The organism is Streptomyces sp. NBC_00012 (assembly GCF_045040875.1).
GTDB lineage: Bacteria > Actinomycetota > Actinomycetes > Streptomycetales > Streptomycetaceae > Streptomyces.
The window spans coordinates 6,293,210-6,348,783 of sequence record NZ_CP108309.1 but is presented as its reverse complement, the minus strand read 5'-3'; the positions used below and the strand labels follow the sequence as shown (position 1 = coordinate 6,348,783).

At 71.5% G+C, this 55,574-nt stretch carries 52 protein-coding genes (2 of these 52 running past the window's edge); 36 read left to right on the top strand and 16 right to left on the bottom strand.

Annotation, left to right across the window (positions count from 1 at the left end; genetic code table 11):
• Positions 1-171, bottom strand: partial view of a hypothetical protein gene (locus OHA19_RS29090; RefSeq protein WP_405711909.1) — the 5' portion only. Its footprint begins 108 nt before the window's first position; only the first 171 of its 279 coding nucleotides appear in the window; its start codon is at positions 169-171; its stop codon lies off the left edge, out of view.
• Between the two features lie 9 nt (positions 172-180).
• Positions 181-963: a PspA/IM30 family protein gene (locus OHA19_RS29085; protein WP_266736832.1), complete on the bottom strand. Its 783-nt coding sequence runs from the start codon at positions 961-963 to the stop codon at positions 181-183.
• Between the two features lie 296 nt (positions 964-1,259).
• Between OHA19_RS29085 and OHA19_RS29080 the strand changes: the two genes are divergently transcribed.
• The 3 genes from OHA19_RS29080 to OHA19_RS29070 all read left to right on the top strand — a co-directional run bounded on the left by OHA19_RS29080 (position 1,260) and on the right by OHA19_RS29070 (position 3,881).
• The gene (locus OHA19_RS29080) at positions 1,260-1,859 is read left to right on the top strand and encodes a DUF3043 domain-containing protein (protein ID WP_405721379.1); all 600 of its coding nucleotides are present in this window, start codon (positions 1,260-1,262) and stop codon (positions 1,857-1,859) included.
• Between the two features lie 89 nt (positions 1,860-1,948).
• Positions 1,949-2,707: a class I SAM-dependent methyltransferase gene (locus OHA19_RS29075; protein WP_405711911.1), complete on the top strand. Its 759-nt coding sequence runs from the start codon at positions 1,949-1,951 to the stop codon at positions 2,705-2,707.
• A gap of 97 nt (positions 2,708-2,804) precedes the next feature.
• Entirely contained in the window at positions 2,805-3,881 is a 1,077-nt protein-coding gene (locus OHA19_RS29070; RefSeq protein WP_405711913.1) for a S1C family serine protease, read from the top strand.
• 114 nt (positions 3,882-3,995) lie between these two features.
• On the opposite strand, the gene OHA19_RS29065 is transcribed toward OHA19_RS29070, so the two are convergent.
• Positions 3,996-4,205 carry a hypothetical protein gene (locus OHA19_RS29065; protein WP_072483289.1) on the bottom strand — a complete coding sequence of 70 codons (210 nt, stop codon included), beginning with the start codon at positions 4,203-4,205 and terminating at the stop codon, positions 3,996-3,998.
• A 164-nt stretch (positions 4,206-4,369) separates the two neighbouring features.
• Here OHA19_RS29065 and OHA19_RS29060 point away from each other — a divergent pair, with 164 nt between their 5' ends.
• From OHA19_RS29060 to OHA19_RS29045, 4 genes are all read left to right on the top strand, one after another.
• A complete protein-coding gene (locus OHA19_RS29060) occupies positions 4,370-5,572 on the top strand; it encodes a bifunctional adenosylcobinamide kinase/adenosylcobinamide-phosphate guanylyltransferase (RefSeq protein ID WP_405752185.1) in 1,203 nt (400 codons plus the stop codon).
• 142 nt (positions 5,573-5,714) lie between these two features.
• The gene (gene cobT, locus OHA19_RS29055; RefSeq protein WP_405711917.1) at positions 5,715-6,821 is read left to right on the top strand and encodes a nicotinate-nucleotide--dimethylbenzimidazole phosphoribosyltransferase; all 1,107 of its coding nucleotides are present in this window, start codon (positions 5,715-5,717) and stop codon (positions 6,819-6,821) included.
• 88 nt (positions 6,822-6,909) lie between these two features.
• On the top strand, positions 6,910-8,712 hold the full coding sequence (locus OHA19_RS29050) for a phosphatidylglycerol lysyltransferase domain-containing protein (RefSeq protein WP_405711919.1): 1,803 nt from the start codon (positions 6,910-6,912) through the stop codon (positions 8,710-8,712).
• Positions 8,709-9,467, top strand: a complete 759-nt coding sequence (locus tag OHA19_RS29045; protein WP_405711921.1) for a hypothetical protein — start codon at positions 8,709-8,711, stop codon at positions 9,465-9,467. The genes OHA19_RS29050 and OHA19_RS29045 overlap by 4 nt, the downstream gene beginning before the upstream one ends.
• Here OHA19_RS29045 and OHA19_RS29040 read toward each other — a convergent pair.
• The gene (locus OHA19_RS29040; protein ID WP_405711923.1) at positions 9,371-10,132 is read right to left on the bottom strand and encodes a hypothetical protein; all 762 of its coding nucleotides are present in this window, start codon (positions 10,130-10,132) and stop codon (positions 9,371-9,373) included. The genes OHA19_RS29045 and OHA19_RS29040 overlap by 97 nt on opposite strands.
• A gap of 88 nt (positions 10,133-10,220) precedes the next feature.
• Here OHA19_RS29040 and OHA19_RS29035 point away from each other — a divergent pair, with 88 nt between their 5' ends.
• On the top strand, positions 10,221-11,000 hold the full coding sequence (locus tag OHA19_RS29035; protein ID WP_405752182.1) for an adenosylcobinamide-GDP ribazoletransferase: 780 nt from the start codon (positions 10,221-10,223) through the stop codon (positions 10,998-11,000).
• On the opposite strand, the gene OHA19_RS29030 is transcribed toward OHA19_RS29035, so the two are convergent.
• A complete protein-coding gene (locus tag OHA19_RS29030; protein WP_405752179.1) occupies positions 10,997-11,836 on the bottom strand; it encodes an endo alpha-1,4 polygalactosaminidase in 840 nt (279 codons plus the stop codon). The two genes, OHA19_RS29035 and OHA19_RS29030, sit on opposite strands and share 4 nt — an antisense overlap.
• Positions 11,837-12,095: 259 nt before the next feature.
• Here OHA19_RS29030 and OHA19_RS29025 point away from each other — a divergent pair, with 259 nt between their 5' ends.
• From OHA19_RS29025 to OHA19_RS28995, 7 genes are all read left to right on the top strand, one after another.
• Positions 12,096-13,652: a leucyl aminopeptidase gene (locus OHA19_RS29025; RefSeq protein WP_405711929.1), complete on the top strand. Its 1,557-nt coding sequence runs from the start codon at positions 12,096-12,098 to the stop codon at positions 13,650-13,652.
• A gap of 329 nt (positions 13,653-13,981) precedes the next feature.
• Positions 13,982-15,370, top strand: coding sequence for a dihydrolipoyl dehydrogenase (lpdA, locus tag OHA19_RS29020; RefSeq protein WP_353788513.1), 1,389 nt, complete (start codon positions 13,982-13,984; stop codon positions 15,368-15,370).
• A gap of 60 nt (positions 15,371-15,430) precedes the next feature.
• Entirely contained in the window at positions 15,431-17,218 is a 1,788-nt protein-coding gene (sucB, locus tag OHA19_RS29015; protein ID WP_405752177.1) for a 2-oxoglutarate dehydrogenase, E2 component, dihydrolipoamide succinyltransferase, read from the top strand.
• Between the two features lie 146 nt (positions 17,219-17,364).
• A complete protein-coding gene (locus OHA19_RS29010; RefSeq protein ID WP_124718089.1) occupies positions 17,365-17,988 on the top strand; it encodes a GntR family transcriptional regulator in 624 nt (207 codons plus the stop codon).
• Positions 17,989-18,245: 257 nt separating this feature from the next.
• Entirely contained in the window at positions 18,246-20,915 is a 2,670-nt protein-coding gene (gene aceE / locus OHA19_RS29005; protein WP_405752174.1) for a pyruvate dehydrogenase (acetyl-transferring), homodimeric type, read from the top strand.
• Positions 20,916-21,029: 114 nt separating this feature from the next.
• Positions 21,030-22,001: a helix-turn-helix transcriptional regulator gene (locus OHA19_RS29000; protein ID WP_405752171.1), complete on the top strand. Its 972-nt coding sequence runs from the start codon at positions 21,030-21,032 to the stop codon at positions 21,999-22,001.
• A gap of 61 nt (positions 22,002-22,062) precedes the next feature.
• Positions 22,063-22,584 (top strand): DUF4240 domain-containing protein, encoded by a 522-nt coding sequence (locus OHA19_RS28995; RefSeq protein ID WP_405721382.1) that lies wholly within the window; start codon positions 22,063-22,065, stop codon positions 22,582-22,584.
• A 64-nt stretch (positions 22,585-22,648) separates the two neighbouring features.
• On the opposite strand, the gene OHA19_RS28990 is transcribed toward OHA19_RS28995, so the two are convergent.
• Positions 22,649-23,419 carry an SDR family NAD(P)-dependent oxidoreductase gene (locus OHA19_RS28990; RefSeq protein WP_405752169.1) on the bottom strand — a complete coding sequence of 257 codons (771 nt, stop codon included), beginning with the start codon at positions 23,417-23,419 and terminating at the stop codon, positions 22,649-22,651.
• 157 nt (positions 23,420-23,576) lie between these two features.
• Between OHA19_RS28990 and OHA19_RS28985 the strand changes: the two genes are divergently transcribed.
• Positions 23,577-24,212, top strand: a complete 636-nt coding sequence (locus tag OHA19_RS28985; RefSeq protein WP_405752166.1) for a TetR family transcriptional regulator — start codon at positions 23,577-23,579, stop codon at positions 24,210-24,212.
• Positions 24,213-24,295: 83 nt separating this feature from the next.
• Here OHA19_RS28985 and OHA19_RS28980 read toward each other — a convergent pair whose 3' ends face one another.
• Positions 24,296-24,820: a GNAT family N-acetyltransferase gene (locus tag OHA19_RS28980; protein WP_405752164.1), complete on the bottom strand. Its 525-nt coding sequence runs from the start codon at positions 24,818-24,820 to the stop codon at positions 24,296-24,298.
• A 173-nt stretch (positions 24,821-24,993) separates the two neighbouring features.
• Between OHA19_RS28980 and OHA19_RS28975 the strand changes: the two genes are divergently transcribed.
• Complete coding sequence (locus tag OHA19_RS28975) at positions 24,994-25,893, top strand: TIGR01777 family oxidoreductase (RefSeq protein WP_405752161.1); 900 nt, start codon at positions 24,994-24,996, stop codon at positions 25,891-25,893.
• Between the two features lie 202 nt (positions 25,894-26,095).
• Positions 26,096-27,397 (top strand): FAD-dependent oxidoreductase, encoded by a 1,302-nt coding sequence (locus tag OHA19_RS28970; RefSeq protein ID WP_405752158.1) that lies wholly within the window; start codon positions 26,096-26,098, stop codon positions 27,395-27,397.
• A 77-nt stretch (positions 27,398-27,474) separates the two neighbouring features.
• On the opposite strand, the gene OHA19_RS28965 is transcribed toward OHA19_RS28970, so the two are convergent.
• A complete protein-coding gene (locus tag OHA19_RS28965) occupies positions 27,475-29,175 on the bottom strand; it encodes a regulator (RefSeq protein WP_405711947.1) in 1,701 nt (566 codons plus the stop codon).
• Between the two features lie 265 nt (positions 29,176-29,440).
• On the opposite strand from OHA19_RS28965, the gene lipB reads away from it, so the two are divergent.
• From lipB to OHA19_RS28945, 4 genes are all read left to right on the top strand, one after another.
• On the top strand, positions 29,441-30,253 hold the full coding sequence (gene lipB / locus OHA19_RS28960; protein ID WP_405711949.1) for a lipoyl(octanoyl) transferase LipB: 813 nt from the start codon (positions 29,441-29,443) through the stop codon (positions 30,251-30,253).
• 132 nt (positions 30,254-30,385) lie between these two features.
• Entirely contained in the window at positions 30,386-31,351 is a 966-nt protein-coding gene (gene lipA, locus OHA19_RS28955; RefSeq protein ID WP_405711951.1) for a lipoyl synthase, read from the top strand.
• Between the two features lie 335 nt (positions 31,352-31,686).
• The gene (locus tag OHA19_RS28950) at positions 31,687-31,887 is read left to right on the top strand and encodes a hypothetical protein (protein ID WP_124718078.1); all 201 of its coding nucleotides are present in this window, start codon (positions 31,687-31,689) and stop codon (positions 31,885-31,887) included.
• A 19-nt stretch (positions 31,888-31,906) separates the two neighbouring features.
• Complete coding sequence (locus tag OHA19_RS28945) at positions 31,907-32,614, top strand: DUF4191 domain-containing protein (RefSeq protein ID WP_405711953.1); 708 nt, start codon at positions 31,907-31,909, stop codon at positions 32,612-32,614.
• 127 nt (positions 32,615-32,741) lie between these two features.
• On the opposite strand, the gene OHA19_RS28940 is transcribed toward OHA19_RS28945, so the two are convergent.
• Entirely contained in the window at positions 32,742-33,209 is a 468-nt protein-coding gene (locus OHA19_RS28940) for an RDD family protein (protein ID WP_405711955.1), read from the bottom strand.
• 254 nt (positions 33,210-33,463) lie between these two features.
• Here OHA19_RS28940 and glnA point away from each other — a divergent pair, with 254 nt between their 5' ends.
• Both glnA and OHA19_RS28930 read left to right on the top strand, forming a co-directional pair.
• Positions 33,464-34,873, top strand: coding sequence for a type I glutamate--ammonia ligase (glnA, locus tag OHA19_RS28935; RefSeq protein WP_266736872.1), 1,410 nt, complete (start codon positions 33,464-33,466; stop codon positions 34,871-34,873).
• 1,915 nt (positions 34,874-36,788) lie between these two features.
• Positions 36,789-37,124 (top strand): hypothetical protein, encoded by a 336-nt coding sequence (locus OHA19_RS28930; RefSeq protein ID WP_405711957.1) that lies wholly within the window; start codon positions 36,789-36,791, stop codon positions 37,122-37,124.
• Positions 37,125-37,148: 24 nt separating this feature from the next.
• Here OHA19_RS28930 and OHA19_RS28925 read toward each other — a convergent pair whose 3' ends face one another.
• A complete protein-coding gene (locus OHA19_RS28925) occupies positions 37,149-37,634 on the bottom strand; it encodes an FxLYD domain-containing protein (RefSeq protein WP_405711959.1) in 486 nt (161 codons plus the stop codon).
• A 148-nt stretch (positions 37,635-37,782) separates the two neighbouring features.
• On the opposite strand from OHA19_RS28925, the gene OHA19_RS28920 reads away from it, so the two are divergent.
• Positions 37,783-38,217: a hypothetical protein gene (locus OHA19_RS28920; protein ID WP_405711961.1), complete on the top strand. Its 435-nt coding sequence runs from the start codon at positions 37,783-37,785 to the stop codon at positions 38,215-38,217.
• 81 nt (positions 38,218-38,298) lie between these two features.
• Here the strand turns inward: OHA19_RS28920 and OHA19_RS28915 are convergent, their stop codons facing one another.
• On the bottom strand, positions 38,299-38,568 hold the full coding sequence (locus OHA19_RS28915; RefSeq protein WP_405711962.1) for a hypothetical protein: 270 nt from the start codon (positions 38,566-38,568) through the stop codon (positions 38,299-38,301).
• A 120-nt stretch (positions 38,569-38,688) separates the two neighbouring features.
• On the opposite strand from OHA19_RS28915, the gene OHA19_RS28910 reads away from it, so the two are divergent.
• Positions 38,689-39,048: an arsenate reductase family protein gene (locus OHA19_RS28910; protein ID WP_405711964.1), complete on the top strand. Its 360-nt coding sequence runs from the start codon at positions 38,689-38,691 to the stop codon at positions 39,046-39,048.
• Positions 39,049-39,078: 30 nt separating this feature from the next.
• Here OHA19_RS28910 and OHA19_RS28905 read toward each other — a convergent pair whose 3' ends face one another.
• Positions 39,079-39,936: an alpha/beta fold hydrolase gene (locus OHA19_RS28905; RefSeq protein WP_405711966.1), complete on the bottom strand. Its 858-nt coding sequence runs from the start codon at positions 39,934-39,936 to the stop codon at positions 39,079-39,081.
• A 91-nt stretch (positions 39,937-40,027) separates the two neighbouring features.
• Here OHA19_RS28905 and OHA19_RS28900 point away from each other — a divergent pair, with 91 nt between their 5' ends.
• A complete protein-coding gene (locus tag OHA19_RS28900) occupies positions 40,028-40,489 on the top strand; it encodes a MarR family transcriptional regulator (protein ID WP_405711968.1) in 462 nt (153 codons plus the stop codon).
• 114 nt (positions 40,490-40,603) lie between these two features.
• Here OHA19_RS28900 and OHA19_RS28895 read toward each other — a convergent pair whose 3' ends face one another.
• Complete coding sequence (locus tag OHA19_RS28895; protein WP_405711970.1) at positions 40,604-41,515, bottom strand: Gfo/Idh/MocA family protein; 912 nt, start codon at positions 41,513-41,515, stop codon at positions 40,604-40,606.
• A 209-nt stretch (positions 41,516-41,724) separates the two neighbouring features.
• Between OHA19_RS28895 and OHA19_RS28890 the strand changes: the two genes are divergently transcribed.
• From OHA19_RS28890 to OHA19_RS28870, 5 genes are all read left to right on the top strand, one after another.
• Positions 41,725-43,209, top strand: coding sequence for a hypothetical protein (locus tag OHA19_RS28890; protein ID WP_405752155.1), 1,485 nt, complete (start codon positions 41,725-41,727; stop codon positions 43,207-43,209).
• Positions 43,206-44,342 carry an ARPP-2 domain-containing protein gene (locus tag OHA19_RS28885; RefSeq protein WP_405711974.1) on the top strand — a complete coding sequence of 379 codons (1,137 nt, stop codon included), beginning with the start codon at positions 43,206-43,208 and terminating at the stop codon, positions 44,340-44,342. The genes OHA19_RS28890 and OHA19_RS28885 overlap by 4 nt, the downstream gene beginning before the upstream one ends.
• A 132-nt stretch (positions 44,343-44,474) precedes the next feature.
• Positions 44,475-45,509, top strand: a complete 1,035-nt coding sequence (glnII, locus tag OHA19_RS28880; protein WP_405711976.1) for a glutamine synthetase — start codon at positions 44,475-44,477, stop codon at positions 45,507-45,509.
• A 90-nt stretch (positions 45,510-45,599) separates the two neighbouring features.
• Entirely contained in the window at positions 45,600-46,511 is a 912-nt protein-coding gene (locus OHA19_RS28875; protein WP_405711978.1) for a DUF6891 domain-containing protein, read from the top strand.
• Positions 46,512-46,852: 341 nt separating this feature from the next.
• Positions 46,853-47,473 carry a winged helix-turn-helix domain-containing protein gene (locus tag OHA19_RS28870; protein ID WP_405711980.1) on the top strand — a complete coding sequence of 207 codons (621 nt, stop codon included), beginning with the start codon at positions 46,853-46,855 and terminating at the stop codon, positions 47,471-47,473.
• A gap of 79 nt (positions 47,474-47,552) precedes the next feature.
• Here the strand turns inward: OHA19_RS28870 and OHA19_RS28865 are convergent, their stop codons facing one another.
• Positions 47,553-49,682: an MMPL family transporter gene (locus OHA19_RS28865; RefSeq protein WP_405752152.1), complete on the bottom strand. Its 2,130-nt coding sequence runs from the start codon at positions 49,680-49,682 to the stop codon at positions 47,553-47,555.
• Between the two features lie 272 nt (positions 49,683-49,954).
• Here OHA19_RS28865 and OHA19_RS28860 point away from each other — a divergent pair, with 272 nt between their 5' ends.
• Both OHA19_RS28860 and OHA19_RS28855 read left to right on the top strand, forming a co-directional pair.
• Positions 49,955-51,223: a sensor histidine kinase gene (locus tag OHA19_RS28860; protein WP_405752150.1), complete on the top strand. Its 1,269-nt coding sequence runs from the start codon at positions 49,955-49,957 to the stop codon at positions 51,221-51,223.
• Complete coding sequence (locus OHA19_RS28855; protein WP_405711986.1) at positions 51,208-51,855, top strand: LuxR C-terminal-related transcriptional regulator; 648 nt, start codon at positions 51,208-51,210, stop codon at positions 51,853-51,855. The genes OHA19_RS28860 and OHA19_RS28855 overlap by 16 nt, the downstream gene beginning before the upstream one ends.
• A 72-nt stretch (positions 51,856-51,927) precedes the next feature.
• Here the strand turns inward: OHA19_RS28855 and OHA19_RS28850 are convergent, their stop codons facing one another.
• The gene (locus tag OHA19_RS28850) at positions 51,928-53,592 is read right to left on the bottom strand and encodes an alpha-L-fucosidase (RefSeq protein ID WP_405752147.1); all 1,665 of its coding nucleotides are present in this window, start codon (positions 53,590-53,592) and stop codon (positions 51,928-51,930) included.
• 148 nt (positions 53,593-53,740) lie between these two features.
• Positions 53,741-54,232, bottom strand: a complete 492-nt coding sequence (locus OHA19_RS28845; RefSeq protein WP_405752144.1) for a MarR family winged helix-turn-helix transcriptional regulator — start codon at positions 54,230-54,232, stop codon at positions 53,741-53,743.
• 82 nt (positions 54,233-54,314) lie between these two features.
• Between OHA19_RS28845 and OHA19_RS28840 the strand changes: the two genes are divergently transcribed.
• Both OHA19_RS28840 and OHA19_RS28835 read left to right on the top strand, forming a co-directional pair.
• Positions 54,315-54,860 carry a carboxymuconolactone decarboxylase family protein gene (locus OHA19_RS28840; protein WP_405752141.1) on the top strand — a complete coding sequence of 182 codons (546 nt, stop codon included), beginning with the start codon at positions 54,315-54,317 and terminating at the stop codon, positions 54,858-54,860.
• Positions 54,861-55,037: 177 nt separating this feature from the next.
• Positions 55,038-55,574: the beginning of an alpha-N-acetylglucosaminidase gene (locus OHA19_RS28835; protein WP_405711994.1), read on the top strand. It continues 2,583 nt past the right edge of the window; 537 of the gene's 3,120 nt are visible here — the first part of the coding sequence; the start codon lies at positions 55,038-55,040; the stop codon falls past the right edge of the window.

Here is a 55,574-nt window from a genome sequence, read left to right as displayed (position 1 = left end):
CGCTGTGCCGAGCTCGCGCACCCTGGCCAGGAGGGCGTGGAGAGTGGCGCGGAAGCCCGGTCCGTCACCGCGCTCCATCTCGGCGAGCAGTTCGTCGTCGAGCCCGTCGAGCTCGGCGAGATGACTGTCGGCCAGTGCGACCTGGCCCTCCCCCATGATCCGTACGATCATGACGCCGCCTCAACTCTTGTCGAACCTGTGCGGGGACTGCGACGACTGCTGCTGGGCCGCGTCCTGCGGGCCGCCCTCGATCGCCTGCTGCTGGGTGGAGCCGCCGGCCAGCTCGGCCTTCATGCGCTGGAGCTCCAGCTCCACATCCGTACCACCGGAGATCCGGTCCAGCTCGGCGGCGATGTCGTCCTTCGCCGTGCCGGTCGGGTCGTCCAGGGCGCCGGAGGCGAGCAGCTCGTCGATCGCACCGGCCCGGGCCTGCATCTGCTGGGTCTTGTCCTCGGCCCGCTGGATCGCCAGGCCGACGTCGCCCATCTCCTCGGAGATCCCGGAGAAGGCCTCGCCGATCCGGGTCTGCGCCTGGGCTGCGGTGTAGGTGGCCTTGATGGTCTCCTTCTTGGTGCGGAAGGCATCGACCTTGGCCTGCAGCCGCTGCGCCGCGAGAGTGAGCTTCTCCTCCTCGCCCTGCAGCGTGGTGTGCTGCGTCTCCAGGTCGGTGACCTGCTGCTGGAGGGCGGCGCGCCGGGACAGCGCCTCGCGGGCCAGGTCCTCGCGGCCGAGCGCGAGCGCCTTGCGGCCCTGGTCCTCCAGCTTGGACGACTGCCCCTGCAGCTGGTTCAGCTGCAGCTCCAGCCGCTTGCGCGAAGTCGCCACGTCGGCGACACCGCGACGTACCTTCTGAAGCAGTTCGAGCTGCTTCTGGTACGAGTAATCGAGGGTCTCGCGCGGATCCTCGGCCCGGTCAAGGGCCTTGTTTGCCTTCGCGCGGAAGATCATCCCCATACGCTTCATGACACCGCTCATGGGCTTCGCGCGCCCCCTTCTGACGGACTGAGCTCCAGCACTCCAACAGAACCCACAGTACGGGCCCTGCCTCTATTACCGCACTGTTCGAGCAAGGATGGGCTCCTCCCCAAGGACGACTGCACCGGGTCACCGCTCCGGCCCAAGGAGTAGGCGGCGATCAGGGAGACCCGGTTCCGTCACCGTCCCGGACACAGCGGTACACCTGCGAGGACGCGGGCCGTTGCCGGATCGTTCCCGACCGGCCTGGGGTCGTGGCGATCTAACCCGTACCCTTGGGCCTTGTGTTCCGTAGCCGTTCGAAGGAAGAGAAGGCGCCCACCGGCAAGGTGACGGCGGACCTCTCCAAGCAGCCCCGCGACCCGCAGGCCCCCAAAGGTCGCCCCACCCCCAAGCGCAGCGATGCCCAGTCGCAGCGCCGTCGCGCCTCCGGTGGCGCGCCTCTCGACCGCAAGGAGGCCATGAAGCGGCAGCGCGAAGCCCGCCGTGTGGACATGGCCAAGCAGCGCGAGGCGCTCGCCAGTGGCGACGAGCGCTATCTGCCGGCTCGCGACAAGGGCCCGGTGCGGCGCTTCGTCCGCGACTACGTGGACTCGCGTTTCTGCATCGCGGAGTTCTTCCTGCCGCTCGCCGTGATCATTCTGATTCTCAGCGTGATCCAGGTGCAGAACATCCAGAACATCTCGCTGCTGCTCTGGCTCATCGTGATCGTGCTGATCGTCGTCGACTCGATCGGTCTCTCGATCCGCCTCAAGAAGCAGCTCAACCAGCGCTTCCCCGATACGCCCAAGCGTGGCGCGGTCGCCTACGGCCTGATGCGCACGCTTCAGATGCGTCGCCTCCGGCTGCCCAAGCCGCAGGTCAAGCGTGGAGAGCGGCCCTGAGTACGCACATCTCCGGCTCGGTCGGCGGTCCGTCCGCCGGCCGGCCGGACGATGTCGTTCCCGTCACCGGGTTCTCCGGAGCCTCCTCGGTGTGGCTGAAGGGGCTCGGGGGACTGCGCAACACCGTCCGCCAGGAGCTCGTGGCCCGGCAGCTGGACGAGCAGATAGCGGCACGCTTCCCGGTCGGGCAGCGGCTGCGGGTGCTGGATGTCGGCATGGGCCAGGGCACCCAGGCGCTGCGCCTGGCGCGGGCCGGTCATACGGTGACCGGTCTGGAGTCGGATGCCGAGATGCTGCGGGTGGCCAGGGAGGCGCTCGGCAGCGAGCCCGCGGGCATCCGCGAGCGGGTCCGGCTGATCGAGGGCGACGGACTGGACACCGGGGTGCACTTCCTGCCCGGAAGTTTCGACGTGGTGCTCTGCCACGGCGTGCTGATGTACGTCCGGGATCCGGACGCGATGCTGGCGGGCCTGGCCCGGATGCTCGCCCCGGGCGGACTGCTGTCGCTGCTCGTACGGAACGCCGACGCGCTGGCGATGCGCCCCGGGACCGCCGGGGACTGGGATGCGGCGCTGGCCGCCTTCGACACGGACACGTACACCAACCGGCTGGGCCTCACGGTACGGGCCGACCGGCTGGACGCCCTGACGTCCACGCTCGACGGGATCGCGGCTCCCCTGCACGCCTGGTACGGGGTGCGCGTCTTCACGGACAACGTGAGCAACGACGTGGAGCTGCCGGCCGCGGCCGAGCTGGAGCAGGTACTCGCCGCGGAGGACCGGGCCGGGCGGACGGATCCGTACCGCCGGGTGGCCGCGCTGCTGCACCTGTGCGGCGTCCGGGGCTGAGCGGACACGGGAGCGGGTCGCCGGGGCCACCCGGCGACGTCCCCCGCCCGGCCGAGCCCAAGAGGCCACCAATAGGGTAAAAAGCGACAATCGGGGAATGGATGCAATCCACTCCCGTGCCCGTGTCCGCCGGCTGCTGCTGTCCCTGGCCGCCGGCGTCTGTGCGATCGCCCTGGTGAGCGGCTGCTCGGACGCGGCCTCCGAGTCCCCGCGGAGCGAACCCAGCAATTCGGCCTCCGCCACCCGGACCGCAGGCGATCTGCAGAGCGACTACCAGTCCGTGATCAAGAACGTGCTGCCGTCGGTGGTGCAGATCGAGGCCTCCGAGGGCCTGGGCTCCGGCATCGTCTACGACACCAAGGGCCATATCGTCACCAATGCCCATGTGGTCGGCAACGACAGGGCGTTCAAGGTCACCGCCGCCACCGGCGAGAAGGTGCAGAAGGCCACGCTGGTGGCCGCCTACCCGGAGCAGGATCTGGCCGTCATCAAGCTCGACAGCGTGCCGTCAGGGCTGAAGCCCGCGAAGTTCGGCGACTCGGAGAAGGTCGAGGTGGGGCAGATCGTGCTGGCGATGGGCTCGCCGCTCGGTCTGTCCTCCAGCGTCACCCAGGGCATCGTCTCCGCGCTCGGCCGGACCGTCAGCGAGAGCCGCTCGGGCGGCGGCACCGGCGCGACGATCGCGAACATGGTGCAGACCTCGGCCGCGATCAACCCGGGCAACAGCGGGGGTGCGCTGGTGAACCTGGACAGCGAGGTGATCGGCATTCCGACCCTGGCGGCGACCGACCCGGAGCTGGGCGGCAGTGCGGCGCCGGGGATCGGGTTCGCGATCCCGGTGTCGATGGTGAAGACGGTCGCCGATCAGATCATCAAGAGCGGCAAGGTCACCGACTCGGGCCGGGCGGCTCTGAACATCACCGGCCGTACGGTCGTCGACGACAACTACCAGCCGGCCGGGGTGGCGCTGGTGGATGTGTCGAAGAACGGCGCCGCGGAGAAGGCCGGGCTGCGGCCCGGCGACATCATCACCGGGATCGACGACCAGCCGGTCACGACGATCACCTCCCTGTCGGAGGCGCTGGCCTCGGACAAGCCGGGCCAGAAGGTCACGGTGACCTATCTGCGCGACGGGGCGGAGAAGACGGCGAAGGTCACCCTGGGCGAGATCTGAGGTCTTCCGTTCGGATCAGGCCGGCCCCGGCATGATCCGAGCGAGAGGCCCTGGAGGGCCCTCGCGCGAGGAGCGAGGAGGGAGATCCCGGGCACTCCTCGCGCGAGGGGTGGATCAGCCCTGGTCCGCCTGGAGGCTCATGGGGCCGTAGATCTTCGTCGAGTCGTCGAAGAGCGTCACCTGGTCCGCCCCGCCGTCGAGGAGTTCCTTCCAGTACTCACCGATCCAGGACTCCGCGTCGCCCTGGGTGGTGAATTCCTCCGGCTGCAGAGCCGGCTCCGTCTCCGTACCGTCGGACTTCTCGAACCGCCACGTCCACGCCATGTCCGCCTCCTGGGTCGCTTTGCTGCCCCGCAGCCTAGTGCCTGTCCGGCGGGTCAGGGCCGGTCAGGCACCGGTGCCTGCTTCCGGTACGAAGACCGGCTCCGCACCCGTCCGGACGCCCCCAGGTCGCGCGCCGGTCGCACGTACACGGGAGGATCGAAGGCGTGGAACTGACTCTGCTCGGCACCGGAGCCCCCGACGGGCTGCCGCAGCCCGAATGTCCCTGCGCCGCCTGCGCCGTCGCCCGCGGTGCGCGCTCGCGGGCCGCGACCGCGCTGCTGGTCGACGACGCGCTGCTGCTCGACCTCACCCCGGGGGCCGTGTTCGCCGCGGCCCGCGCGGGGCACTCGCTCACCGGGGTGCGGCAGGTGCTGCTCACCCATCCGCACGACGGGCCCGCCGTGGAGCTGCCCGCGGGGCTGCCCCCGGCAGGGCGGGTGCCGGACGGGCGGGTGCTGACGCTGATCAGCGGGCACCGGGTGCGGGCGGTGCCGATGGACGCGCCGGGTACCGGGTACGAGGTCACCGGACCGGCGGGGCCCCGGCTGCTGTACATGCCGCCGGGCGCCGCGCCCGCCGGCCTCACGGACCGGGTCGCGGAGCCGTACGACCTGGTGGTCGGCGATGTGGTGGGGCGGCCGGACGCGGTGGCGCGGCTGCGGGCCGTGGCGGCGATCGGCCCGGCCACCGAGATCGTGGCCGTCCATCTGGGCCATGAAGCGCCGCCCGGTGCCGAGCTGGACCGGCGGCTCGCGGCGGACGGCGCACGGGCCGTGCCGGACGGGACGACGCTGGTGGTGGGCGAGTACCACGCGGTCGCGGCGGTGCCCCGGCGCACGCTGGTGACGGGCGGGGCCAGGTCGGGAAAGTCGGTGGAGGCCGAGCGGCGCCTGGAGACGTTCCCCGAGGTGGTGTACGTGGCGACCGGCGGCGGCCGGGAGGGCGACGCCGAGTGGGCGGCCCGGATCGGTCTGCACCGGGAACGCCGGCCGGCCGCCTGGCGCACCGAGGAGACCTGTGAGCTGGTGGAACTGCTGGAGTCGGACGGGCCGCCGCTGCTGATCGACTGCCTGTCGCTGTGGCTGACCGACGCGATGGACCGGGTGGGCGCCTGGGACGACGCGGCGTGGACGGAGGGCGGCGAGGAGGCCCTGCGGGAGCGGACCGCCGAGCTGGTCGCGGCGGTGCGGGGAACGCGTCGTACGGTCGTCGCCGTCACCAATGAGACCGGCTCGGGCGTGGTTCCCGCGACGGCCGCCGGACGGCGCTTCCGGGACGAGCTGGGCCGGCTGAACGCCGCGTTCGCCGACGAGTGCGAGCAGGTGCTGCTGGTGGTGGCCGGGCAGGCGCTGGTGCTGCGCGGCTGACCGGGGCGCTCGCACCCTCCCCCGGCCGGGGGAGGGCATCACGCGGACCGGGCGCCGGAAATGCGGCGGGTACTGTTCCGCAGTGAGCCCGCCGCCGGGCTCACCGGCCCACTCGACGCATCGACCCGCGAGGCAGATCCCCGTGAATCTGGACGACTTCTCCGACCTGATCGAACGCCCCGACGGCGGCGTACGGCGCGATGCCGAGGAACGCCGGGAACGCATGGTCGTTCCCGTCGGCGCCCTCGGCCGCCTGGACGAGCTGGGTGAATGGCTCTCGGCCGCGCAGCAGTCCGTGCCGGTCAAGGCGATCGAGCAGCCGCGCGTGGTGCTCTTCGCCGGTGATCACGGGGTTGCCGAACTGGATGTCTCCGGGCGCGCGGCCGGCACCGCGCACGAGCTGGTGCGGGCCACCCTGGACGGCGCGACGCCGCTCGCGGTGCTGGCCCGGCAGTTCTCCGTACCGGTACGGATCGTCGACGCCGGTCTGGACTGCGATCCGGAGCTGCTGCCCGAGTCGGTGGTACGTCACCGGGTGCGGCGCGGCACCGGCCGGATCGACATCGAGGACGCGCTGACGGCCGAGGAGGCCGAGCAGGCGGTACGGCTCGGCATGGCGATCGCCGACGAGGAGGCCGACTCGGGAACCGATCTGGTGGTGCTCGGCGACCTGAGCGTGGGCGGGACGACGGCCGCGGCCACGCTGGTCGCGGCGCTGTGCGGTACGGACGCCTCGGTGGTCACCGGGCGCGGCGGCGCGGGCATCGACGATCTGGCGTGGATGCGCAAGTGTGCGGCGATCCGGGACTCGCTGCGGCGGGCCCGGCCGGTCCTCGGTGACCAGATGGAGCTGCTGGCCACGGTGGGCGGCGCGGATCTGGCGGCGATGACCGGGTTCCTGTTGCAGTGCGCGGTGCGCAGGCTGCCGGTGATCCTGGACGGCGTGGTCTCCGCGGCCTGTGCGCTGGTGGGCCAGCGGGCCGCCTTCCGGGCGCCGGACTGGTGGCTGGCGGGTCAGGCGAGCGGTGAGCCGGCCCAGGCCAAGGCGCTGGACCGGATGGCGCTCAACCCCGTGCTGGACCACGGCGTCATCGTGGGGGAAGGAAGCGGGGCATTGCTCGCACTCCCGCTCGTCCGGGCGGCGGCCGCACTCGCTGCCGAACTGCCCGAACGCGACCCTGTCGCCGAGGAGAAGGACGACGCCGACGAGGGAGCCGGGGCCGGCGCCACGTACGGCGACGCGACCTGAGGCTCACGGACCGGCGGCGCCGCGGCCGTTGAACACCGGCCGCAGCGCGGTCCCTCATGCAGTGCGATGCACCATATGATCGCTTTTCATGGGAGAGGTCCGATTGGCCACCGACGATTCCGGGCGCGGCACCGTCCGGTCACCGAGCACCGTCCGGTCACGGCGCAGCGCTGCATTCGCCATCTGGTACCTGCGCGTCGTGTCGTTCATCAATTTCCTGAGCGCCGTCTGGGTCACCCTCGGCAACGATCTTCGCCGCCACAACACGGAGAACTACTTCACCCCCTACCTGCTCACCGCGGGCTTCTCCTCCGGGGTGGTCGCACTCTTCCTGGCGGTCACCATGCGCCGCCGCAAGCGGGCCGCCTGGATCGTGAACATGGTGGTGAGCGGCCTGCTGCTGCTCCTCTTCGCCCTGGTGATCGCCTTCCCGGAGGTCCGGCGGTATCCGCAGAACTGGATCTCGCTGACGCTGACCGCCTCCTTCGTCCTGGCGCTGATCCTCGGCCGGCGCGAGTTCTACGCGAAGGGCGACCGGTCCAACCCGAAGCTGGCGGCCGTCGTCGGGATCGGCGGGCTGCTGGTCACCTCGCTGATCGCCACGGGCCTGGTCGCCCTCACCAACACCGCGCCCGACGACTACCGCGCCTCCTTCCTGGACCGCTGGCGCTACGGGGCGCTGAGGCTGGTCTCGGTCGCCGACAACGACGCCGCTTTCCCCGGGATCACCACACCCGGCTGGGTCGACGTCACCATCAACGTGCTCTCCACGCTGCTGCTGATCGCCGTCGTGTACGCGGCGTTCCGGGCCCGCCGGGCCGTCGACCCGATCACCCCCGAGGACGAGGCCCGGCTCCGGGCGCTGCTCGACAGGCACGGCGACCGCGACTCGCTCGGCTACTTCTCGCTGCGCCGGGAGAAGAGCGTCATCTGGTCCCCGAGCGGGAAGGCCGCCGTCGCCTACCGGGTGGTGGGCGGGGTCTCGCTCGCCTCCGGTGACCCCATCGGCGACCCGGAGGCCTGGCCCGGGGCGATCGAGCCGTGGCTGGCCGAGGCCCGCGAGCACGGCTGGATCCCGGCGGTGATGGGGGTGAGCGAGGAGGGCGGCACCGTCTACGCACGGCACGGCCTGGACGCACTGGAGCTGGGCGACGAAGCGATCGTGGAGACCGCCGAGTTCACCCTCGAAGGGCGGGCGATGCGGACCGTCCGCCAGGCGTACAACCGGGTCCGGCGCGCCGGGTACGAGGTGACCGTCCGCCGCCACGCGGACATCCCCGAGGCGGAGATGGCCGTACTGGTGCGGCGGGCCGACGACTGGCGCGACGGGGCGACCGAACGCGGATTCTCGATGGCGCTCGGCCGGCTCGGCGATCCGGCCGACGGCCGGTGCGTGATGCTCGAATGCCGCAACGCCCCCACCGAGGAGGGTGCGCCGGGCGAGCTGCGCGCCGTACTGAGCTTCGTGCCCTGGGGGCCGAACGGCCTCTCGCTGGACCTGATGCGCCGTGACCGGGACGCCGAGAACGGGCTGATGGAGTTCATGGTCATCGAACTCCTCCAGCGCGCCCAGGAGATCGGGATCACACAGGTCTCGCTCAACTTCGCGATGTTCCGGTCCGTCTTCGAACGGGGCTCACGGCTCGGCGCGGGTCCGGTGCTGAGGCTCTGGCGCTCGATGCTCAGCTTCTTCTCGCGCTGGTGGCAGATCGAGTCGCTGTACCGCGCCAACGCCAAGTACCGGCCGATCTGGGAGCCACGCTTCATGCTGTTCGAGAAGAGCTCGGACCTGCTGCGCATCGGCGTCGCCGCGGGCCGCGCCGAAGGGTTCCTGGAGGCGCCGGGCCTGCCCAAGTGGCTGCACCGCTCGCACCTCGGGACCGGCGGATGAGTCCCGTGCGCGCGCTGCGCCGGGCAGCCCGCCGCGAGTGGGCTCCGCTGCTGACGACCGTACGCGCGGCGCTCGCGGCCGAGCGGCTGCGAGCGGTCCCGATGACGATCGCCGCGGTCTGTCTGACGGCTCTGCTCCATACGCTGCAGAACCGGTCGTGGGGGTTCGGGGTGGTGCACGGCCTCGGGGCGGTGCGCGCCGAGGACCCGCTGTGGGTGTCCCTGCTGCGTACGCCGTTGTCGCTGTTCGTGCCGGCGCTGGATCTGCCGGTCTGGGGGGCGCTGGTGCAGATCCTGGTGGTGTTCGGCGCCGCCGAGATCTGCCTGGGCCGGCGGCGCACGCTGCTGATCGCGTACGTGGCGACGCTGACCGGGACGCTGTACGCGCGGATCGGTGTCGCGCTCGGCCCGGACGGGCTGTTCGGGCTGCCCGCCTCGGACGCCCGGATCGTCGACACCGGGCCGTCGGCGGCGGTGGTCGGCATCGCCGTCTACCTCTGTTACGTCCTGCGGGCCCGCTTCACCGGGGCCCTGGTGACCGCGGCGATGGTGGCCGAGGTGGTGCTGAAGAACAATCTGGCGGGCAAGGAGCACCTGGTGGCGATCGCCGCGGTCCTCGCGCTGTGCGCGCTCACGGCCCGCCGGGACCGGCGCCGGGATCAGGACTTGCGTCCGGGGAGCGGCACCCGGTCCGGTGCGCCGCCGATCAGATCCTCGAATCTGCGCCGCGGGCCCACCCAGCGCACATCGTGGTGATACGCGCGCAGCACCGACCGGGCACGGGCCCGGTGGCGGTTGCGGTAGAAGCGCCTGGCCCACATCGAGGTCGGCCGGGCCAGCCGGACCGCCCCGATCAGCGCGACGAACGGGACCAGCGTGCCGACGACCGCGAGCCGCGCCTTGCCCTTGAAGAGCGCGATCAGCACGAAGCAGAAGTTGACGACCAGGGTCAGGATCACACCGAGCCGGTCCTGCTGCTCGTCGTTGCTCAGCTCGTTCACGCCGAGTGGTGAGAACCCGGCCAGGACGAGCAGTACCAGCGCCGCGGTGAGGACCACCACCTCCACGCTCTGGCGGCCCTCCTCGGTCCAGTACACGTCGTCGAGATGGAGGATCAGGGCGAATTCGTCCAGCACCAGCCCCGCGCCCACGCCGAAGACCACGGCGCAGACCCCCGCGCTGAGGCCCTCCCGTCCGCTGGCGACCGCGCCGAAACCGCCGACGACGCTCAGCACCACCCCGGGGACCACGTGGTGGATGTGCATCCCGCCGGGTGTGATGTTGCGGAACGGGCCCTTCCCCGCCCGGATCATCCGCGTGATGACCCGGGTGATCGCGAAGGTGAGCACGAAGGCCGCCAGAGCCAGGAGCAGCGGCAGCTTTCCCGGCTCGACGATGTTCCGTTCGAACCAGTGACCCATGCCACCCACTCCTGATAAGCCGCTTCTGTCATGGTCTGTCGCGTTACGGGCAATCTATCGGCCGGGCGCACCGATTAGCCTGCGCGCCGTGACCTCCCTGAACAGCCACGGCATCCGTTTCGCCTTCGGCACCCTGACCGTGCTCCCCGTCCGCGTCACCCGCTGGGACCGGGAGGCAGCCCGCGCCGGGATGCTGTGCGCGCCACTGGCCGGCCTCGTCGTGGGGCTGCTCGCGGCGGCGGCCGGCGGCCTGTCGCTGCTGCTCGGAGCGGGGCCGATGCTCGCCGCGGTCGCCTCGGCGGCCGTTCCCGCCGTGCTGACCCGGGGTCTGCATCTGGACGGTCTCGCGGACACCGCTGACGGCCTGGGCAGCGGCAAGCCCGCCGACGACGCGCTGCGGATCATGAAGCAGTCGGACATTGGGCCGTTCGGTGTGATCACCCTGCTGCTGGTGCTGCTGGCCCAGGTCGCGGCGCTGTACGAGCTGTACGGGCGGAGCTGGGCGTACGGCGCGGTGGCGGCGGCCGTCGCCGCGGTCACCGCCCGGCTCGCGCTCACCCTGGCCTCCCGCCGGGGCGTGCCGTCGGCCCGCCCGGAGGGGCTGGGTGCGGCGGTGGCGGGCACGGTGACGGGGCGGGGCGCGGTGGCGGTCGGGGCCGTGGTGGTCGCGGGCTGCGCGGGTGCCGGCGCGCTGCTCGGCGGGTACGGGGCGATCCATCACGCGCTGGCCGCGGTGGCCGCGCTCGGGGTCGCCCAGCTCCTGCTGCGACACTGCGTGCGGCGCTTCGGCGGGGTGACCGGCGATGTGTTCGGCGCGCTGGCGGAGACGGCGGCGACGGCGGCCCTGGTGGTCCTGACGTTCGGTTAGCCGTTCTGCGCGCGACCCTTCGGGCACTCCTGGCGCCACACGCCGAGTTCGTACTTCTTCAGCAGCGAGCTGAGCCCCAGCCGCCGCGACCCGGCGCAGAACCGGGCGACGGGCAGCTCGTACTCGACGTGGAACACGGCCTTGCCCGCCTTCACGAACGGGGTGAGCTTCTCGCACTCCTCGTACTGCGCGCACTGCTCGTTGACCGCGAAGTCGAAGTCCGGCTCCAGCTCCGGGATCTGCCCGAGGTCGTTCTTCAGGCCGACCGCGAGCCCGTGGCGGTGGGCGATCCGGGCGATCAGCCGGTTGTAGCGCAACTGGTCGGCCGCTGTCAGCGGGAAGCCGGTCCGGTTGCGGTAGCCGTCCATGTTGTCGGGCTCCACCGCGTCGAACCCCTTCTCGGCGCACATCTCGATCCGCCGCTCCATCAACGGCTCCAGGATGTCCGTGCGGCGGATGTCGAGCCAGTACTCCCCCTCCCAGCCGTTGCTCCTGCCGCGTACCGAGGCGGGGAACTTCCCGGCGTCCGGACGGAAGTCCTCCCAGGCGCCGGTGGAGAGGTAGCAGATCACCTTGCGGCCCCGGCGGTGCAGATCAGCGACCGCCGCGGCCTTGTGGTCGAAGCCGTCGATGTCGTACACCGGGACGTCCACCGTCGGATCCAGCCGTCCGGAGAGCTGCCACTGCCAGCCGGTGCCGGGCTCCGGGCGCCAGCGGTCCTTCCCGGCGGGTCCGGGCGCCGAAGTGCAGCCGGCCAGCAGGGCCAGCAGAATCAGTACGGCGACGGGCAGCGCCCATCGCCCTCCCGTCACGCGTGCGAACCCACGGGCGCGCATGGTTCTCCTCCCGCGGGTCCGGCACCTCCAACGACCCTATGTCCACCGCCGTTTCCGGCCGCACGGACCCCGGCCCTGACGCCCGGGACCGGAGCCGTGGCTCCACAACGAGCCATCCACGGCCCGCCGCCGTGTTCCGGCACCAAGGGCGCGCGTAGGCTCATTCCCGGCACATTGCGGCGGCGTCTACGATGCGCCGGGCACGGTCGGCCCACCCCTCGACCGACAACGAACTCAACGGAAGCGAGATTTCACCACCGTGACTGCTCTCACTCTCAGCACTGCCGGTGCGACGACGCTGCGCGCCGACGCACTCGTCGTCGGCGTCGCCAAGGGCTCTGGCTCCAAGTCCGGGAACCTGGTCCTCGCACCGGGCGCCGAGGCCGTGGACAAGGCGTTCGACGGAAAGCTCGCCACCGTCCTGGAGGCCCTGGGCGCCGCGGGTGCCGAGGGCGAGGTGACCAAGCTCCCCGCGCCCGACGGCCTCAAGGTCCCGGTCGTCATCGCGGTCGGGCTCGGCTCCGTCCCGAAGAAGGACGAGGCGTACGACGCCGAGGCGCTGCGCCGCGCCGCCGGCTCGGCCGCCCGCGCCCTGACCGGCTCGAAGAAGGCCGGCTTCGCGCTGCCCCTCGAGTCCGCCGAGGACGCCGGGGCGATCGCGGAAGGCGCGCTCCTGGGCGCGTACGCCTTCACCGCGTACCAGGGCGGCGAGAACAAGCTCGCCCCCAAGGGCAAGAAGAACGGCAACGGCTCGAAGCTGCCGCTCGGCGAGGTCGCCCTGCTCGGCACCAAGCCCCGCGACAAGGCGTTCAAGGCGGCCGCCGAGCGCGCCGTCGCGCTGGCCGAGGAGATCAACCGCGCCCGCGACCTGATCAACACCCCGCCGAACGACCTGTACCCCGAGTCCTTCGCCGCCGTGGCCACCGCCGCGGGCAAGGAGCACGGCGTCAAGGTGCAGGTCCTGGACGAGAAGGCGCTCGTCAAGGGCGGCTTCGGCGGCCTGCTGGGCGTCGGCCAGGGCTCGACCCACGGCCCGCGTCTGGTCAAGCTCGCCTACACGCACCCGAAGGCGGAGAAGACCCTGGCCCTGGTCGGCAAGGGCATCACCTACGACTCGGGCGGCATCTCGCTGAAGCCGGCCGGCCACAACGAGACGATGAAGTGCGACATGAGCGGCGCCGCCGCCGTGTTCGCCGCCGTCGTCGCGGCCTCCCGCCTCGGCCTCCAGGTCAACGTGACCGGCTGGCTGGCGCTCGCCGAGAACATGCCGTCGGGCAACGCCACCCGCCCCGGTGACGTGCTGCGCATGTACAGCGGCAAGACCGTCGAGGTCCTCAACACGGACGCCGAGGGCCGGCTCGTCCTCGCCGACGCGCTGACCCGCGCCTCCGAGGAGAACCCGGACGCGATCGTCGACGTGGCGACCCTGACCGGCGCGATGGTGCTGGCGCTGGGCAACCGCACCTTCGGCATCATGGCGAACGACGACGCCTTCCGTACCTCCATCCACGAGATCGCCGAGGAGGTCGGCGAGGCCTCCTGGCCGATGCCGCTCCCCGCCGACCTGCGCAAGGGCATGGACTCCCCGACCGCCGACATCGCCAACATGGGCGAGCGGATGGGCGGCGGCCTGGTGGCCGGTCTGTTCCTGCAGGAGTTCGTGGGCGAGGGCATCGCCTGGGCGCACCTGGACATCGCCGGTCCGGCCTTCCACGAGGGCGCGCCGCACGGCTACACGCCGAAGGGCGGCACCGGCTCCTCGGTCCGCACGCTGGTCAGGCTGGCCGAGCGCACCGCCGCCGGAGACCTCGGCTGAGGCTTCGACCGTGACGGTACGGCCCCGGGCATAGGCCCGGGGCCGTACGTGTTACGCCCATGGCATCGCCGCATGGATCCGGCCGGTTTCGCTCTCGACGAAATCAGTAGGGGTCTACGCAGCGGTAACCCCCTGAGACGGATGATCATCCGTCTCAGACCCGGGCCCCGCGTCCCGCTCACCGTCGACAAGTGCGAAGATGGGTTCTCGGCAGGACAGGGCCCCCACCACAGGGCCGAATAACAACAGCGGCCGAACACCAGCCGACCGGCCGGTCATCCCCCAGCGACGGGGCCCGGCGTACGGCGCACATGCATGGAGGACGTGACGTGGCGAACGACGCCAGCACCGTTTTCGACCTAGTGATCCTCGGCGGTGGTAGCGGCGGTTACGCCGCGGCCCTGCGCGGAGCGCAGCTGGGCCTGGACGTCGCTCTGATCGAGAAGGGCAAGGTCGGCGGCACCTGCCTGCACAACGGCTGTATCCCCACGAAGGCCCTGCTGCACGCCGGTGAGATCGCCGACCAGGCGCGCGAGTCCGAGCAGTTCGGTGTCAAGGCCACCTTCGAGGGCATCGACATCGACGCCGTCCACAAGTACAAGGACGACGTGATCTCGGGCCTGTACAAGGGTCTGCAGGGTCTCATCGCCTCGCGCAAGGTCACCTACATCGAGGGTGAGGGACGGCTCTCCTCCCCCACCTCGGTGGATGTGAACGGCCAGCGCGTCCAGGGCCGCCACGTGCTGCTCGCGACCGGCTCCGTGCCGAAGTCGCTGCCGGGCCTGGAGATCGACGGCAACCGCATCATCTCGTCGGACCACGCGCTCAAGCTGGACCGCGTCCCGAAGTCCGCGATCGTGCTGGGCGGCGGCGTCATCGGCGTCGAGTTCGCCTCGGCGTGGACGTCCTTCGGCACCGACGTGACGATCATCGAGGGCCTGAAGCACCTCGTCCCGGTCGAGGACGAGAACAGCTCGAAGCTTCTTGAGCGCGCCTTCCGCAAGCGCGGCATCAAGTTCAACCTCGGTACGTTCTTCCAGGGCGCCGAGTACACGCAGGACGGCGTCCGTGTGACCCTTGCCGACGGCAAGACCTTCGAGGCCGAGGTGCTGCTGGTCGCCATCGGCCGCGGCCCGGTCTCGCAGGGCCTGGGTTACGAGGAGGCCGGCGTCGCGATGGACCGCGGCTACGTCCTCGTCGACGAGTACATGCAGACCAACGTGCCCACCATCTCGGCCGTGGGTGACCTGGCCCCGACGCTCCAGCTCGCGCACGTCGGCTTCGCCGAGGGCATCCTGGTGGCGGAGCGGCTGGCCGGTCTGAAGACCGTTCCGATCGACTACGACGGTGTTCCGCGGGTGACGTACTGCCACCCCGAGGTCGCCTCCGTGGGCATCACCGAGGCCAAGGCCAAGGAGCTCTACGGCGCGGACAAGGTCGTCGCTCTGAAGTACAACCTCGCGGGCAACGGCAAGAGCAAGATCCTCAAGACCGCGGGCGAGATCAAGCTCGTCCAGGTCAAGGACGGTGCCGTGGTCGGCGTCCACATGGTCGGTGACCGTATGGGCGAGCAGGTCGGCGAAGCCCAGCTGATCTACAACTGGGAGGCGCTGCCCGCCGAGGTCGCGCAGCTCATCCACGCCCACCCGACCCAGAACGAGGCGATGGGCGAAGCCCACCTGGCACTGGCCGGCAAGCCTCTGCACTCCCACGACTGATCTGTCGACCGGGCGCGACGACCGACCACTTCCGCACTTTCGTAAGGAGCAACTGAAACCATGTCGGTTTCCGTAACCCTTCCGGCGCTCGGCGAGAGCGTCACCGAGGGCACTGTCACCCGCTGGCTGAAGGCCGAGGGCGAGCGCGTCGAGGCCGACGAGCCGTTGCTCGAGGTTTCGACCGACAAGGTCGACACCGAGATCCCGGCCCCCGCGGCCGGCATCCTGGCGGCCATCAAGGTCGCCGAGGACGAGACCGTCGAGGTCGGCGCCGAGCTGGCCATCATCGACGACGGCACCGGCGCGCCCGTGGCCGCCGCGGCTCCGGCCGCCGAGCCCGCGGCCGCCCCGGCCCCGGTCGCCGAGGCCCCCGCCGCGGCTCCGGCCCCCGTGGCCGAGGCCCCGGCCACCGCTCCGGCTCCGGCCGGCGGCGCCGGTACCGACGTCACGCTCCCGGCGCTCGGCGAGAGCGTCACCGAGGGCACCGTCACCCGCTGGCTGAAGGAGGTCGGCGAGGAGGTCACGGAGGACGAGCCCCTCCTGGAGGTCTCCACGGACAAGGTCGACACCGAGATCCCGGCCCCGGTTTCCGGTGTGCTTCTGGAGATCGTCGTCGCCGAGGACGAGACCGCCGAGGTCGGCGCCAAGCTCGCCGTCATCGGTGCCGCGGGTGCTGCCCCGGCCGCCGCTCCGGCTCCGGCCGCCCCTGCCCCCGTGGCCGCTCCGGCTCCGGCTCCGGCTCCGGCTCCGGCCGCCGCTGCCCCCGCTCCGGCCGCCCCCGCGCCGGCTCCGGCCCCGGTGGCGCCCGCCGCCCCGGTCGCCGCTCCGGCGCCCGTGGCCGCTGCTCCGGTCGCCGCTCCGGCTCCGGTCACCCCGGCCGCCCCGGCCGCGACCCCCGGTGACGACGGCGCGTACGTCACGCCGCTGGTCCGCAAGCTCGCCGCCGAGAACGGCGTCGACCTGGGCGCGGTCAAGGGCACCGGCGTCGGTGGCCGCATCCGCAAGCAGGACGTCGTCGCCGCCGCGGAGGCCGCCCGGGCCGCCGCAGCCGCTCCGGCCCCCGTCGCCGCTGTGCCTGCCGGAGGCCATGCCGCCGCGTCGAAGGCGCCGAAGCTGGAGGCGTCCCCGCTGCGTGGTCAGACGGTCAAGATGACCCGCATGCGCAAGGTCATCGGCGACAACATGATGAAGGCCCTGCACTCGCAGGCCCAGCTGACCTCGGTCGTCGAGGTCGACGTCACCAAGCTGATGAAGCTGCGCAACCGGGCGAAGGACGCGTTCGCCGCCCGCGAGGGCGTCAAGCTGTCCCCGATGCCGTTCTACGTCAAGGCGGCGGCCCAGGCGCTGAAGGCCCACCCGGTCATCAACGCCCGGATCAACGAGGACGAGGGCACCATCACGTACTTCGACTCGGAGAACATCGGCATCGCCGTGGACGCCGAGAAGGGTCTGATGACCCCGGTCATCAAGGGTGCGGGCGACCTGAACATCGCCGGTATCTCGAAGAAGACCGCCGAGCTGGCCGGCAAGGCCCGCGGTGGCGGCCTGACGCCGGACGACATGTCCGGTGCCACCTTCACCATCAGCAACACCGGCTCGCGCGGTGCGCTGTTCGACACCGTCATCGTGCCCCCGAACCAGGCAGCCATCCTGGGCATCGGTGCCACGGTCAAGCGTCCGGCGGTCATCGAGACCGAGGAGGGCACCGTCATCGGTGTCCGCGACATGACGTACCTCTCGCTCTCCTACGACCACCGTCTGGTGGACGGCGCGGACGCCGCCCGCTACCTGACCTCGGTCAAGGCGATCCTGGAGGCCGGTGAGTTCGAGGTCGAGCTCGGCCTCTGAACACCGCGGCTGTAACCAGCCTCACCAGCGGCGCCCCCGTCCGGAACACTTCCGGACGGGGGCGCCGCCGTATTGTCTAGACACCACCGGTCGCCCCGGCAATCGATGGTGCGGACAAGCACCGGTTTGCCCCGAAGGAGCCCCTCATGACCCCGCCCGTCGTCCACTCGCTGCGCGAACAGATCCGCGAGCACATCGTGGACGGGATCGTCAGCGGGCGCTGGAAGCCCGGTGAGCGGATCGTGGAGCGCCGGATCGCCACCGAGCTGGAGGTCAGCCAGACGCCCGTGCGCGAGGCGCTGCGGGAGCTGGAGACGCTCCGGCTGATCGAGTCGGCGCCCAACAAGGGCGTACGGGTCCGCAATCTGACGGCCGCCGACCTGGAGGAGAGCTATCCGGTACGGGCCGGTCTGGAGCAGATCGCGGCGGAGCTGGCGGCGCCGGCCCTCGGCGAGGACTGCTCGCGCCTCACGCCGTACGTGACCGCGCTCTACGAGGCGGACCGGCTGGCCGACGGCGAGGCGCAGGTACGGCACACCGTTGGCTTCCACCGCGAGATGGTGCGGGCCGCCGGGAACGCGGTGCTGCTGCACACCTGGGAGGGGCTGGGCATCGAGGTGTTCACCGCCCTGTCGATCCGGTGGCTGGGCACGGTGCAGAAGTCGTACGCGGAGGAGCACGAGGCGCTCATCGAGGCGTTCCTGCGCAAGGACCCGGACATCGGGGTGCTGGCCAAGGCCCACGTCCTCGGCTGCGCGCCGCGCGCCTGAGGGCCGTACGCATCTGTCGTAGGGGGTGCTCGCCTGTGCAGGTGGGCGCCCTTTTTACGCATAAAGTCCCGTCACTCCGTGCCCCCTTTCGCGGCACCGCATGCCACTTTTCTTCATATCGAGAAGTTTTGCCCTTCACCCTTTGATCGATCATCGATCGGCGACTTACAGTTCACTCCGCGGGCCCACCGGCCCCATCGCCCTGTCCTGCCAGTCAGGGCCTTCTCCACCCCCCTCCTCTCCGGAAGGCGGCGATCATGACCGACCCCGTAGGAAAGCTTCCGAGCGAGCTCGACCAGCTCCCGGACCGTGACCCCGAGGAGACCGCCGAATGGGCGGCCTCCCTGGATGCCGTCACCAAGGCCGCGGGCCCGCACCGGGCCGCGTACCTGATGCGTCGCTCGCTCGAACACGCCGAGGGCGCCGGTCTCGCGCTGCCCAAGCTGCTGGAGACCGACTACGTCAACTCCATCCCGACCGCCGCCGAGCCCGCGTTCGACGGTGATCTGGAGATGGAGTCCAGGATCACCGCCTGGAACCGCTGGAACGCCGCCGCGATGGTCACCCGCGGCTCCCGCTTCGGTGTCGGCGGCCACATCGCCACCTTCGCCTCGGCGGCCTGGCTGTACGAGACCGGCTTCAACCACTTCTTCCGCGGCAAGGAGGGGGACGGCTCCGGCGACCAGCTCTACATCCAGGGCCACGCCTCCCCCGGCATCTACGCCCGCGCCTTCCTCGACGGACGCCTCAGCGAGCAGCAGCTCGACAACTTCCGCCAGGAGGCGGGCGGCGACGGTCTGCCGTCCTACCCGCACCCGCGGCGGCTGCCCTGGCTGTGGGAGTTCCCCACCGTGTCGATGGGCCTCGGCCCGCTCTCGGCGATCTACCAGGCGCGCTTCAACCGCTACCTCGCCAACCGCAACATCAAGGACACGTCGAACTCGCACGTCTGGGCCTTCCTCGGCGACGGCGAGATGGACGAGCCCGAGTCGACCGCCGCCCTCGCGCTGGCGGCCCGTGAGGGTCTCGACAACCTGACCTTCGTCATCAACTGCAACCTGCAGCGCCTCGACGGCCCGGTCCGCGCCAACTTCCGGGTGGTCCAGGAGCTGGAGGGCGCGTTCCGCGGCGCCGGCTGGAACGTCGTCAAGACGCTCTGGGGCAATGCCTGGGACGAGCTGTTCCGGCTGGACACCACGGGTGCGCTGGTCCGCCGGCTCCGCGAGGTCCCGGACGCGCAGTTCCAGACGTACGCCACCCGCGACGTCGCCTACATCCGCCAGCACTTCTTCGGTGCCGAGCCTGCCCTCGCCGAGCTGGCGAAGCTGCTCACCGACGCGAAGATCGCCGAGTGCTTCTACACCTCGCGCGGCGGCCACGAGGCCCGCAAGGTGTACGCGGCGTACCGGGCCGCCGTCGAGCACAAGGGCGCGCCGACCGTGATCCTCGCCCAGACGGTGAAGGGCTTCACGCTCGGCAAGGGCTTCGAGTCCAAGAACGCCAACCACCAGATGAAGAAGCTCTCGGTGGACGAGTTCAAGGACATGCGCGAGCTGCTCGGACTCCCGATCCCGGACAGCGCCTTCGCCGACGGCCTGGTGCCCTACGGCCACCCGGGCGCCGACTCCCCCGAGGTCCGTTACCTCCAGGAGCGCCGCGCCGCCCTCGGCGGTCCCGCCCCGGCCCGCCGGGTCCACGCCGTGGCGCTGCCGCAGCCCGAGGAGCGGGCGTTCGCCGCGCTCAAGAAGGGCTCCGGCAAGCAGGAGATGGCCACCACCATGGCCTTCGTCCGCCTGGTCAAGGACCTGATGCGGGACAAGGAGACCGGCAGGCGCTGGGTTCCGATCGTCCCGGACGAGGCCCGTACCTTCGGCATGGAGTCGCTGTTCCCGTCGGCCGGGATCTACTCCCCGCTGGGCCAGACGTACGAGCCGGTCGACCGCGACCAGCTGATGTACTACAAGGAGGCCAAGGACGGCCAGATCCTCAACGAGGGGATCACCGAGGCCGGGGCCATGGCGGACTTCATCGCCGCGTCGACGTCGTACGCGACGCACGGCGAGACGATGATCCCCTTCTACATCTTCTACTCGATGTTCGGCTGGCAGCGGACCGGCGACCAGATGTGGCAGCTCGCCGACCAGCTCGGCAAGGGCTTCATCGTCGGCGCCACGGCGGGCCGTACGACGCTGACCGGTGAGGGCCTCCAGCACGCGGACGGCCACTCGCAGCTGATCGCCGCCACGAACCCCGCGTCGCTCAACTACGACCCGGCGTTCGCGTACGAGATCGCGGTGATCGTCAAGGACGGTCTGCGGCGGATGTACGGCCCCGAGGCCGAGAACGTCTTCTACTACCTGACGGTCTACAACGAGCCGAAGCCGCAGCCCGCGATGCCGGAAGGCGTCGAGGAGGGCATCGTCAAGGGCCTGTACCGCTTCAAGGAAGGCACGCCTGCCTCGGCGGACGCCCCGCGGGCCCAGCTGCTGGCCTCCGGTACGGCGATCCACTGGGCGCTCCAGGCGCAGGAGCTGCTGGCCTCGGACTGGGGTGTCACGGCCGACGTCTGGTCCGCCACCTCCTGGGGCGAGCTGCGCCGCGAGGCGCTGGAGTGCGACGAGGCGATGCTCCGCGGCGAGCAGCGGGTGCCGTACGTGACCCGGGCGCTGGAGGGCGCACCGGGGCCGGTCGTCGCGGTCAGCGACTGGATGCGTCAGGTCCCGGACCAGATCAGCCAGTGGGTGGAACAGGACTGGTCCTCGCTCGGCACGGACGGCTTCGGCCTCTCCGACACCCGCGACGCGGCCCGCCGCCACTTCGGTGTCGACGCGCAGTCGATCGTGGTCGCGGCACTGGCCCAGCTGGCCCGCCGCGGCGAGGTGTCCGCGTCCTCGGTCAAGGAGGCCCGGGAGCGGTACGGGCTGTGATGCCGGGGCGGCCGGGTGCGCCCGGCCGCCGCTTCGCCCCCGGTCGCCGGGCGGTCCCGAGAACGGGGCCGTCCGGTGACCGGGGCGCACGCGTTCTGCGGTCACAATGGGCGGATGCGTGCTGCCCGTCTGATCAGAATGGTGCTGCTCCTGCAGTCCCGCCCGGCCATGACCGCCGCCGAGCTCGCCCGTGAGCTGGAGGTGTCCGAGCGGACCGTGACCCGGGACGCGCAGGCGCTCTCGGAAGCGGGTGTCCCGGTGTACGCGGACCGGGGCCGGGCCGGGGGCTACCGGCTGGTCGGCGGCTACCGCACCCACCTCACCGGCCTGGCCCGGAGCGAGGCCGAGGCGCTCTTCCTCTCCGGACTGCCCTCCGCGCTGCGCGAGATGGGCCTTCAGGACGCCGCGTCCGCCGCCCGGCTCAAGGTGTCGGCGGCCCTGCTGCCCTCGCTGCGGGACGCCTCGGACAGCGCCGCCCGGCGCTTCCACCTGGATGCTCCCGGCTGGTACCAGGAGCCGGTCACCCCCGAACTGCTGCCGGCCGTCGCCGAGGCCGTCTGGGGCGACCGGATGGTCCGTGCCCGCTATCTCCGCGGCCGTGCGGGCGGCGAGGTGGAGCGGGAGCTGGCGCCGTACGGGCTCGTCCTGAAGGCCGGCGTCTGGTACGTCTGTGCCCGGGTGGGGGACGATTTCCGGGTCTACCGGATCGACCGGTTCTCGGACGTGACGGTGTCGGACGAGCGCTTCGAGCGCGACGGGCGGTTCGATCTGGCGGGCTTCTGGGACGAGCGGGCCGCGCAGTTCGCCCGGTCGCTCCTGCAGGCCGAGGTGACGGTACGGGTGTCGCCCGAGGGCGTACGCCGACTGCCGTACACCATGGACCGTTCGGCGGTCCAGGACGCTCTGGACACGGCCGGCCCGCCCGATGCCGAGGGGTGGCTCACCCTCACCCTGCGGGTCGAGTCGGTGGAGATCGCCTACAGCCAACTGCTGTCCCTGGGGCCGGAGTCGGAGGCGCTGGAGCCGGCCGCCCTGCGGGGGCGTTTCGCCGCGGCCGCCGAGCGCCTGCGCGAGCTCTATCGCTGAGGGGCGGTTCTCGCCGCGTCCGCGTGCGTGGCCCGCCGCCGGGGCGGATGCTTGACCCGTGATGGACGAGACGGAGTTCTGGGAGATCATCGACAGCACCCGCGTGGCCGCCGAGGGCGACCCCGAGGACCAGGCCGACCTGCTGGTCGAACGGCTGGTGCGGCTCGATCCCGATGCGGTGCTGGACTTCGCCCGGCACTTCGAGGCCCGTTTCAACCGCGCCTACCGCTGGGACCTGTGGGGCGCCGCCGCCGTGCTGCTCGGCGGCGCGAGCGACGACGCCTTCGACTTCTTCCGCTGCTGGCTGATCGGCCAGGGCCGGGAGGTCTTCGAGGGCGCGCTGCACGACCCGGACGGCCTGGCCGATCTGCTCGACGACTTCGACGAGGAGGTCGACGGGGACGCCGAGGATCTCGGCTACGCCGCCGACGAGGCGTACGAACAGCTCACCGGCGTGGTCGCCCCGGACCTCGGCCTGCCGCCCCAGGCCGCCGAGCCGGAGGGGACCCCCGTGAGCTTCGAGGACGACGCGGTCCTGGCGGAGCGCTTCCCCTCGCTCTGGGAGCGGTTCGGGCCCGGCTGACCCCTGCCGGGGCCCCGCCTCCACGCCGGAAGCGTCCGTGCCGGAAGCGGGGCCCCGAGTCGGGTCAGAAGTGGGTGCCGCCGTCGATCCGGATCTCCGTACCGGTGATGAACGCCCCGTCCCGGGAGCCGAGCATCGCGACGACGCCGGCGACGGTGTCCGGGCTGGCGAAGCCCGCGCCGAGCGCCGGGGCCAGCTTCATGAAGAGCGACATGTCGGCGTCGGCGGGCAGCCCCGGGCCGTTGCCGCTGGTCATGTCGGAGGAGATCGAGCCGGGCGCGACGGCGACGAACCGCAGCCCCTGCTTGCTGTACTCGCTCGCCAGCGCGTGCGTCATCGACTGGATGCCGCCCTTGCTCGCCGCGTACGCCGACATGTAGGGGTGCGCGAAGCTCGCCGAGGTGGAGGAGAAGTTCACGACGGCCGGCTCGTCACCCGCCAGCAGGGCCGGGATCGCCTCGCGGATCATCAGGAACGTGCCCGTGAGGTTGACCGCGAGGATCTTGTTGAAGAACTCCAGCGTCGTCTTGTGGGTGTGCTCGGAGCGCAGGATCCCGGCCGCGTTGACCAGCACGTCGAGCCCGCCGAGGGTCTCCACGGCGGAGGCGACGCCGGCTCGGACCGCGGCCTCGTCCGAGATGTCCAGGGCGAGGGTGGTGAGGCGCTCGGCGACGCCGTTCGCCACGGCCGTCTCGTACGTGTCCTTCAGCCCGGCCTCGTTGACGTCGGCCGCGACGACTCGGCCGCCCTCGGCGAGGACGCGGTGGACGGTGGCCTGTCCGATGCCGGAGCCGCCTCCGGTGATGAGTACGCGGCGGCCTTCGTAGCGGTTCATGTCTGTCTCTCTTCCGATCCCGGTGACCGTTGTCACGCAGCGTCTCGGCGGCGCCCCGATGACGTCCCGATCCATGTCCACCGTACGCCTGGGTGGCACATTTTGCCATAATGGCATTTCACGCACACCGCCGCCTCGCCCGGGTAATCTCCTGGGAATGAGCACCGAGCCGAGTCAGCCGTCCCTCACCGAGCGCCGGAAGGCCGCGACCCAGCTGGACATCGCGCGCGCCGCGGCCGCGCTCTTCGCCGAGCGCGGGCCCGACGGCACCACGGCGGAGGACATCGCCGGCCGGGCGGGCGTGGCGCTGCGCACCTTCTACCGCTACTTCCGTTCCAAGCAGGACGCGGTGGGCCCGCTGCTCTCCGGCGGCGGCGATCGCTGGCGGGCCCTGCTGGAGGCGGCCGACCCCGGGGACCCGCTCGCCGGGGTCCTGGAACGGGCGGTCACCGAGGCGCTCCGGCTGCCGGACGCGGACGGCGCCGAGCAGCTCGGCTGGACCCGCGGGCTACTGCGGGCCGCGTCGCAGGACCCGGCGCTGCGCGCCGTCTGGTACCGGGTCAATCAGGATTCGGAGGAGCGGCTGCTGCCGGTGCTGGCCCGACTGGCCGGCGACGGGGCGGACCCGCTGGAGGTCCGGCTCGCCGCGGCCGCCGCCACGGACGCCATCCGGGTCGCGCTGGAGTCCTGGGCCCAGACGGACGCGCCGACGACCGGGCCCGGCTCACCCGCCGAGCTGGCGGTGCGCTGCCTGCACGAACTCATGGGCGGCATGCGGCTGTTCAAGGGCTGAGAGCCTGTCGGGGGACCTGCGGGCCGGAGGGCGCGGCTGTCCGGCCGGAGGTCACCCGACAGGATCTGGTCAGGAACGAGGGGTCACGGGGCGAGCGAGCGGCCCATCATCACGTCGTCGACGTAACGCCCGTCCAGGAAGAACTCCCCGGGCAGCACTCCCTCGACGACGAATCCCTCCGACTCGTACAGGGCGCGCGCGGGCGTGTTGTGCCCGAGCACCCGCAGCGTCATCCGGTTCGCCCCGTCGCGGCGCGCCGCCGCGAAGGCGGCCCGCAGCAGGGTCCTGGCGACACCGCGGCCGCGCGCGCGGTCGGCCACCGCGAGGCCCTGTATCTGCCGGACATGTGTGTTGCAGGCCAGCGGGGTCGGCGGGACCAGCCTGATGTATCCGGCCAGGCGCGGCTCGCCGTCGGCGTCCTCGGTCTCGGCCACCAGGAAGCCCTCGGGCCGGTGACGGTCGTCGAAGAACGGCTCGTACGGCGGCTGCGGCCTGGACGTCACGGCGTGCAGCGTCGACCAGGTGGCGCGGTCGAGTTCACCGAGTGCGGCCTCGTCGGAGAGGACGGCGGGGCGGACGAGGACCGGATGGGTGTGGGTCTCGGGCATGCGCGCCACTGTGCCATGGCGTCCCGTGCCCGGTCAGCCCGGTTTCGCCGCCTGGTCAGCCGGTTTCGCCGTCCGGTGCACCCGGTTTCACTGTCCGGTACGCCCCGGTGACACGAGGGACCGGGGGCCCCGGCTGATGGGCCCGGCGGGGCCGCTGGGGCAGGATGGGCCCCATGCTGCACTCCCGTATCGCTGTCACCGGAGCATCCGGACTCATCGGAGCGGCGCTGGTGCGCTCGCTGCGGGCCGACGGGCACGAGGTGGTGCGCCTCGTGCGGCACCCCGCGCGGGCCGGCGACGAGGTGGAGTGGGATCCGAAGCGGGGATACGTCGACGTGGCGGGCCTGGTCGGCTGCGACGCCGTCGTCCATCTCGCCGGAGCCGGGGTCGGCGACCACCGCTGGACCGCCGCGTACAAGCGGGAGATCCGGGACAGCCGGGTACTCGGGACGACGGCGATCGCGGGGGCGGTCGCCTCGCTGGACGTGCCGCCGAAGGTGCTGCTGTCCGGGTCCGCGATCGGCTACTACGGCGACACCGGGGACCGCGCCGTCGACGAGAGCGCCCCGGCCGGTGAGGGTTTCCTGCCGTCCGTCTGCGTGGAGTGGGAGGCTGCCACGGCCGCCGCCCAGGAGGCGGGAGTCCGGACGGTGCACGCGCGCACCGGTCTGGTCGTGGGCCGCGAGGGCGGCGCCTGGGGCCGGCTCTTCCCGCTGTTCCGGGCGGGGCTCGGCGGCCGGCTGGGCAACGGACGCCAGTACTGGAGCTTCATCGCACTGCACGACGAGGTCGCGGCGGTGCGCCACATCCTGGACACCGAGTCGCTCTCGGGTCCGGTGAATCTGACCGGCCCCGACCCCGTCACCAACCGCGAGGTGACGGCCGCGATGGGGCGGGTGCTGCACCGCCCCACGCTCCTCACGGCACCGGCACCGGCGTTGCGGATCGCTCTGGGGGACTTCGCGCAGGACGTGCTGGCCAGCCAGCGGGTGCTGCCGGGTCAGCTGCTGGACTCGGGCTTCGTGTTCGCCTTCCCGGGGATCGACTCGGCGATCCGCGCGGCACTGCGCTGAGCCCCGCACCGGCCGGCGCACCCCACGGAGATGACACCCCCGTTCAATCGGACGGATGTGCGACCCCGTGCAACGGTGCCCCGGTCGCGCGCGACTTCGTCTTTACCGGCCGCCTTCCTACCCTCCTTGCGAACTCGGGCATTCCGGGGGCCTGTTGGGGGCAAGAGCCTCCCAGCAGTTGCGCCGACTCGGGGAGGGGCACGTGCTCAGCACGGCACACCACGCGGACGTCGTCATCATCGGGGCCGGAATCGCCGGCCTGTCAGCAGCCCATCGACTGACCAGTGCAGGGGTAAGTGTCAGCGTCCTGGAGGCCGGCCCCCGGGTCGGCGGCCGGATGACCACCGCCGACCTGGACGGCTTCCGGCTCGACCACCTCGGCCCGCTGCTCAGCACCTCCTATCCGGCCCTGCGCACGACACCGGGCCTCGAAGGACTGGTGCTGCGCAACTTCGCCCCGGGGGTCCTCGTCCACAGCGAGGGCCGCCAGTACCGGACCGGCGATGTACGGGGCGCGCGGGGCGCATTCAAGGCGGCGCGCGCCCTGGCAAGCGCCCCCCGGCCACCGATGGGTGGGCCGATCGACCAGGCCCGGCTGGGTGCCGCCCTGTCCCGGCTCGCCGCCACCCCGTCCGCCCGCATCCTGGCGCGGCCCGAACAGACCGCGCTCGCCGCCCTGTCCCACCGCGGCCTGCCCTCCCGCACGGTCAACGGCTTCCTCCGCCCGCTGCTCTCCGCGCTGCTCAGCGACCCCGGGCTCAGCACGTCCAGCCGATTCGCCGATCTGGCCCTGAGCGGCTACGCCCGCGGCAGGCTGTGCGTGCCCGCGGGCGGCGCGGCGGCGCTGCCCGCACTCCTCGCGGCGGCGCTGCCGCCCGGCACCGTACGCACCGGCGTGCATGTGACGGCCGCCGACATCACCTCGGTCCGCACCAAGGAACACGGCGAACTGGGCTGCCGTTCCCTGCTGCTGGCGACCGGTGCGGGCGCCGCCGCAGAGCTGCTGCCGGGTCTGCGGGTGCCGCCCTTCCATGCCGTGACGGTCCTTCACCACACCGCCCCCGCTCCCCCGCCGACCGGCACCGCGCTGCTGCTGGACGCCGACCGCTCGGGCCCGGTCGCGCACACCGCGGTGATGAGCGCGGTCGATCCCTCGCGCGCCCCGCGGGGCCGTGCGCTGATCAGCTCGACGGTGCTCGGCACCCCGCCGCCCGATCTGGACCGCACGGTCCGCGCCCATCTCGCCGCGCTGTACGGCACTCCCACCGACGACTGGGAACTGCTGGCCACCCACCACGACCCGGAGGCGGTCCCCGCGATGCCGGCCCCGCACGATCCGCGCCGCCCGGTGCGGCTGCTGGCCGGCCTGTACGTGTGCGGCGACCACCGCGACACGAGCACGGTCCAGGGGGCCCTGTCCTCGGGCCGTCGCGCCGCCGAGTCGATCCTCACCGACCTGGGTGTACGGCCGGGGAGCGGGACGGCGCTGCCCGAGGCCGCGTAGGCCCCGGCCGACCCCCGGGGCCCGTCCGCGGCATCCGGGGCGGAGCACGCAGTGGTGCGCCGGTGTCCGCCCCGGGCTCAGCCGAGCGCGGCGACCCGTTCGCGGTAGCCGCGTACCGCGGCGGCGTCCCGGTACGGCTCCAGGCGCCGTTCGAAGTCCCGCACGTACTCGGTCGCCCGCACCGACCGCATCTCCGCGGCCTGCTGGGCGGCCTCGGCGCCGAGCGCGCACGCCTGGTCGAGCTCGCCGAGCCCGAGCCGGGCGGAGGCCAGCACCACCCGGCAGAACAGCCGGCTGCGGGCGTACGCCGGGGAGCGCAGCTGGAGGGAGCGCTCCGCGTGCTGCGCCGCGGCCCGGTACTGCTGGAGGTCCCGGTAGCAGTGCCCGAACTCGTCGGCGAGCTGGGCCTCGTCGAAGTACCGCGCCCAGTGCGGCACCTCGTCACCCGGCCGGGCGATCTCCAGCGCGTGTTCCGCCCGCGCCAGCGAGGCGGTGCACGCCCTGGCCTCGCCGAGCACCCCGTGGCCGCGCGCCTCGACGGCGTGCAGCAGGGCCTGGACGACGGGTGGCGCCGAGGAGCCGATGCCTTGCTGGGCCACCCGGGCCAGCTGCACGGCTTCCCTGCCGTGGCCGAGGTAGACCGCCTGCCGGCTCATGGTGATCAGGACGTAGCTGCCGTACGCGCGGTCCCCGGCGGCCTGGGCCAGTCGCAGCGCCTGGACGAAGTACCGCTGGGCCAGGCCGTGGGCCGCGATGTCGTACGAGGTCCAGCCCGCCAGCCGGGTCAGGTCGGCCGCAGCGGAGAAGAGGCGGCGCCCGGTGGCCTCCCCGTACGTGCCGCGGAGCATGGGCTCGGTCTCGTGTTCCAGGTACCGGACGAGGGCCTGGCGGGCGTGGCCGCCGCCGTAGGTGTTGTCGAGGGCGCGGAAGAGCTCGCCGACCGAGCGCAGGGCGGCAACATCGCCACCGCTTACCCGCTGGCCGGGGGCGCGCTCGGACTGCCGCTGCCGCGGGACGCCGGGGGCGCCCGGCAGCCCCGTTCCCAGGGGGACCGGACCCGTCGGAGCGGCGGGCGATCCCGGTGGTGCGCCGGGCCGGGAGTGCTCGGGTCCGCGGGCACCGCCCCGGCCGCCGGCGCCGTACGCCATGGACCTGCCGTGCGCCCCGTACGGGCCGCCGCGCGCTCCGCCGGGGCCACCGGGCCGCGGGGGACCACCGGCCTCGACGGCCCCCGCCGCCCCGCCTGCCCCGGCGGACCTCGTGATCCCGCCGGCCCCGTGGTCCCCGCCGGCCCCGTCGTGCGTCCGGGGCGATGGCTCGCTCCCCCGCCCCACCCATTCGTCGGCCCGTCCGATCAGCCAGTCCCTGCTGGGGACGACGAGCCCGGCCGGGGTGAAGGCGATCTTGCGCAGCTCCGCATGGCTGCCCGAGTCCTTCCGCCACAGCCCGCTGACGATGTCGACCGCCTCCGCGGGCGTGGCCGCGAACTCCAGGCCCGCGTAGACCGGGGCGCATGCGTCGAGGCCCAGGTCCTGTGCGGACAGACGGCGCCCGAGCCGCCGGGTGAAGACCTCGGCGATCAGCGCGGGGGTGGTTCCGCGGGGCTGCTGACCTCGCAGCCAGCGGGTCACGGAGGTCTTGTCGTACCGCAGGTCGAGGCCGTGCTCCAGGCCGAGCTGGTCCACCCTGCGGGCGAGACCGGCGTTGGAGAAACCTGCCTCCGTGATGAGCGAGGCGAGTCGGCGGTTGGGGGTGCGCTGCGGAGGTCGATCCGACATCAGCTGTACGGTCTCCTGCCTTCGGGGCCGGGCGGGCAGCCCTTATGGAACGGCGCGAATTTAGCGGCCTCCGCAGCAGTCACAGCCACCTTCACTTCACTTTCATCCGATCGTGTGAGGATTGAGGGCGGCGCTGACGGGAAGACCTGCCGGACCGCCGCCCGAGGGCCGGTCGTACAGTGGCCGGGGGCGTGATTTCAGTGCATGGTGACGCGGCTCCGGGCACCCCCCGGCACACGGCACCGCGAGTAGGAAGGCATCTGTCGTGGCTGAGCTTCGGTTCGTCCGGCTGGGATTCGGCGAGGAAGCCGTCGACTACCAGGAGGCCTGGCAGAAGCAGCGCGAGGTGCACGCGGCCAGATTCGAGGACACCGTCCCCGACACCTGTCTGCTGCTGGAGCACCCGCCCGTCTACACGGCCGGACGGCGCACGACCGACAGCGAACGCCCGCTGGACGGCACCCCCGTCGTCGACGTGGACCGCGGCGGCAAGATCACCTGGCACGGCCCCGGTCAGCTGGTCGGCTACCCGATCCAGAAGCTGCCCCGCCCGGTGGACGTCGTCGCGCACGTCCGGCGGCTGGAGGACGCGCTGATCCGTACCGCCGCCGAGTTCGGCGTGGAGACCACCCGGGTCGAGGGCCGCAGCGGCGTCTGGGTGCTCGGCGACCCGGTCGAGGACCGCCCGGCGATCGGCGGGCTCTCCCTCGACTTCGACCCGCGGCTGCACGACGAGGAGTTCGACGCCCGGCTGAACGGCCCCGAGTACGCCCCGTCCAACGCCGGCCAGCGCCGCGAGGACCGCAAGCTGGCGGCGATCGGCATCCGGGTGGCCAAGGGCGTGACGATGCACGGCTTCTCCTTCAACGTGAACCCGGACAACACCTGGTTCGACCGGATCGTGCCGTGCGGCATCCGGGACGCGGGCGTCACCTCACTGGCGTACGAACTGGGCCGCGACATCACCATCGCGGACGTGCTCCCGGTCGTCGAGAAGCACCTCAGGGCCGTCCTGGAGAACGCCGAACTCGCCCCGCGCACCGTTGAGCGCCCGGACGATGTCGTGGCCACGGCATGACGCTCGGAGCACCCCTGAGGGAATAGGCCCTGCCGGCCACAGGTTGGCCACACGTAAAGCCGTTTGAACCACGGGCGTACCCTGGTGTTCGCCGAAGAATCCAATGCAGTGAAAGCAAAGGGGAGTGCCGGAGTGTCCGCTGTCGCACCCGACGGGCGCAAGATGCTGCGCCTCGAGGTCCGGAACAGCCAGACCCCCATCGAGCGCAAGCCCGAGTGGATCAAGACCCGGGCGAAGATGGGCCCCGAGTACAACCAGCTGCAGAAACTCGTGAAGAGCGAGGGTCTGCACACGGTGTGCCAGGAAGCCGGCTGCCCCAACATCTTCGAGTGCTGGGAGGACCGCGAGGCCACCTTCCTCATCGGGGGTGACCAATGCACCCGGCGCTGTGACTTCTGCCAGATCGACACGGGCAAGCCGCAGGCGCTGGACCGGGACGAGCCCCGCCGCGTCGGCGAGTCCGTCGTCACGATGGACCTGAACTACGCCACCATCACCGGCGTCGCCCGCGACGACCTGGAGGACGGCGGTGCCTGGCTGTACGCGGAGACCGTGCGCCAGATCCACGCGCTGACCGCGGAGCGGGAGGCCGGCCGTACCAAGGTCGAGCTGCTTATCCCCGACTTCAACGCGGAGCCCGAGCAGCTCGCCGAGGTCTTCTCCTCGCGCCCCGAGGTGCTCGCGCACAACGTGGAGACGGTGCCGCGGATCTTCAAGCGGATCCGCCCCGGTTTCCGTTACGAGCGCTCCCTGGAGGTCATCACGCGGGCCCGTGAGGCCGGCCTGGTGACCAAGTCCAATCTGATCCTCGGCATGGGCGAGACCCGCGAGGAGGTCAGCGAGGCGCTCCAGGACCTGCACGACGCGGGTTGCGAGCTCATCACGATCACGCAGTACCTGCGGCCGTCCGTGCGCCACCACCCGGTCGAGCGCTGGGTGAAGCCGCAGGAGTTCGTGGAGCTGAAGGAGGAGGCCGACGAGATCGGCTACTCCGGCGTGATGTCCGGGCCGCTGGTCCGTTCCTCGTACCGCGCGGGCCGTCTCTTCCAGCAGGCGATCGAGCGTCGCGGCGCGGTCGCCGCGGCGCCCACCGTGTGAATCCGAGCACAAGAAGCTACTGAGCGGTAATCGCTGTTTCGACGCGGCCCCTACGCTCCCCGCAGGTCGGGGACGCGTATGGGCCGCGTCGGCGTGCGCGCCGCCCATATCAAGGTTTCATTGGTGTTTGACCGACCGGTCATGCGCTGGTAACACCGAGCAGTGACGCTGGGTGCACACGGCGTGGTGGCCGGCAGCAGCCGTCCGGGCCGCTGCCTGCCCCCGCGCCCCAGCGCATGCCATCCATTTCGCGCAACGCAGTCCCGGGCAGTTCGGCCCGGGCAGCTGAGTCCACGCAACTCAGTCCGCACATCCGCTCCGAGGAGATTTCCACGATGCAGGCCGTGCCGGTACGCGCCACCGCCATTCCTTCCGTCACCGATGCCCTCCGCGCCGTCGAGTCGCTGTTCCTGGGCAGCGGCCAGCGCACAGCCCGCCGCAACGCCTGGAACGCCGTACTGGAGGACCGGCGCCGGGCCAAGGACCGGGTCGAGGCCGAGTACGTACTGGAGGCCGCGGCCGACCACCGTTCCTAGGCCACGTAAACTTCTGTACATGGCGAGGAAGGCAAACACTGAAGGCGCGGACAGCGCCGAGAACGCGGGGCGGCTCAAGCAGATCGCCCTGACCTACAAGATGGCCAGGCGGTCCGACCCGAAGGTCGGTCTTGTCGTCGCGGGCGTGGGAATTGTCACCTTCGGTGTCCTCCTCGGGGTCGGCTTCCTGATCGGCCACCCGGTCTATCTGGGCATCCTGGGCTTCGTGCTGGCCCTCCTCGCGATGGCGATCGTCTTCGGACGGCGTGCCGAGCGTGCCGCCTTCGGGCAGATGGAGGGGCAGCCGGGCGCCGCGGCGGCGGTGCTGGACCGCGTGGGCCGCGGCTGGACGACGACGCCCGCGGTCGCGATGAACCGCAGCCAGGACGTCGTGCACCGTGCCGTGGGCAAGGCGGGCATCGTGCTGGTCGGCGAGGGCAACGCCAGCCGGGTGAAGCTGCTGCTCGCGGCCGAGAAGAAGAAGATGGCGCGCATCCTGGTCGACGTACCGGTGCACGACATCATCGTCGGCAACGACGAGGGCCAGGTGCCCCTGAAGAAGGTGCGCACCAAGATGCTGAAGATGCCGCGCGTGCTCACCGGCCCGCAGGTGACGGCCGCGAACGACCGGCTGCGCGCGATGGGTGACCTGATGAGCAACATGCCGCTGCCCAAGGGCCCCATGCCGAAGGGCATGCGGATGCCGCGCGGCGGAAAGATGCGCTGACACCGCACGCGAGGCGAAGAGGCGCCGGACGGCAGACGAAGAGGCGGGGCGCGAACCGGATCGGTTCGCGCCCCGCCTCTTTGCTTGTCTGCTTCTCCGCCTCTTCGCCTCGGGTGCGGGCCCGGTCCTAGATACGGACCTGGACGGCGCGGGCCAGCCGGTCGTGCAGGCCGCGGCCGTCACGGTCCCAGACCAGGGCCGGGATCACCAGGCACAGCAGCACGCTGCGGACGATGACCCGCCCGAAGGTCAGCCGGCCACCGCTCTCGGCGACGACCCTGATGCCCAGGAGGCGCTTGCCGGGCGTGCAGCCGATCGTCCCGACGGTGAGCACGCTCATCACCAGGAAGATGCCCAGAGCCCAGTTTCCGGCCGCCTGCTGGTCACCGCGGGCGAACAGCCCGTATGCGATCAGCAGGCACAGGGCCCAGTCGATGAAGACCGCGCCGAACCGCCGGCCGAGCGGCGCCACGGAACCCGGCCCGTGTTCGGGCAGGCCGAGTCGCTTGCCCCGGTGGCCGAAGTCGGCCCCCATCTCCTCGGCGGCCGCGCGCGGCCCGGAGAGCCACGATCCGATTGCTTGCCTGTTGTCCACCCGAACACGGTACTGCGCCGGCCCGGGCGGGATGCCGGGCGGGGCCCGCTACAGGCCCCCGGAGCGGCCGGAAGAGGGGGCGGTGACCGGCCACGAGGTGCCGGTCACACCCGGCTCGGTTAACTTCTGCGAAACAAATGGGTCATGCTTGAGAAATCCGGTCTGCCTATGGTCGGGTCCAGCGTGTGCCACCGCACTGGCCGCACCACGAGCTACAACCCCGTCCCTCCCGGGCCGGGAGTAGGAGGAGTTGGATGTTCCAGAACGCCGACGACGCGAAGAAGTACATCGCCGACAATGACGTCAAGTTCATCGATGTCCGGTTCTGTGACCTGCCCGGTGTGATGCAGCACGTCACCGTCCCGGCGGCGACCTTCGACCCGGCCGACGAGCTTGCCTTCGACGGCTCGTCGATCCGCGGCTTCCAGGCCATCCACGAGTCCGACATGGCGCTGCGCGCGGACCTGTCGACCGCCCGTCTCGACCCGTTCCGCCGCGACAAGACCGTCAACATCAACTTCTTCATCCACGACCCGATCACCGGCGAGCAGTACAGCCGTGACCCGCGCAACGTGGCGAAGAAGGCCGAGGCGTACCTCGCCTCCACCGGTATCGCCGACACCGCGTACTTCGGCCCCGAGGCCGAGTTCTACGTCTTCGACAACGTCCGCTTCCAGACGTCGGCGAACGAGAGCTTCTACCACATCGACTCCGAGGCCGGCGCCTGGAACACCGGTGCGGTCGAGAACAACCGTGGCTACAAGGTCCGCTACAAGGGCGGTTACTTCCCGGTCCCGCCGGTCGACCACTTCGCCGACCTGCGTGCCGAGATGTCCCTGGAGCTGGAGAACAGCGGCCTCCAGATCGAGCGCCAGCACCACGAGGTCGGCACCGCCGGCCAGGCCGAGATCAACTACAAGTTCAACACGCTGCTCGCCGCGGCCGACGACCTGATGCTCTTCAAGTACATCGTGAAGAACGTCGCCTGGCGCAACGGCAAGACCGCGACCTTCATGCCGAAGCCGATCTTCGGCGACAACGGCTCGGGCATGCACGTCCACCAGTCCCTGTGGGCCGGCGGCGACCCGCTGTTCTACGACGAGCAGGGCTACGCGGGCCTCTCGGACATGGCCCGCTACTACATCGGCGGCATCCTCAAGCACGCCCCGTCGCTGCTGGCGTTCACCAACCCGACGGTGAACTCCTACCACCGCCTTGTCCCCGGCTTCGAGGCCCCGGTCAACATGGTGTACTCGCAGCGCAACCGCTCGGCCGCGATGCGCATCCCGATCACGGGCTCCAACCCGAAGGCCAAGCGCGTCGAGTTCCGCGCCCCGGACCCGTCGTCCAACCCGTACCTGGCCTTCTCCGCGCTGCTCATGGCGGGCCTCGACGGCATCAAGAACAAGATCGAGCCTGCCGAGCCGATCGACAAGGACCTCTACGAGCTGGCTCCCGAGGAGCACGCGAACGTCCAGCAGGTCCCGACCTCCCTCCCGGCCGTCCTGGACGCGCTGGAGGCGGACAACGAGTACCTCCAGGCCGGTGGCGTCTTCACGTCCGACCTGATCGAGACCTGGATCGACTACAAGCGCACCAACGAGATCGCCCCGATCCAGCTGCGCCCGCACCCGCACGAGTTCGAGCTGTACTTCGACCTCTGAGGGGCGAGGCCGGGCGAGCGGGACCGGAGTCTCGGACGCAGGCTGTGACCTGGGAAAGCAGTTCTCGCAGTCGCTGTTGCCTTTCCGTCCCTGTGCACCGAGTGTGCACCACCCGGCCAATTCACTGATTGACTGCCAGGACCATCGAGGGCCGCTACCACGCTGCGTGGTAGCGGCCCTCGATAATCGCTAGTTCGAAATCCACGCAGTTCAAAGCGCTCCTTACGCTGTACTTCGACCTCTGAAGAGCGGGGTCTGGTGGTCCGGTGCCGGTGCTGGCACCGGAGGAGCGGTGCCCCGGCACGACAGCAGGGGTGCCGGCCCGGCCCGCTCCGGACCGGACGCACCACATACGTTCATGAGCCCTCATCGGGAAACCGATGAGGGCTCATGACGTTCGGGGTCGAGGAATCACAGAGGCGCCACTGGTTGCTCGCCGGTTGCAGTGCTGGTGGTGCCGGGTTGCATGGTCCCCGTGGTAGTGCCCGGAGTGGTCGTGCCGCCACCAGTGCCCGGAGTGGTCGTGCCGCCACCGGTACCCGGCGTGGTCGTCCCACCACCCGTACCCGGCGTGGTCGTCCCACCACCCGTACCCGGCGTGGTCGTCCCACCACCCGTACCCGGCGTGGTCGTCCCACCACCCGTACCCGGCGTGGTCGTCCCACCACCCGTACCCGGGGTAGTCGTCCCACCACCCGTACCCGGCGTGGTCGTCCCACCACCCGTACCCGGGGTAGTCGTCCCACCACCCGTACCCGGCGTGGTCGTCCCACCACCCGTACCCGGCGTGGTCGTCCCACCACCCGTACCCGGCGTGGTCGTCCCACCACCCGTACCCGGCGTGGTCGTCCCACCACCCGTACCCGGCGTGGTCGTCCCACCACCCGTACCCGGGGTAGTCGTCCCACCACCGACCGTGTTGCCGCCGCCGACCGTGTTACCGCTGCCCGCGATGACGGAGCCACCGATGGTGGAACCAATGATCTGGTTCAGGTTGTTGATTGTCTGATTGGTGACCTGGTTTATCACCGTCTGCGACAAACCAAGACTTCTCCCGGTGGCCTGCGCCGCCGCCACACCCTGTGCCGCCGCCTCTTGTGGGGAGGCGCCCCTGCTTCTCGCCGCCTGTGCCGCATTCGCTCCGGCAGCCGTAGCAGCGGCTGCACCCGCTCCGGCCGATGCCGCTGATTCCCCGCCGGTGCAGGCCACAGGGCCTATGGAGAAGCTGCCCGTGCCCGTTACGGCGGTCGGTCCTATACGACCGTCGGTAGAGGGGCGCAGCACCATCCCCCCGGGGGATACGACGAACATCCCGTTGGGATCGAAGTTCTCTCCCGTCAAGGTGCCTGCGGCTACCCGGCACGTCTGAGTCGGGGCAGCGGAAGCAGGAGCGACAGTGGTCACAGCCAGCCCCCCGACAAGCGCCACTGTCGCGGCGGAACTCAGGACGACTTTTCCTCTCACGGTTTTCCCCTTTCCGGCACTGTGCATTCTTGCTGTCCGGTCACGTGTCATCGTGAGCAGCGGGCCATAGCCATGGCATGACTCCGGCGTGACGCTGACGTGACGCCGGCGCGATGACGGCGCGATGACGGGGCCGGCAGCAGCGACTCCAAGCGGAATCCTGGAGTCCCTCGCCTTCAAGCTTGCGCGTTCTTCTTGAGGATGTCGCACCGAAAGATTTCCCGGATTCAACCAGTGCTACCTGGAGAGTTGAGGCCGGTGTCGTACGCAATGGGCCAGCAAGAGACCGGGCCGAACGATACGATGGTTCTCAACGCCCAGTTCTGGCTGTACGAGATACGAGCAGTTCTGGTTGTACGAGAATCGTCCCCGTCGAGCCATGATGCTGAGGCCGCTGAAGCCCCCCAGCACGCTGATGGGGAACTCCAGTTCACCCCGAGCCTTTGAGCTGATGGACATGAAGAAGAGAACTTTGCGGAACATCAGCGTCGCAGCGGCGGCTTCCTTCCTGACGGCCGGGATCTTGGGCACATCAGCGAGCAGCTCTGTTGCCTCGCAGCAGAATTCCCAGTTCGCGCCTTCGGCGCTCAAGTGCTACACGCTCATCGACAATCCGGACGAGGTCGTTTGCTACCGGGTTTCGCAACGGGCCCTGAATACGGGAAGCGAGATCGTGTTCTTCCCCTTCCTCATCCAGGTGCCCACGCCTTCGGATCCCCCGGCTCCGGTCGTCGTGAATGTTCTGCCGCCGGATCTGACTCCAGGGGATTCGTTCAACGGTTCGTGACAGTCGTGCGCTGTCGCGGTGCGGTCAGTGCCGCAGAGCCTGTCCCACCTCGGCCTTGACCTCTCCTGACAGCTTGCGGTTGCTGCGGGCCGTGGCGTCCTTGGACGCCTTGGCGCCGACGTCGTCGACCGTCACCACGACCGCGTCGAGCAGATTGCCGTTCGCATCACGGAAGTTGACCTGTACCGCGTACGACTTCTTCGAGTCGGAGCTGTTCTTCGCGGTGACCTTCACGGTGGCGCGGCCGTCGCCGTCGGTGCTCGGCTTGCCCAGCTCGACGTCGCTCTTGGCGTTCACGCCGTTCTTGAAGTTGTTCAGCTTCTCGCCGGCGGCGGCCGTCGCCGAGGCCACCACGTCGGCGCCGCGGGATGCCGCCGACGCGGCGGCGGACGCGGCCTTGGACGCCGTGCTGGACGCGCTGCCGCCGCCGTCGGAGCAGGCTGCGGCGGTCGACAGCACGGCCGTCGTCAGCAGTACGGCCCACAGACCTCGCGCGGCTTTCCTCGTCATCGTGCCTCCCAGCACTCGCCACTCCCCCTTCGCCCATCGCCTCAGTCAAAGGGGAGGCGGCGCGGGCCGCATGCGGTGTACGCCGGACGGGTGAGCGGAGAGGCGGTGTCGATTCGCGGTGCGGTACGGGGCGGACGAGGCTGAGGGCATGAGCGACCAGAGGCCGGGCGGCATCGCGGAGGGGAAGCGGCGTCGGCGGCGGTGGCCCTGGGTGCTGCTCGTTAATGTGCTCGCGCTGGCCGGTGCCGGCGCCGTGGCCGTCGAGGTGGCCGCCGGTGCGTTGTCGAGGGAGGGGACGAAGCCGCTTCGGATCACGTACGAGGTCACCGGCACCGCCAAGGACGTCACCGTCACCTATCCCACCTGGCGCGACGGCGGCCTCTCGACCACGCGGCTGACTCTGCGGACGCTGCCGTGGGCCGGGGAGACACGGACCAGGGGCTTCATGAGCGGCGGCTCCTTCGCCGTCACCCTGGGGGCATCGGGCGGTGAGGTCGCCTGTGCGGTGACGGTGGACAACGGGACCGTCCGGACGGCCACCGCCTCCGGGGCCTTCGCCACGGCTACCTGCGGCGGATTCTGAGCCGGGTCCATTACCGCCCGTACGTGGCCGTGTCCCCGGGCCGCGGAAGGCTCGGGGACACGGTCACCGGTGCGTCGGACGTCAGCGGCCGTAACGGATCAGGGCGCGGACCATGCGGCAGGTGGTGTCGGACGGCGGGTGGATGCCGATGCGCTCGGCAGTCGTGCGTATCTTGGCGTTGGTCGCGGTCGACGGGTAGTAGACGCCCGTGTCGAGCAGGGCGATCGCCAGGCGCATGGCCTTCAGGCGGCGGTTGTGGGAGACGTACCACTCGCGGGGCCGACCCGCGGGAAGCGGCTTCTTCATCAGGGGCTTGTGGAGCGGCTCGGTCGTGACTGCGGCAACGGCCATGGGCAACCTCCTGGCACGGTCGTGGAACCCTCACCAACTGCCTTTATTTTACTGCCCGGCACTGACAATCGGCGCTGGCCAGAAGGGCTTTCGGGCCGTCCCTCGCGTACCTTTGGCCCCATGGAGATCTGGATCAATCCCGCCTGTTCGAAGTGCCGCAGCGCGGTACAGCTGCTCGATGCGGAGGGTGCCGAGTACACCGTCCGCCGCTACCTGGAGGATGTGCCCTCGCCGGACGAGATCCGGGCCGTGCTCGACCGGCTCGGGCTGGAGCCGTGGGACATCACACGGACCCAGGAAGCCGACGCGAAGGAGCTGGGGCTCAAGGAGTGGCCGCGCGAGGCCGGTTCGCGTGAGCGGTGGATCTCGGCCCTCGCCGAGCACCCGAAGCTCATCCAGCGGCCGATCATCACCGCGGACGACGGGAGCGCCGTCGTGGGGCGCACGGACGAGGCGGTACGCGACGCGCTCGGGCGCTGAGCATCCGCGGGCGGTCCGCGCGACGGCCCGTCACCCGATGAAGTCCGCGATCCTGCGGTTCAGTTCAGCGGCCGTCGGCCCGTGCAGCGGCAGCGTATGGTGCGTCGCTCCAGGGATCGTCGCCGTCGTCACCCGCGGGAGCAGCCGGGCGGCCTCGGCGGCGACGCGGTCCGGGGCATGGGCCCGGCCACGTCCGGCGAGCAGGACCAGGGTCGGTACGTCCAGCCCGCGCAGCGCCCCGGGTGCGGGGCGGGGACCGGTGACCGGGCGGGCGGACGGGAAGCCGGCCGCCGCCTCGCGCAGCCGCAGCCAGGCGGGGTCGAGCGCGGCGCCGCCCGTCTCCCACTTCAGGAAGGCCCTCGTCCGCCCGGCGCCGGGCCGGATCAGCATCGGCAGGGCGTGCAGAAGGTAGCCGGGCCGGAAGCCGGCGAAGCACTGGGTCGGGTCCACCAGGACCAGCTTCCGGACGCGGTGGGGCGCGTCCAGGGCGTGGTGGAGAGCGATCCAGGCCCCGTAGGAATGCCCGCCCAGCGCGGTGCGGTCGGCGCCCAGCCCGTCCAGTACGCCGTCCAGCCATGCTGTCAGGTCCGCCACCGTACCGATCGGGCGCTCCCCCGCGACGCTGCGGCCCGGCTCACCGATCAGGTCGACGGCGTGGACGCGGTGTGCCCGGCCCAGGTGGGCCGCCTGGGCGTACCAGACGGTGGAGGTGGAGCCGCCGCCGGCCAGCAGCACGAGGGGTGGGGCGTCCTCGGGGCCGCAGCTGTTGACGTGGGTGGTGCCGTACGGGGTGGTGATCCGGGAGTGCGTCGTTCCGGCGGGCCAGTTGGCCGCCAGGACCTCGTCGTACGCCTCGTGGAACGACGTGGGTGCCGACGTGGATGTCATGGGTGCCTCCCCGGTCGTGGCTGCTCCTGCCAGCTCCCGATATTATCTCGCTCAGCGAGATAATGGGCTCGGTGAGGCGGAAGGAGCATCGATGAGCGAGCGAGGTCCGGGACCGGAACCGGAGCTGGAGATCGTGCATCTGCTGCGCAAGGTGACCATCGAATTCGGGCTGCGCCAGGCCGAGTTCGCGACTCTTCACCACATGCACAGCACCGATGTCCGGGCCCTGATCTGTCTGCTGGACGCCGAGCGGGCGGGCACGGACGCCACCGCCGGGTGGCTCGGCGCGCAGCTCGGGCTCAACTCCGCGGGCACCACCGCCGTCATCGACCGGCTCGAACGGCTCGGCCATCTCACCCGCACCCGCGACCCGCGCGACCGGCGACGCGTGCTGCTGGCGGTCGACGAGCGGGCGGTGGAGCTGGGACGGGCGTTCTTCGGGCCCCTGATCGAGACCACGGTGACGGTGCTGCGCGACTTCGACGAGACGGAGACGGCCGCCGTCCGGCGTTTCCTGTACGCCGCGCACGAGGCGGTCACCTCGATCCCCTGACCATCGGAGCGCCTCGCGCACCGGCCCGGTCGGAGCTCCGCCGGACGCTGATGCGACCAGCGCGGCGGCGGAGCCGTCGCCGTGCGGCCCCGGTCATGATCCGCCGGACAGGCCCTACGCGCCCACCTGCTTCTCCGCCTCCGCCAGCAGCTCCGTCAAGCGCAGCCCGAACCGTACGTCGCACGGGTGCGGGTCCCCCGTACGCACCGATTGGATCAGCGCGTCGACCGCCGATCGGAACGAGCCGACCGCGTCGCCCCCGCGCGGCAGGCTGGTCGTCCCCTGTTCGCCCCTGAGCTCGATCTCCGTACCGACCGCGCCCAGGGGTGCCCCCAGTGCGAGCGTCACCGTGCTGGACGCGCCGGAGGTGTGACGGAGGACGAGGTGCGTGGTGTCGGAGGGGCCGCGGGCGGCCATCAGCCCGGTCACATCGCCCAGCACCGGGATCAGGACGGACAGGGCGTGCGGGCCGACGTCCCACAGACCGCCCTTGTCGCGGCGCCACGGCGAGGCGGCGTACTCACTGGTCGCACCGGGTGCGAACAGCGCGCCGATCCACTCGGCGCGGGCGGTGAACCAGCCGTCCAGGGCGGCCTGTTCGGCGATCCAGGCGGACGCGTCGGCCGCGAACCGCAGAGTGCAGAAGACGACGGAGGCGACCCCCGTCTGCTCGGCCGCCCGGACGACCTCGCGGGCTCCCGCGACGGTGGTCGCGACCGGTTTGTCCAGCAGCAGATGACGGCCGGTGGCCGCGGCGCGGGCGGCGAGCGGGGCCTGGACGTCCGGCGGCAGGGCGAACGCGACGGCGTCGCTGGCGGCGAACAGCTCGTCGATGCCCGCCTCGCCGGTGTACGCCTCGGTGCCGTGCGCGGCGGCCAGCTCCTGCGCGGCCTCGGGGCGGCGGCCCCACACACCGCTCAGTACGACGCCGGGGTGGGCGGCGAGGGCGGGGGCATGGGTGTTCCGGGCCCAGGGACCGGTACCGACGAGGCCGATGCGCAGGGGGGTCGCGGGAAGTGTCGTCATGGGGCCAGTCTGCCGGGTTCGCCGGAGCGATCCGGTATTGAGTTGGCGGAGAGTGAGCTTCATGGATACGTTTGCGGGGCCGGCCGCGGGACTCCGGCTGCGACTTCCGGGACTTGCCTCTGAAGCAATAATTTCGCTGTTCGCGCCCCCATTCCCCGGCCGGCGCTCCGCCCCCGCGTGCGGCGGAGTGCGACGCCACGGGGGAAACCATGACCACCAGCACCGGGACCGACGCCGGCCACGTCGCCGCCGAGGACGTACTCCTCTTCGTCAACGCGGCGATCACCGCGACCGGTCAGCGCGAGTTCCGCTCGACCGCGTACCAGCAGCAGCTCTCGCTGGACTTCCTCCATGAGTACGTACGGGTCAACTACCGCCGGGTGTACGCCGCCTCGCTCGCCCTCGACATCAACGACCACAACGCCGCGCGCGTCGTCCGGGGCCTGCTGGAGAACGCGGCCGACGTGAGCGCCGAGGAGAAGCGCACCGAGGGCCGGCTGATCGCCGCCCGGCTGGCGAAGCTGCCGCCGCAGCGCGTGTACCGGCTGTTCCGGGAGCTGCGGGCGGCCAAGGTGAACAACCGGCGCACCCGCGCGATCATGCGGGACTGGCTGACCGCCCGGCCCGACCCGGCGCACGACGCGGTGAAGTACCGCTCGGGCCTGAAGACCGCCGCCCGCCACGTCCACCTCGGGTTCGGGGGATCCGCCGATCCGGACGGGTCCGGTGAGATCGGGGACTTCCTGTTCCGGCCCCGGCACCGGCCCCGCTACCGGCACCAGCTGCTCGACGCGTGGCGGCGCGCCCACTACGCCCAGGGTGCCGTCGAGGAGCTGCCGTTCACCGTCGCCGAGGGCCTCGCCGCCCGGCGCGGGGTGAAGCGCGAGGTGTTCCTGGAGCGGATGGCACCGCGGATGACCCGGCTGGAGCGGCTGCGGACCCTGACTCAGCGCACCGGCGGCAGCGACGCACCGCTCCCCGCGGACGTGGACCTGACCGTGATGCCGCTGACCCGGCTCGCTCTGTACGTCCTGTCGCTCGGCTTCGAGGCGCGGCGGCTGCACCGCGAGGAGCTGACCCGTGCGCTGCGCACGGCGGCCCGTCGCGCGGCGGGCCCGCACGCCGGGAGCTGGGGCCGCGTCGCCGCCGTACTGGACGACAGCTACTCGTCGTCCGGGTCGGGCGAGAAGCGGCGCCGCCCGCTCGCCGTGGCGCTGGCCTGCCACTTCCTGCTGGAGGCGCTGGCCGGGCCGGGCGCGTACACCGCGCTGTGGACCTCGGGCCGTACCGACCCGCTGCTGGTCAGGCCCTGGGGGCCGACCCCGCTCGGCTTCCGTGTGCTGGACGCCCTGGAGCACGGCCCGGACCGGCTGGTCATCGTCTCGGACGGCTGGGACAACGCACCGCCCGGACTCGCGGGCGAGGTGCTCCGGGTCTGGCGGTCCGAGCTCGACCCGGACCGGCGTACCGCGGTGGTCCATGTGAACCCCGTATACGACGCGGACGCCTTCGACGTGCGGCGCCTCTCGCCGAGCGTGCCCACGGCGGGTGTCCGGGACGCGGAGGATCTGCCGGCGCTGGTGGAGCTCGCGGGGTTCGCCGAGGGCCGTACGGGGGCGGCGGCGCTGTACGCCTACCTGGACCGGCAGGTGGCACGGTTCGTGGGTGACGACGGGGCGGGAGCGACATCGTGAACAGGCTGGAACTGACCGGGCTCACCACCCGCCCCGCCCAGGTGTGGGGCGGCATCCGGCTGGTGCCGCTGGTGCGCGAGCGGCCCGTCGAGGGGCTCCGGCTGCACGAGGAGCTCTACACGGACCACGGATACGGCACCGTGGACATCGGGCCGCGCGCACACTACGCCTCGGTCATCCCGCACGGCTTCGTCGCCGACTGGTCCGGTGAGGGCGAGCAGTCCGCCGCGTACGGTACGCAGCTCGGCGCCGCGGGTTCCGGGGCCGGGAGCCGGCCGCCCCGGACCGCGCGGCTCCAGCGCCACCGCCACCACCGGATGGCGAAGCGCCGGCCGGGCGACCGGCTGCGTTTCCTGCCGCTGCACCTCGCGCTGGAGGGCTATCTCGCGCTGCACTTCGGCGGGCCGGCCATCGCCTGGGAGGAGTGGTCGCGGCAGGCGCTGCGCGACGGGCTCTCGCCGCGCGCCGAGGACGCGTACCTGGGGTGGTCGGTGCGCGGGCTCGGCGCGGCGCTGCGGGTCTTCGAGATCCATCCCGGCCAGTGCGGGGTGATGGTGTACGCGGCCGACGCGCTCGCCGCCGCGTTCGTCGTGCCGCACCCGGACGACTACCGGCTGCTGCACCCGTCGCTGGTCGAGGACCTGTACGGAGAGCTGATCCACCAGTACGCGCTGTACGGAGCTCCCGTGCCGGAGTTCACGGCGCGGATACCCGACGGCCCGCAGCTGCGGACGCTCGCCGGTCTGCGGGCGGCGGCGCGGGCCCAGGAGCGCGAGTGGGCCGATGCGCACGATTCCCTGTTCGCCGGTGAGCTGCTGGACAGCTCGTACGCCTTCGACCGGGTGTACCGGATGGGTCCGTTCACGCTGTGGCGGTTCCTGCCGCCGTTCCGGCCAGGCGGGGCCGGGCAGCACATCGGTGAGACGATCACCGATCACAAGGGGCAGGTCGCGTACCTGAAGACGTTCCGGCTCTCCGAGGCCCAGGTCAGGCGCGGCCATCTGCTGCACCGGCTCGCCGGCGTGGACTGGCGGCTCGCGGGGGCGGCCGAGGCGCTGGGCACCACCAAGGAGGAAGTGGTGCGCCGGATCCGCGCGGCCGGCTTCGAGTCGCTGCTCAAGGCACGCGCGTAACACGGCAGACCACGCGGCAGACCTCGGTAACACGGGGTTCACATCCGGGCAACGGACGGGAAATCGCGTCTTGCGAAGCTGCGCCGAGTAGACCGGACCGCAGCACCGCAGCACCCGCAAAGGATGGCTTCCGTGACGTTCAAGGCTGAGTACATCTGGATCGACGGCACCGAGCCGACAGCCAAGCTCCGCTCCAAGACGAAGATCATGGCCGGGAGCCCCTCGCAGGACGTGACGGAGCTGCCGATCTGGGGCTTCGACGGTTCGAGCACCAGCCAGGCCGAGGGCCACGCCTCCGACCGGGTGCTGAAGCCGGTCTTCTCCTGCCCGGACCCGATCCGTGGCGGCGACGACATCCTGGTGCTGTGCGAGGTCTTCGACATCGACATGACGCCGCACGCGTCCAACACCCGTGCCGCGCTGCGCCCGGTGGCCGAGCGGTTCGAGGGCCAGCAGCCGGTCTTCGGCATCGAGCAGGAGTACACCTTCTTCGACGGCCACCGGCCGCTCGGCTTCCCCGAGGGCGGCTTCCCGGCCGCGCAGGGCGGCTACTACTGCGGGGTCGGCGCCGACGAGATCTTCGGCCGCGAGATCGTCGAGAAGCACCTCGACAACTGTCTGAAGGCGGGGCTCGGCATCTCCGGCATCAACGCCGAGGTCATGCCCGGCCAGTGGGAGTTCCAGGTCGGCCCGCTGTCACCGCTGGAGGTCTCCGACCAGCTGTGGGTCGCCCGCTGGCTGCTGTACCGCACCGCCGAGGACTTCAATGTCTCCGCGACCCTCGACCCGAAGCCGGTCAAGGGCGACTGGAACGGCGCGGGCGCCCACACCAACTTCTCGACCGAGGCCATGCGCGAGGGTTACGACGCGATCATCACCGCGTGCGAGTCGCTGGGCGAGGGCTCGAAGCCGATGGACCACGTCAAGAACTACGGCGCGGGCATCGACGACCGCCTCACCGGTCTGCACGAGACCGCCCCGTGGAACGAGTACAGCTACGGCGTCTCCGACCGCGGCGCCTCGGTCCGCATCCCGTGGCAGGTCGAGCAGGCCCAGAAGGGCTACATCGAGGACCGCCGGCCGAACGCCAACGTCGACCCGTACGTCGTCACCCGTCTGATCGTCGACACCTGCTGCACCGCGCTGGAGAAGGCCGGCCAGGTCTGATCCGGATCCACCGTCCGCCCAGGGGGCGCCCACCCGGTCGCGGGTGGGCGCCCCCGGGCCGTTGTCAGTGGGCCGTGCCAGGGTTGGCTCATGCTCGACATCAAGGTGGAGACCGAGAACTCCGAGACGCACACCAGGATTTCGGACCGGGCGCTGAGCGACCTGGTGCACCGGATCGGGATGAAGGGTGACCGCTTCCTGGTCGTGCAGCGCGTACCCGACCTCCCCGGGACCTTCGTGCAGGTCTGGTTCGACCACGGCGAGGGCTACCAGTTGGAGCGCCGCTCCGGAGGTCCCGGCACTCACATGCAGACCACGGTCGATTCGCCGGAGCGGGTCGCCGAGCTGATGACCCGCTGGGCGCGCCAGGAACCGGAGTGGGACGCGGGCGTGGAGTGGGAGCGCGCCGACCTTCCGGAGGAGGAGCCGGTGCCGGAGCTCCCGGCGGAGATCCGGGAGACGCTGGAGAATCGGATACGGGTGCTGCTCCGCTGCGGGTACGGGACGGTCCAGGAGCTCTCCCGGACGGCCGAGGACTACCTGGTGAAGGACGGCGTGCATCCGGTGACCCATGCGCAGGCCCGGCAGCTGGTCGAGCGGCTGTGGCTGGAGCGGGTCGAGGAGCAGCGGCAGTGGCCGGAGGTGACCGACGCGGACCGGCTGACGCGGGCGTTCGCCCGCCTGGACCGGGGCGGGATCACGGCGATGGAGCATTTCACCTGCTGCCGGTCGTGCGGTCTCGCCGAGATCCGGGGCGCCGGGCGGGAGGATGCGCGCGGATTCGTCTTCTTCCATACGCAGGGCACCGAGAGCGCGGCGTCCGGGCACGGCCTCACGCTGTACTACGGCGGCTTCGGCCGGGCAGCGGATGCGACCGCCCTCGTGGGCCGGGAGGTCGTCGAGGCGCTCGGCGACGCGGGGCTGATGGTGGAATGGGACGGTTCGCCGGACCAGGCGATCGAGCTGACCGGCCTGGACTGGCGCAAGCGGCTGGTGGGTTGAGAGGGGCGGCTCAGTGGGGGCCGATGCGAGTGGCGGCCCGTCCGTCGCGACGGTCCGAGGTGAGGAAGGTTACGCAGAGGGTCCGTATCGACGGGTGGGAGAGATCTGCTGCGGCGTCCGGTTCTCTGGTTCAATGGGGACATGGCCGGCTTCCAGCACACCTCGACAGGTCGCAGCGACCTCGAACCGTTCTGGCCTTCCCGTCAGCACCATGACTTCGACCGGGTGTGTTGTCGCGCGTCGAACGCGCAGGCCCTCTAAAGCCGCTCACCCCGGCCTTCGGCCCGCGCGCAAGCAAGTCCGTCCACCGACGACTCCTTCGCGCGAAAGAGCTGACCCTCATGGCGAACACCCGTACCTTCTCCGCCTCGGCCGCTGCCACCTCAGCGCCCTTGGCGTCCGCTGCGGCCACCACCTCCGTCCGCCCCCTCCCGCCCAACCGCCACCGGCTGCGTGCCGTCGACCCCGACGAGGTCGTCCAGCTGGCCGATGTGGCCGAGTTCCTGCCGCCGGGTGCCACCTGGCTGCCCGCGCCCCAGCACACCGTTCCGGCACTGCCCGGCCGGCCGCCGATGGTCGGCTACCTGGTGCTCGTACCGGCCGACCAGCAGCCCGCCGTCGCCGCGGCCACCGCCGCGGCCGCCCAGTTGGTGGTGCCCACCCCCGTGGCGGACGCGGCCACGGGTCCGGTGGTCATCGACCCCGTACAGCGCACCGCCGCGGTGGACGGGAACACGCTCGACCTCACCTACCTGGAGTTCGAGCTGCTCGCCCATCTGGTCGCGTACCCGCACCGGGTGCACACCCGCGACCAGTTGGTGACCACGGTCTGGGGCTACGGGCACGTGGGTGACGGGCGCACCGTCGATGTCCACATCGCCCGGCTGCGCCGCAAGCTGGGTGCCGAGCACCGCCGTTCCATCCAGACGGTGCGGCGCGTCGGGTACAAGTACACACCCTGACGCGTCGGAAGGCATGGGAGCGGCCCTGGTCCGGTGCGTACCGGGGACCAGGGCCGTTCCATGTGCCGGGCCGGCCGGGTCAGCCGCGCCGCCCGTAACCCATCGGCTCCGGCTCCGGCGCCCGCTCCGGCTCCTCGTGCGCCAGGCTCGGCAGGCGGGTCAGGGCGCGCGGGGTGCGCCAGTTCCGCTCGCCCAGCAGCGCCATCACGGAGGGCAGCAGGACCATCCGTACGACCGTGGCGTCCAGCAGCACCGCGACGGCGAGACCGACGCCCATCTGCTGCATGTCCTGCATCGACAGCGTCCCGAAGACCGCGAACACCGCGACCATGATCGCGGCCGCACCGGTCACCGCACCGGCCGTGCGCCGGACACCCTCGTCGATCGCGGCCCGGGTGGTCAGTCCCCGGTCGCGGGCCTCACGGATCCGGGAGACCACGAACACGTGGTAGTCCATGGAGAGTCCGAACAGGACGACCAGGACGAAGAGCGGCATCCATGCCTCGATCGCGCCGACCCCCTCCGAGCCGATCAGCGAGGCCCCCCAGCCGTGCTGGAAGACGGCGACCATCACTCCGTAGGCGGCGGCCACGGAGAGCAGGTTGAGCACGATCGACGTCACGGCGATGACGTACGAGCGGAAGCAGAACAGCATCAGCAGGAAGGTCACCGCCGTGATGAAGGCGAAGACGGGGACGATGCCGCGCTCGAGCTGTTCGCTGAAGTCGACGGAGCCGGCCGTCTCCCCGGTCACGTACGCCCGGGCACCGGTGCCGTCGAACGCCGCGGGCAGCCGCTCCTCGCGGAGTTCGGCGAGCGAGGCCCGGCCGTCCGGGAGCGGTACCTCGATCTCTGCGACGTTCTGCGCCTTGTGGACGGTCACCTTCTCGAAACCTTCGAGCGCCTTGCGCAGCGCCGGGGCCCCGATGTCGTCGGCCTCGACCACCACGCGGGCCGGGTCGGGGCCGCCCGGGAAGCTCTCGCTGATCTGCCGGTAGGCGACGGAGAGCTGCGACTGGGAACCGAACTGCTTCTCCAGGCCGAGCTGTTCGGTCTTCATGCCGATGGCGGGTGCGGCCAGCGCGAGCAGTACGACGACCGAGGCGACCGCGAAGGTCTTCGGCCTGGACAGCACCGGCCTCAGCACCGTGCCCGCTATCCCGCCGGTGCGTGCGCGCCGGCCGCCCCGCCGGCCGAGGAAGGGCACCCGTCCCGCCTCGACCCGGTCGCCCAGCCAGGACAGCAGCGCGGGCAGCACCGTCACCGAGCCCAGCATGGCGACGAGGACCACGATGATGGTGGCCAGCGCGAAACCCTTGAACAGCATCAGGCCGGACAGGAACATGCCGGCCATCGCGACCATCACGGTGAGCCCGGAGACCAGCACCGCCCGGCCGCTGGTGGCCGCCGCGATCCGCAGCGCCGTCTCCGCGTCGTGCCCCGCCGCCCGCTCGTCGCGCTCGCGCCGCAGATAGAACAGGCAGTAGTCGACGCCGACGGCGAAGCCCATCAGGAACATCACCGAGTACGTGGTCTGGAACAGGTGCAGCTGGTGGCTGGCGAGCGACAGCAGCCCGAAGGCGGCCATGCACGCGGTCAGCGCCAGCCCGACCGGGAGGAGTGCCGCTACGACGGCGCCGAAGGCGACCAGCAGGATGCCCAGGGCCAGGGGTACGGCGGTGAACTCGGCCTTCTTGAAGTCCTCGGAGAGCAGGTCGCCGAGCCACTTCCCGGCGCTGGCCTCGCCGAACTGGTGGACGGTGACGTCGGGGTGGCCGGTCCGGACCCCGTCCACCGCGTCGAGCACCGGCTGCACCCGGTCCGGCGCCGTCGCCGCGTCCCCCTTCAGGGCGAAGGTGATCAGCGCGTCCTTGCCGTCCGCGGAGGGGACCGGCGCCGCCAGGTCCACCACCTCTCCGGTCCTCCCGAGCGCTGCGGACAGCTCGCGGGCGGCGCCCTTCCAGTCACCCGCCCTCGCCGCGGACACCATGACCAGCTCACCGGCGGGCTGTCCGAGTCCGGCGTCGTCGAGGATCTGCTCGGCCCGCGCCGAGTCACCCGCGCCGTTCTCCGCGTCGGACATCTCCACCATTCCGGATGCCCCGCCGATGCCCGTGGCGAGCACGACGAAGAGCAGCCAGCCGAGAATTGCGGTCTTGCGGTGATGCGCGCTCCACACACCGATGCGTGCCGCGAGGTTGCGCCTCATGGCGTGTTCGCCCCCAGAAGTCGGATGTAGCCGGAAGTGACGCGGCGCCGGACGCGGCGCCGTCGATGGACGCTGATGAATCTAGGAACGCGGAGCCGTCCGCCCCAGCCGCCGAAACCCCCTCCCCCGGAGCCGTAGGGCGAGGCCGGCGGGGTGGTGCTGGGTACACCCCGTCCGGGTGCCGAAACGGCTGACGCGCGACGTCGCCACCGGGTGAGACTGTCTGCGGAGCGGGCCCGGCAGGAGGGCCCGACGAGGGGAGACGGACCGGGATGAAAGCGAAGCAGGGACGGATAAGGGCCGCGATGCTGGCCGCCGGACGCGGACTCGTGGTGTCGGTCGCCGGCCTGGCCGCTTCGGTCACACTCTTCGTACTGGCGGTGCTCTCGATCGCCTTCATCCCGCTGGGCGTCGGCCTGTTCACCACCCCCTACGTACTGGAGCTGGTGCGCGAGCACGCCAACCGGCGCCGGCTGCTCGCCATCACCTGGTGCGACATCCGCATACCGGTCCCCTACCGCCCCTTCCCGAAGGATCTGCGCACCGGGTTCACCGGCCGGGTGGAGCGGACCACGCTGATGCTGAAGGACCCGGCGACCTGGCGCGACATCCGGTGGCTGCTGGTCGACATGACGGCCGGCTATGTCGTGGCGACCCTGGCCGCCGGGCTGTTCATCTACCCGGTGGAGGGTGTCGTGCTGGCGGCCGGGCTGTGGCGCGTCTTCACCGACGACGGCTACTGGTACGGCTTCGTCCGGGTCTCCAGCCAGGGGACGGGCCTCGCCGCCGCCGCGCTCGGTGCGGCGCTGTTCGCGACCGGGGTGCTGGTCAGCGAGCGGCTGCTGCGGCTGCACTTCGTGATCGCCCGCGCGATGCTGGCCCCCACCCAGGAGGAGGAGCTGGCCCGGCGCATCGACCGGCTGACCGAGACCCGGCACGAGGCGGTGGACACCGCGGCCTCGGAACTGCGGCGCATCGAGCGCGATCTGCACGACGGCGCGCAGGCCCGGCTGGTCGCGATGGGCATGAGTCTGGGCACGGTGGAGGCGCTGATCGAGAAGGACCCGGCGCAGGCCAAGAAGCTGCTGGCCATGGCCCGGGAGTCGTCGGCCGAGGCGCTCACCGAGCTGCGCGACCTGGTCCGGGGAATCCATCCGCCGGTCCTCGCCGAGCGCGGACTCGGGGACGCGGTGCGGGCGTTGGCGCTGCGACTGCCCTTCGAGTCGGAGGTCGACGTGGAGCTGGCCGGCCGTATGGACGCCGCGGTCGAGTCGGCGGCGTACTTCGCGGTGAGCGAGACGCTGACGAACGCCGCCAAGCACTCGGGGGCGGACCGCGTCTGGGTGGACATCCACCACGAGAACGCCACACTGCGGGTCTCCGTCACCGACAACGGCAAGGGCGGTGCGAGGGTCGGCGGCGGCTCCGGACTGAGCGGAATCGAACGCCGGCTCGGTACATTCGACGGCATCATGGCCGTCAGCAGCCCTGCGGGCGGCCCCACCATGGTGACCATGGAGATCCCTTGCGAGTTGTCCTAGCCGAAGATCTCTTCCTGCTGCGCGACGGCCTGGTCCGGCTGTTGGAGGCGTACGACTTCGAGATCGCGGCGGCCGTCGAGAGCGGTCCCGAACTGACCCGCGCCTTCGCCGAGTCGGATCCGGACGTCGCAATCGTCGACGTCCGGCTGCCACCGTCGCACACGGACGAGGGCCTGCAGTGCGCGCTGGCGGCCAGGCGGGCCAAGCCGGGGCTGCCGGTGCTGGTGCTCTCCCAGCACGTGGAGCAGCTGTACGCGCGCGAGCTGCTGGCGGACGGCAACGGCGGCATCGGCTATCTGCTCAAGGACCGGGTCTTCGACGCCGAGCAGTTCGTGGACGCGGTGCGCAGGGTCGCGGCGGGCGGTACCGCGATGGACCCGCAGGTGATCTCGCAGTTGCTGTCGCGCCGCTCGCAGGACAGGCCGATGGGCATGCTCACCCCGCGTGAGCTGGAGGTCATGGAGCTGATGGCGCAGGGCCGTTCCAACGCGGCGATCGCCTCCCAGATGGTGATCACGGAGCGGGCGGTGGCCAAGCACACCTCGAACATCTTCGGGAAGCTCTCCCTGCCGCCGTCCGACGACGACAACCGCCGTGTCCTCGCGGTGCTCGCCTATCTGGACCGGGGCTGAGCGCCTGTCCGGACCGGGGCCGAGCAGGCCTTGGCCGCGCGGCCCCGGCAAAGGGGTCGCGCGGCCCCGGCATCACGGCGTGGTGCTCAGGTGCAGCGTCGTCGCCCCCAGGTGCGGCTTGGCCCGGGACTCCAGCACCTTCACCCGTACCGAGGTGGCGGTGACGGGCGAGGTCAGGGACAGGATGCGGCGGTGGCCGATGGTCGTGCCCTCGGCGATCCGCTGCCAGCTCCCGTCGACGCGGGCCTCGACGGCGAACCTCTCCACCCGCTGCCCCTGCCGGATGTCCTCGCTCACCGCGATCCGGTCGAAGGTGTACGGGGCGGGGTTCTGCTCGCGCACGTCGGTGCCGTAGATCCGGCGTACGTCGGAGCCGAAGGCGGTCAGTGACGCGACGTCGGCGTCGTCGATCCGGCCGTCCTTGTTCGGCGGGACGTTGAGCAGCAGGGAGGCGTTGCGGCCGACGCTCTTCTCGTACAGGTTCATCAACTGGGCAGGGGTCTTGGGCTTCTGGTCCGGGTGGTGGAACCAGCCGGGCCGGATCGAGACGTCCGCCTCGGCCGGGTACCACTGGAGGTAGTTGACGGCCGGGTCGAGGAGCCTGGCGCGGGAGCCGATGTCGGGGTCGGTGGAGTCGTTGGGGAGGCTGCCGAGGCCGGTCCACGGGTCCGTGGTGTGCGGGGTGACGCTCCACTCGGTCTCGCGGGCGACGCCGTTCTCGTTGCCGACCCAGCGCACACCCTGCGGGCCCTGGAAGACGACGGTGTTCGGCGAGAGGGCCTTCACCATGTCGAACCACTGCTTGACGTCGTACTTCTGGGTGATGCCGGAGCCGGACCAGGGGTTGGCGCCGTCTAGCCAGAGTTCCTCGATCGGCCCGTACTGGGTGAACAGTTCGTAGAGCTGGTTGAGGTAGTACGTGTCGTAGTCGTCGGCCTTCACCCGGAAGGTGGGCAGTTTGCCGCTCCGGACGGCGGCGGCCCGGTCGTCGCCCGGGACGAGGGTGGGGATCGTGCGCTCCGTGACCGGGCTGCCGTTGCCGAAGCGGCCCTCGCCGGCCGGGGCGCGGTCGCCGTCCTCCAGGGCCATGCGCTCGGGGAGGCTGAGCGGTTTGCCCTCGGCCTGCTTCTCGCGGATGGTGTCGACCCACTGCGCGTGCCAGGCGTGCGGGAGTTCGGCTCCGTCGGAGGGCGAGAGGTAGAGCCCGACCTTCAGGCCCGCCTTGCGGGCGGCCTTCACATAGGCGCCGACGACATCGGGGCTGCCGGGGCTGAGCGCCACCGTGTGGTCGGTGTACCGGCTCGGGTAGAGCACGAAGCCGTCGTGGTGCTTGGCGGTGAGCATGACCTGTTCGACACCGGCGGCCTTGTAGGCGCGCATCCACTGGTCGGCGTCGACGGCCTTGGGTGCGAAGATCTGCTCGTCCTCGGTGCCCGAGCCCCATTCGCGGCCGGTGAACGTGTTCATCCCGAAGTGTGTGAAGGCAGTCACCTCCCGCTGCTGCCAGGCGAGTTGGCCCGGCGTGGGAACGATGTTCGCGGCCTTCTCGATGATCCGGTCCGGGCTGTCGCAGGACTCGACCGTCATCTGCGGGGCGGGCTTCACCGGCGCGCTGCACGGGGTGCCCGGTGGCGCCGGCCGCTGGTGCGCGGGCTGCTGCGCGATCGCCTGTACGGGGACGAGCGCGGCGGCCGCCGCCAGTGCGAGCGCGCTGAGCACACGGGTGCGTCGAGCCATGGTTCCCTCCCACTCCCGACCGATATTGGTCGGATCTCTTGGGTGCCAACGTGGGCATGCTGCCGCACACGCGAACCCGCGGGAAGGGTGCGTTCGAGATACGTCCTATCTCTCGCACGTAAAATCCAAGCCGACCCTCGCGGCCGCCTCAGTCGTTGAACCAGCCCGGCACATCGATCCGGAACGCACCTTCGGGCACCATCGCGCGCAGGTCCGCCTCCATCGCGCGCACCCGGTCGGCGCCGAGCGCCCCGACCCACCGGGCGCGCAGCCGGTCGAACCCCTGGGCGGACCTGACCAGGACGTCCATGCCCCGGGCGGTCAGCCGGACCAGCTTGCGCCGGCCGTCGCGGGGGTCGTCGACGCGCTCCACGTATCCGAGCCCTTCGAGCTTCTCCACGGTCTTGCCGGCGGCCTGCTTGGAGACCCCGAGCCGCCGGCCGATCTCGCTGGCGGTCGCCCCGTCGCGGCCGACGGCCTGGAGCGCGTAGCCGTACGCGGGGCGGACGTCGGCGTGTCCCTGTTCGGCCAGCTCCCGGTGCAACTCGTCGAGGATCGACCGGAATCCGGCGAACAGCAGCATGGGCAGCTCGAAGCCCGCCGTCTCCTCCCCGGACGCCTCCACCCGCCGCTCAGCCATTGCGGAACTCGACAACCTGGTTTACCTTTTCGTCAATCACGTTGTCGATTTTAGCCTGAGTGACCACTAGGAGAGATCAGCCATGCCCGCATCCGCGTTCCCCGGCCACACCCTCGAATCCGCCCCGCCCGCCGCCCGCCGCACCATGGCGGCGGTGACGGGGAAGCAGGGGTATCTGCCCGCCGCCGTCGCCCGGCTCGCCACCTCGCCGGAGCTGCTCGACGGCTTCCTGAAGAGCAGCGCCCTCTTCGAGTCCACCACCCTGGATCCGCTCTCCCGCGAGGTCCTGGTCATGACGATGGCGACCGGCAACGACTGCCACATCTGCGTGGCGATGCACACCGCGAAGCTCACCGCGCTCGGCGCGGACCCCGGGCTGATCGCGGCCCTGCGCGAGCAGCGGGAGCTGCCGGACGAACGGCTGGAGGCGGTACGGGTGTTCACCCTCGCCGTGATCGCGACGGCCGGCGCCGTGGATGACGCGACGCTCCGGACGTTCCTGGCGCGGGGATACACCGCCCGCAACGCGCTGGAGGCCGTCCTCGGCATCGGCACGTACACGATGTCGACGCTGGCCAACCGGATGACCGGGGCGCCGGTCGATCCCCAGCTCGCAGCCTTCACCTGACCCCCGCCGGCCGCCCTCCGCACGCCAGGCCAGGCCACCTGGTATGCGGCCGAACAGCTGGTTCGGCACGAACCGCCGTACGCCCCGTTGCCCGCCCCCTCACCCGTCATTAACCTGCGCTCCGCACATACCTGTTGTCACATGCACCACCATGAACAACACCGAGGAGTGCGGATCATGACGGAACCCTCCCTGCCCTTCAGCTCCTCCCGGCCGACCAGACGTACGCTGCTGGGCTCCGCCGGAGCCCTCGGCGCCGCCGCCGCGCTCGGGGCCGCCCCCGCGCACGCCACCGCCGCACCGGACGCCCCGGACGCCCCGGCGCGGGACCTCGCGCCCGCGCACGAGGCGCTCGGCCGTCTGCTGCCGGACCACGCCGGCCAGTTCCGGCTCCGCGCCCTCCCCCGGGGCGACGGCGCGCAGGCACCCGACCGCTTCCGGGTCACCGGCGCCACCGGGCGGATCGAGATCGCCGCCACCACCGCGGCCGCCGCCCTGACGGGGGCGCACTGGTACCTCAAGTACACCTGCGACGCGGTGATCTCGTGGTCCGGCAGCCGCACCGAGCTGCCCCGCCGACTGCCCGCTCCCCGTGCCCCCGTCGAGCGCTCCGCGACCGTCCCCCACCGGTTCGCCCTCAACGACACCCATGACGGCTACACCGCCCCGTACGCCGACTGGCCGCGCTGGGAGCGGATGCTCGACGTCCTGGCC

What these genes read in the sequence shown, in the direction of transcription:
- OHA19_RS29085 (WP_266736832.1), bottom strand. Translation starts at nt 963, where the DNA reads ATGAAGCGTATGGGGATGATCTTCCGCGCGAAGGCAAACAAGGCCCTT.
- OHA19_RS29070 (WP_405711913.1), top strand. Translation starts at nt 2,805, where the DNA reads ATGGATGCAATCCACTCCCGTGCCCGTGTCCGCCGGCTGCTGCTGTCC.
- OHA19_RS29065 (WP_072483289.1), bottom strand. Translation starts at nt 4,205, where the DNA reads ATGGCGTGGACGTGGCGGTTCGAGAAGTCCGACGGTACGGAGACGGAG.
- OHA19_RS29050 (WP_405711919.1), top strand. Translation starts at nt 6,910, where the DNA reads ATGGGAGAGGTCCGATTGGCCACCGACGATTCCGGGCGCGGCACCGTC.
- OHA19_RS29045 (WP_405711921.1), top strand. Translation starts at nt 8,709, where the DNA reads ATGAGTCCCGTGCGCGCGCTGCGCCGGGCAGCCCGCCGCGAGTGGGCT.
- OHA19_RS29040 (WP_405711923.1), bottom strand. Translation starts at nt 10,132, where the DNA reads ATGGGTCACTGGTTCGAACGGAACATCGTCGAGCCGGGAAAGCTGCCG.
- OHA19_RS29030 (WP_405752179.1), bottom strand. Translation starts at nt 11,836, where the DNA reads ATGCGCGCCCGTGGGTTCGCACGCGTGACGGGAGGGCGATGGGCGCTG.
- sucB (WP_405752177.1), top strand. Translation starts at nt 15,431, where the DNA reads ATGTCGGTTTCCGTAACCCTTCCGGCGCTCGGCGAGAGCGTCACCGAG.
- OHA19_RS29010 (WP_124718089.1), top strand. Translation starts at nt 17,365, where the DNA reads ATGACCCCGCCCGTCGTCCACTCGCTGCGCGAACAGATCCGCGAGCAC.
- aceE (WP_405752174.1), top strand. Translation starts at nt 18,246, where the DNA reads ATGACCGACCCCGTAGGAAAGCTTCCGAGCGAGCTCGACCAGCTCCCG.
- OHA19_RS29000 (WP_405752171.1), top strand. Translation starts at nt 21,030, where the DNA reads ATGCGTGCTGCCCGTCTGATCAGAATGGTGCTGCTCCTGCAGTCCCGC.
- OHA19_RS28995 (WP_405721382.1), top strand. Translation starts at nt 22,063, where the DNA reads ATGGACGAGACGGAGTTCTGGGAGATCATCGACAGCACCCGCGTGGCC.
- OHA19_RS28990 (WP_405752169.1), bottom strand. Translation starts at nt 23,419, where the DNA reads ATGAACCGCTACGAAGGCCGCCGCGTACTCATCACCGGAGGCGGCTCC.
- OHA19_RS28985 (WP_405752166.1), top strand. Translation starts at nt 23,577, where the DNA reads ATGAGCACCGAGCCGAGTCAGCCGTCCCTCACCGAGCGCCGGAAGGCC.
- OHA19_RS28980 (WP_405752164.1), bottom strand. Translation starts at nt 24,820, where the DNA reads ATGCCCGAGACCCACACCCATCCGGTCCTCGTCCGCCCCGCCGTCCTC.
- OHA19_RS28975 (WP_405752161.1), top strand. Translation starts at nt 24,994, where the DNA reads ATGCTGCACTCCCGTATCGCTGTCACCGGAGCATCCGGACTCATCGGA.
- OHA19_RS28965 (WP_405711947.1), bottom strand. Translation starts at nt 29,175, where the DNA reads ATGTCGGATCGACCTCCGCAGCGCACCCCCAACCGCCGACTCGCCTCG.
- OHA19_RS28950 (WP_124718078.1), top strand. Translation starts at nt 31,687, where the DNA reads ATGCAGGCCGTGCCGGTACGCGCCACCGCCATTCCTTCCGTCACCGAT.
- OHA19_RS28945 (WP_405711953.1), top strand. Translation starts at nt 31,907, where the DNA reads ATGGCGAGGAAGGCAAACACTGAAGGCGCGGACAGCGCCGAGAACGCG.
- glnA (WP_266736872.1), top strand. Translation starts at nt 33,464, where the DNA reads ATGTTCCAGAACGCCGACGACGCGAAGAAGTACATCGCCGACAATGAC.
- OHA19_RS28930 (WP_405711957.1), top strand. Translation starts at nt 36,789, where the DNA reads ATGGACATGAAGAAGAGAACTTTGCGGAACATCAGCGTCGCAGCGGCG.
- OHA19_RS28925 (WP_405711959.1), bottom strand. Translation starts at nt 37,634, where the DNA reads ATGACGAGGAAAGCCGCGCGAGGTCTGTGGGCCGTACTGCTGACGACG.
- OHA19_RS28920 (WP_405711961.1), top strand. Translation starts at nt 37,783, where the DNA reads ATGAGCGACCAGAGGCCGGGCGGCATCGCGGAGGGGAAGCGGCGTCGG.
- OHA19_RS28915 (WP_405711962.1), bottom strand. Translation starts at nt 38,568, where the DNA reads ATGGCCGTTGCCGCAGTCACGACCGAGCCGCTCCACAAGCCCCTGATG.
- OHA19_RS28910 (WP_405711964.1), top strand. Translation starts at nt 38,689, where the DNA reads ATGGAGATCTGGATCAATCCCGCCTGTTCGAAGTGCCGCAGCGCGGTA.
- OHA19_RS28905 (WP_405711966.1), bottom strand. Translation starts at nt 39,936, where the DNA reads ATGACATCCACGTCGGCACCCACGTCGTTCCACGAGGCGTACGACGAG.
- OHA19_RS28900 (WP_405711968.1), top strand. Translation starts at nt 40,028, where the DNA reads ATGAGCGAGCGAGGTCCGGGACCGGAACCGGAGCTGGAGATCGTGCAT.
- OHA19_RS28895 (WP_405711970.1), bottom strand. Translation starts at nt 41,515, where the DNA reads ATGACGACACTTCCCGCGACCCCCCTGCGCATCGGCCTCGTCGGTACC.
- OHA19_RS28890 (WP_405752155.1), top strand. Translation starts at nt 41,725, where the DNA reads ATGACCACCAGCACCGGGACCGACGCCGGCCACGTCGCCGCCGAGGAC.
- OHA19_RS28875 (WP_405711978.1), top strand. Translation starts at nt 45,600, where the DNA reads ATGCTCGACATCAAGGTGGAGACCGAGAACTCCGAGACGCACACCAGG.
- OHA19_RS28870 (WP_405711980.1), top strand. Translation starts at nt 46,853, where the DNA reads ATGGCGAACACCCGTACCTTCTCCGCCTCGGCCGCTGCCACCTCAGCG.
- OHA19_RS28865 (WP_405752152.1), bottom strand. Translation starts at nt 49,682, where the DNA reads ATGAGGCGCAACCTCGCGGCACGCATCGGTGTGTGGAGCGCGCATCAC.
- OHA19_RS28860 (WP_405752150.1), top strand. Translation starts at nt 49,955, where the DNA reads ATGAAAGCGAAGCAGGGACGGATAAGGGCCGCGATGCTGGCCGCCGGA.
- OHA19_RS28850 (WP_405752147.1), bottom strand. Translation starts at nt 53,592, where the DNA reads ATGGCTCGACGCACCCGTGTGCTCAGCGCGCTCGCACTGGCGGCGGCC.
- OHA19_RS28845 (WP_405752144.1), bottom strand. Translation starts at nt 54,232, where the DNA reads ATGGCTGAGCGGCGGGTGGAGGCGTCCGGGGAGGAGACGGCGGGCTTC.
- OHA19_RS28840 (WP_405752141.1), top strand. Translation starts at nt 54,315, where the DNA reads ATGCCCGCATCCGCGTTCCCCGGCCACACCCTCGAATCCGCCCCGCCC.